We start from the raw sequence: 56218 nt of genomic DNA on the forward strand, positions 1-56218 counted from the left end.
TCTGCCGATACCGCTCCAGCGCGCTCTCGAAACTGTCCACCTTGCCGATCTCCAGGTAGCCGGCAAGACATCGGGCGCATGCATGACCAATGGTGTGCGCATCGCCGAGAACTTCCGCGATCTGCCTGAGTTCCAGCAATACGCTTTCACGCTCCGGAAACCTGTTCGCAGCCAACGGGAGAGCCCCGACATGCATCAGTTCGCACGCCAATGCGTCAAACAGGCTCGGCAGATCGTTCAGGCGTCTGGCAAGATCGACGGCCTCCACGGCAAATTCACTATTCTGTTCGCGTGCACCCGTCATATGAACTGTGCGGAGAAGGCGACTCAACAGTCGGCAACGCTCGACCGACTGCTCGGTACCGATCAGGGTGAGCGCCTCTGCCAGCAACGAAAGCGATTCATCGCCGGAGCCTTCGAGGAACGTCTCTGCGGTGTCAAACTCCAACGCTGCCTGCACGAGATACGACGTGAGCTTCTGTTCGCGGGCAATTCGGGCGGCCTCGCGAAAGGTCGCGATCGCCTCGCGCCGGGCCAGTCGGAGCTCTGCCCTGCCCCTTGTCAGCAGCAGAGTCAGCAGGTGGCTGGCCCGAGTCGGCTCGCTGTGGGAGCATCGATTGACCAGTTCAAGTCCGCGATGCACATGGGCGATAGCCTCGTCGTAGGCGGCGCCCGCGAGTGCCCGCTCCCCGGCACGCTGCAAATAGCCGAGCGCGCGATCCGGCAGATCGGCAGCAGCGAAGTTCTGAGCGATCAATTCGGGTTGCCGCTCGACGATGTCCGGATAATGTTCTTCGAGCGCGGCGGCGATTAGCGCGTGGTAATGGCGGCGGCGCGCCAGCAGCAGGGATTGATATGCAATTTCCTGGATCAATGCATGCCGGAACAAATAGGCGTCGCCTCCAACGGGTTTCCCTGAAGCAGGTGTAATGATTTCGGCCGCGATCAGGCGATCGAGCTTTTGTTGCAGTTCATCCTCTGACCTGGACGCAATCAACCCAAGCAGCTTCCTGTCGAACTCACGTCCCACCGTGGCTGCGATCTGCGCCGTTTCCTTGACGGTTGGCTCCAGCCGGTCGAGCCGCGACAGAAGCGAGCCCTGCAGCGTGTCCGGAATCGCGATCGTCTGCGGCGTGCCTTTCAACTCGTAGCTGACGCCCGCATCCTGCAACAGATCGCCCTGGAGAACGGTCTTGGTCAGTTCCTCGACGAAGAGCGGCACACCGTCCGTCTTCGAGACGATCTGATCGAGTACGAGATCCGGAAGCCGCTTGCCCCCCGTCAGCCGCTCGACCATCGCAACGCAATCGCGGCGCGATAACCGGTCGAGATTGCGTTGTACGAGATGAGGGTAAGTCCATCCGGGTTCAAACTCAGGCCGCGCCGTGACAAGTACCAGCAGCCGGGAGGACACCAGTCGCTCAACCACGAGCCGAACAAACTCGAGAGATGACGGATCGATCCAGTGCGCGTCTTCGACAACGAAGAGTACCGGCTGAACGCGCGTCGACGTTTCGAGTATCGCCACCAGCACGTCCAGCGTCCGGCGCTTGAAGGAAGGCGAAGATGTCTCAACTGTCGGATGACGCGCTCCTGTCGGAATCCAAAGCAAACTTGTAAGAACCAGTAGCGTCTCGTCGGCATCGACTCCGAGTCTCGCGATCCCAGCCTCTAGCCGCTCCATATCCGACGCATCCGAAGCGTCGGGGCCGACGCCGAAAGTGCGCTGTAGCCAGCGTTGTACCGGCCAAAAAGGGCTGTTGCGATAGTACGCGGAACAGTGAAGCGAAACGACCACATGTGAATCGTCACTAATGCCGTCGCAGAGCGCCCGCAGCACGCGAGATTTTCCGATTCCCGGCTCGCCGGTCAACAGCACGCAGCGCATGTCCCCATCGACACTCTGCCTCCAGTGCCGCCGGAGCATCTCGAGTTCTGCAGCCCGGCCGATGAGTGGCGTGATCCCTTGGACCGCCCTGATTTCGAAGCGGTCGATCGTATCCGCTTGCGCCAGCACACGTTGAACCCGGACCGGACCAGTGACCCCTTTCAGTTCGCGCCAGCCAAGGTCTTCAAGCTTGAACGATCCTTGGATCAGGCGTTGCGCGGCCGGTCCCACGACTATCGAGTCGGGAGGAGCGAGCGACTGCAGTCTTGCGGCAATGATTGGTGCCTCTCCGACGATCGCACGATGATCCAGCGAAGATCCAGCGCCAATGGCGCCAGCTACGACAAGTCCCGTTTCGATCCCGATTCGCGCCTGCAGGCGCACGCCGTACTCCGTTTCGATGAGTTCGTTGGCCTCGCGAAGCGCAGCTATGGCGGCAAGGGCGGCGAGTACTGCACGTATGGCATCGTCTTCGTGCGCATTCGGATAGCCGAAATAGACGAGCAGGCCATCGCCGATATAAAGCGCGATATGGCCTTCATGAGCTTCGATCGCGCGTGCACATGCTTGATGGTAGATCCCTAGCAGACGTCGCATGTCCTCTGGATCGAATCGCTCGGCCAGCGCTGTCGAATCGATAAGGTCGACGAACATCACTGTGATTTGGCGTCTCTCGGCCCCGATGGCTCCGGATGCAGGCGGCGAAGACAAGGCCCCGCGTTCCTCCGCCGGCTCCAGCGAATGTGCGTGAGCTTCGGCCAGCGCCGCGAGTCCTTTTGCGAGCCGCTTGCGGTCGCCAAGCGTAAGGCCGAGTTCCTTCAGGTCACCCTCGGAAAGATCGCCGAGCACATCCCAGTCGATCCCTTGCAAGGTGAACTTCGCAGCGTGCGCGCCGAGGCCAATCTGCGCTAACCATGTCGTCAGATCGTCGGTCATCGCTGCATCTCTGGAGTACCCGTCCAACGTTATCATCGGCGACGTGGCGCAACTTGTCCACGCGGCTTCGCGCCTCTTTTCGGCGGGTGGCTGGAGAGCCGCGTACGATCGGACTTGTTAAGTAGTTACGACGAACATTACCCCGCCTGGTCACTGCGTTTTGAGCGCGTTCACCGCCCACTCGATCGCTATGGGAGCGTTCCGGAAAACGATTCCCACCGAAGTCTCGTGGATCGGGCTCGGCGTCTTCCTGTTGCCGACGCTCGTGCTGAGCATGCTCGCTCGCTGGCAGTTGGCCGCATCCATTCGCGAGACCTCCGCGTTGTTGCTCGGCGTCGCCGTGTATTTCGCGTACATGCTGCTGGGCAACTTCCTCAACCTGCGATTCACCTACCCCGAAGTGACGCCGTACCTTGGCTGGGTGAACAGCGCGCTTCTCACAATGACGCTGGGCGCATCCGGTATTGTCCTCGCGGCATGTGCGGCGCGTTGGCTCCGGCCGGCTACCGTCTAAGGTTTCATCCGGCTCGGACGGCACGTCTAGGCGTGCTCGAGGCGGCGGGGGCACCGGATTACGCTGAGGTGGAGCAGATCGTGCCGCCCTCGCCTCTCTGACGGCAGCCAAAGACCGAGTCCAGAATCCGAAGCAATCCCAGGAATCCTGAAAACACTCACCTTTCGCCGGTAGCTATTCGTCGTCTACAAGGGGGGCATCCCCCCACTTTTGGGTCCATCGAGCGGAACTGTGTTGCGGGAAGTTCATTTCAGCGCCTGTTTTAAGGCTTTTTCTCGACACATAGCGCACCGGACGTCATAGAATGCCTGTGCTTACTGCATGAACTGTGGCGAGCACCTCCTAATTCGAAAGTGAGTCATCCACGACTATGGCAAAGACTGCAACGAAGACGGCAACCAAGACCGCAACGAAGGCTGCTCCGAAAGCTGCCAAACCGGCTACCAAGGCTGCACCGGCAAAGGCTGCAAACGGGACGGCGAAAAAGCTGGTCGCCGGCGCACCTGTGAAAGAGACATTCACAAAGGCTTCGCTCGCCAATCACGTTGCACAAGCGGCCAATGTTGAACCGAAGGCTGCGAAAGCGATTCTCGCCGCGCTGGAAGACACCATCCTCGGCTCGGTTCACAAGAAGGGTGCCGGCGAATTCACGCTGTCAGGTCTTCTGAAGATCACGGTTCAGCAAGTGCCCGCGAAGAAGAAGCGCTTCGGCAAGGACCCGTTCACGGGCGAAGAACGGTGGTTCGACGCGAAACCGGCAACGGTTCGCATCAAGGCGCGCGCTTTGAAGAAGCTCAAGGACGCGGCTGCATAAATGCAATGGCTTTAATCTGCTGCCTCACAAGCAGCAACCTGTGCGGGCGCCGATGTCGGCGCCCGTGTTCATTTCAGCCCTCGTATCCGTCGCTATGCACGGTGGCGGCCCTTCACGTTCGCTACGTCTGGCTCCCGAAGCATCTCATCTATCCGTTCCGACGCAACTGACCATCTGCCAACCGGCTGGTGTGACCAGGGCGCTTTCCGTTGGGCATCGCATCCAGAAAAACTGGTTCTGTCAGTTACTTGCTGGCGGACGCTTACCGGGTTCTGCAGAGCGGAGCTCCGCCGTCTCCGTAACAGGCTCGCCACACTGGTTGCAGAAAGGGAAAAAGGCGAAGTTACGGCCGCCGCAGGCGCAGACCTTGAAAAGATTCAGCCCGCAATGGATGCAGTACGAGGCCTGCTCGCCGCCAAGATGCCACGGCTTGTCGCACGACGGGCACAGCTTCTTCTGGAATGTACTGAGCGCCTTTTCGTAGTCGACGCCACGTGCGCGTTCGGTCCGACTCTGTTTCAGATCGGCGCGCTTTCGCTCCACATATTTCTGGAACGCACGGAGCATGTAGATCCCAGCGAACACGACGAGCGCGATACCCACCAGCACGCGTACATATCCCCCGAAACTGGGCAGGTACGGGACAAGCTCGACGAAGAACGCCGTCAGCGCGAAGAGGCCAAAGCCGTACACGAACGGCCAGTATCGGCTTTTGCGAAAGCGGATGAACAGCCATACGGCAACGACGAGAAGCGGGAGCGTCAACGCAAGGCGCCACCCGAACACGATGAGTTCGTAACGACGGCTTGCCGCCTCGTAGCGCTTGTCGGTGGCCCGCCACGCGGTGCGTACATGAGATCGCGGATCACGAGCGAGCCAACATGCTCAGGAAGATCGCGAAGGCGATCGCGATGATCCAGGAAGCGATTTTCAGCAGACGTGCCGGCCTCGAATATGCCTAGCTGTTGCCCATGTTGATCTCTTTTCTCATCAAAGGTGACCCCCTAAGTCTGTTGTGGAACTCCAACTTCGGCCGCACCGACGGCTGGAAGCGCGAGGATGATGTCGTTCTATCGTGGCAGGACCGTCGAACTGCGCTCCCGCGAGAGTTTTCCCGTTCGTGCGGTGTCCCTAGAAAACCTTGCTCGTCTGCAGTGCCGATCTGCGAGAATATTCGGGATTGCCATCCCGAACATTCTCCCCTAACGTGCCAGTGTCGGCGTAAGGCAATGTGCCCGAACAACTGCGCCCGCGATGTCGCGTTTTCATACCACGAGGTTTTTAGGATGCCTCGCTCCAAACACAGTGGACGTTCTGGCAAGCGCCGGGTTATCCCGTCGAAGAATGCCCTCCTCCCGCTTCCACAAGCCAGGATCACCGAAATTTCATTGGGATACCATCTCGCACTTGCGGCGTGTGGCGGGCTCCACGGCAGCTCTCATCTTTTTAACGAGTTGACCCGCGCGATCTACCTGACTTTCTATCTCGGCGAAATGGGCTACATGCGCGTCGCACTTGATCTGTACCGCATGGCTGAGGCGGGTCTCGAAGCTGGGATCCGGCGCGGCAACGAAAATGGCTCGTGGCAACTCGATCCATCGGCGGTGGCGACGCTGGAAGTGGTTCTCCAGGTTCACGACTCGCAGCTTGCGAGCGCGCGTGCTGGTGATCTGATCAAGGCGGAACAGCGGCTGACCCGTTTCATCATGAGCGCCAAGACAGCGTCTCCGTTCGACTAGGCGGGCGACAGGCGGCTCAGGCGGATAGGGCTTGGCCAGCCGTACCTCCAGCCGTACGGTGTCCGCGTCGGCGCGGACCAGCCGGTAACTTTCCTGTCCGAAGGCGGTGACACGGTGCGCCGCGCCCAGCTCGACTTTGGCGATTGTGGCGAGAGAGTACCCGACTGGTTTCACGTCGCCATGCGGATACAGAATCTCGAACAGATGATCAAGGGGTTACCGGACCGCGGCGAACGACCATGTGTCGACACGCCGATCGATGGGCTGCGCAGTGCGAAGTGGCACCGCTGGCACGGCTGCCCCTATCCGGCACTGCAGCGGCTTGAAAGCCTGGGTTGGGAACTCGCCAAGGATGGCAGACCCGAGGAGACCAGGCTGCTGGCCAAACTGGAGGAGTTCATCGGTTACCTCGAGAACAACGAGAGCTTTATCGTGAACTACGGAGACCGCCACTGTCATGGCGAGCCAATCACCTCGAGCTTCGTGGAGTCGGCTGTCAACCAGGTGGTCAGCAAGCGTTTTGTGAAGCGGCAGCAGATGGCATGGCGACCGGCTCATGCGCAAGGCCTGCTCCAGGTGAGGACGGCCGTCCTGAATGAGCAGTTGCGATCATGCTTCGGGCGATGGTATCCGACGCTCGCGAGCAACGAGCACGCTCACGATATCGCGGCATAGCCCTCGCTTTGGCGCGGTCTCCGATTCGGAGATCACCCTCGTCCGTTTCGATGACGAATGGTTCGGCTTCGTCAGCTGGACCGGAAGCCTCGTAGTGAACGCCTCGACGTTGTACGATTTCGCGACCCTATCCTCACGCAGGCAAACATGTAGCTCCTGCAAGTCATGGCCCAGTCGCTGGGACTCGTCGCGCTGTGTGGCGCTCACCGCCCGGTCAGCATCCGGAGGATTTTCTGTACGATGCGCTCATGCTGCTCCAGCGCTTCATCGAGGGTACGTGCTCCGTAGCTCTCGTTGTCCCGCGCTTGCATGCCGGCAATGCGCGTCACGAAAAGCAGGACCTCCCCCGTACTGGTTCCGGACACACCGCGGAAGCGGGTCGTGACTGTCACACCGGATTCTTCCAGCAACGTGCGGCGAAAGATCTGTTCGTTCCCAGACATCCAGCGCGACCATTCGCTGCGGTCGAATACCTCGACAGGCGTGTTCTTCTCGTCAAGGACATAGAAGTGTTCGTGATTGCGCGTGGCGGTGCGGGATTTCATATCTCAATGGTATGGCGTAAGCAGGAAGCCGATCGCCTCCCGCCATCAGGTCTCATCGACGTGCCCAACCCAGTCGTTATGTTCTGTCGCCTTCACGACCTCCAGTTGCCCAGGACCAGCCAGCGCGTTGTCAAGCGCCCCGCCGAAACGCGCCGGAACATGTAAGACGCCGTCAACCGTTCAACGAGAGGATTCGCAACGTTTTCTGGATGGATCATGGGCGTTCGGAATTCGGAAACTCGACCATGTTGGCAAGACGCCTCGCTTCGGCAAAACGCTGTTCCGTCAAACATGTGCGCGTGACCGCCTCCCATGCGAGATATGCACCGAAGGCGTAGTCGCGATACGTGCCGCGCGTTACCACGGACAACGCTGAATCAGCTTTCCTGAGTTGGAGCTTGATCTCTTCTTCGACGGCGGCGGTCACTTCTTCATACGTCCACAGGCTCTTGCTCATTCCACGTCCTCGTCATTGAACTGGTCATAGTCCCGCCTCTCGCCGCGTCGATCGATTCAAGTTCCGCGGCGATGTTCAGGCGGTCGATTCCTATGCCCTGCCGGGGCGCAGTAATGCCACCAGTTCAGTGGCGCAGCCGGGGAAGTCCCGATCCCCGGGTGTTCTGGTTGCGCTCGCCTGCCCTGGTCCGGCCAGAACATCGAATCGAGGCGCTGCTCCATCGCCCACGGGCAGCGCTCAGGAAAGAACGCAAAGCCGATACTCGTTTCCCTGCTCGCTTGCTGGCGAGCGTCGGCCCACACATCCTTGATCCACTCGTCATCGGCGAGGCTCGGATGCAGGCTGGGTGTGCCCCTCAGCTGCGCCTTCAGCCGCTCGCGCTGCACGCGGATCATCGAATGCAGGCTCGGCGAGCGCAGGTCCGGCTGGTACTGCCACCTGAGAAGCCACACGGTAAGGCTCGCCATGCGGTGCGTCATGTCGCGCACTTCACCTCTGGCCACGTCCTCAATTTCGTCGGCGATGTGCTCGACGTCGATTTCCTCAAACCGCCCGGCGCGCAGCAGCGCTGCCTGTTCTCGGGCCCACGCGATAACGTCCTGATCGGGGCTTGTCATGATCGTGATCCTCCGAAGTCTGAAGGTCAGTGGATCCTGGAGATGTACGACGTGAGCGTTGCCACGCCGGTGGCGCGTACGACGATGCGCCGGACGACGAGAACCCGGTGAAACGTCCACCTGCGCGCGAGCCGGAAGCGTTCGTGATACCGTCGCTGCGCATTCTCTTCTACAGTTAATGTAGCACCCGGTGATCATCAAGGTCGGGACGCGGCGCAGAGCTTCAATGGGCCGGAGTGTTACCATTCTTTTTGGGTGTGAACGCTCGATGAGTACACCTTGAATCACCGGTTGTTTGTTCCCTGACCGCCATTTCGACCGCGAAGTCGTCGCTGGCGTATTGTTGTCCTCGGCAGGTTTGTGCCATGAACCACGCTTCGTTTATCCATGCTCATGCTGCTGACGCCGATTGGCGGGTGGCGCTCGCCGGGTGTCAACGGCAACTTGACACCCGGATGACGGCGAGTGCGGCAGAGCAACATGTATCTGCGCGGTTCACTCTCGGATGGTGTTACCTGAGCGACTATTACGCATCGGCGTCCGAGGCGATCCTCGATGAGCTGCATCGCGCTTATCCCGGCGTCGCCTGGGTCGGTACGATCGGCGTTGGCGTGGCCGCCAGCGGCGTCGAATACATCGACGAACCGGCCCTCGCGCTGATGGTCGCGCCGCTGCCGCGGGAGTCGTTCCGGCTCTTCTCCGGGCAACAGCCTCTGCCTGCGGGGTCCTCCGGGTTCGTCGCCCATACGGCGCTGGTCCATGCCGAAAGCACCACACCGGACCTGCAGGAATTGTTGCAAGAACTGAGTGCCCGCACCACCACAGGCTATCTTTTCGGCGGTCTGTCCTCGGCGCGAAACCGGCCGCTACACTTCGCCGACGGTGTGTTCAGCGGTGGGTTGTCCGGTGTGCTGTTCGGCCCCGAGGTCGGCCTGATCTCTCGCGTGACTCAGGGCTGCCAGCCTGTCGGGCCGGTGCGTACCATCACCCGGGCCGAACACAATCTGGTGCTCACGCTGGACGGCAAGCCCGCTCTCGATTGCGTGTTGCAGGATCTTGGCCTCGACGGGGATCTGTCAGCCGATGAGTTGTCTCAGGCCCTGTCGACTACGCTAGTGGGTTTGAGCACGGGTGCCGAGGATGTGCCGACGTGGCCCGGAAAGTTCGGAGCGGATACGTTCGTGCGGCACCTGATCGGTGTCGATCCCCGGCACCGGATATTGGCGATTGCGGACCTGGTCGAGCCAGGCATGCATCTGGCGTTTTGCACGCGCAATGCCGAGGCCGCCAGGCGAGATCTGGTGCGCATTGCGACGGAGATCCGGGCGGAACTGGAAAGCAGCACGACAACCCACCTGTCGGGTGCCCTGTATGTCAGTTGCTCGGGACGCGGCGGGCCGCATTTTGGAGCGCGGCATGCGGAACTGCAGACGGTGCGGAATGCCCTGGGCGAGGTGCCGCTGGTGGGCTTCTTCGCCGGCGGCGAGATCGCAAGGAGTCACCTTTACGGCTACACGGGGGTGCTGACCGTCTTCACGAGCCCAGGATTGAGCTGAGCGACAAAAGCGGATCTGGCGGCACTACAGGAGCTCAACGCTGACCGTGAGACACCGATCAGGATTCGCCAGAAAAAATTCCTGAACAACGTCGTCGAGCAGGACCACCGTGCCATCAAGCGTCGCAGCACCCGGTCGATGCCCGGCTTCAAGAATTTTCGTTGCGCACGCCTAATTCTGGGTGGCATCGAGATCATGCATATGATCGTCAAGGGCCAGATGAAAAAAGAGGCATCGAGCAAACTCCCGCCCAGCAGTTCTACTCGTTGACTGAATAAGTAGCAATCCTGATCATATCGACGTTCGTTTCACCCGTCTTCCTTATCGCGACAAATCCTTCACGGGTAGCCCCTACATTCAGATTGCTTCGGTTCGGTGATAGTTAGCTACGTTGATTAGCTCGCTTCTGCCTCCTGTCCGGCTCGAATGCGGCCGCGCCTACGATCTCTGCGGCGGCAGTCGCTTCGGAAGTGTCGAAGTGCATCGACGGACTATAAACACTCCCTTCGGCCATATTCGCAGGCCCGGATTCAGCCCCCGCCTTGGCGCGCTCCTACCTGGCAATTGCTTGCGCCGGAAGGGGTAAGCGTATGTGAAAGGTCGTCGCGCCCGGCTGCGAACTGACGAGAATCGTTCCACCATGCCGATTGACGACTATACGGTAGGCAATATCGAGGCCCAGGCCCGTCCCCTGGCCGACCGGCTTGGTGGTGAAGAACGGTTCAAACAGCCGCGAGTGAATCTCCGGCGGGATACCAGGACCGCTGTCAGTGAACTCGACCACCGCGTAGTCGCCCTCACGGCGCGTGGAAATGACAAGGTCGCCACGGCCCTCCATGGCGTCGACCGCATTGTCGACAATATTGGTCCATACCTGATTGAGTTCGCTTCCGTACGCCTGAAGACGGGGCAGGCTTCGGTCGTATTCGCGTCTTACTGCGACCGACTGGATGAGCCGGTGGCGCATAATGGCGAGCGTATCCTCGATGCCATCGTGGATGTCTACCTCCTGTTGTGGCGCCTGGTCCATATAGGCGTACGCCTTGAGCGCCTTGACCATGTCGGAAATGTGCGTTGCGCTCCCGGTGGCATCCTTTAGCAGCGCGCGCAGTTCAATCGTCGCACCGAGCCACCGGATGCTGACGTTAAACTGGTGCGGTGCCAGACTTTCGCCGAGCGCAGCGATGTCATCACGCACGATACCGCCTGCGATCAAGCCGGGGGCCACCAGCCATGGCTTTTCGACCCCATGGGCAGCCAGCCAATCGCCCAGCCTGCTTTCCGCAGCTGCTCTCGCCAGGTCGTCCCCAGGCGCCTGTCTCGCCTTGGCGCACGCGCGCGCGCTCAACGCATGAATGAGTTCGATTGCCTCATGCGGAATCGAGCTGAGGCTGAGGGCGTGGAGCGATTCATCCAGAGCTTCGCGAACCTCGTTTGCACGGTCTGTCGTGCGCGCCAACGCTGCGGCAGGATTGTTCAACTCGTGTGCAAGTCCAGCCGCCAGCTTCCCTAATGCGGCCATCTTCTCTCGCGTTCGCAACAATGCCTCAAGGTTAGTGAGACGCTCGGCCGTCGCGCGGAAGATGATTTTGCTGAAGGAGTCACTGCACGCGAGCAACTCGCGCAACACTGGCTCGGAAAGCCTGACCAGGTGGCTGTCGGACTCGGCCTTGAGCGTCGTCAGTGATGGCGTCCCCGCGAGCAATGGCACCGCGCCACAGAAACCTGGCGCAACATATCGACGAACCGGCATCTGCTGTCCGTCGATCAGTCTGCTCGCCACAATTTCACCGTCCAGGATGACAAAAAAGCCCCGGAACGTCTCGCCTTCGTTGCGAAGCACTGCACCTGCCTCGACGCGCATGTCCTCGAGGTTCGCCTGCAGCCACTGCAGGCGTAGTTCGGATAAGTCCGCAAAGAGCGGGACCTCGCGCAAATCCTGAAGTGCAACCATAGGCCCACCAATGTCAGTGACCAAGGACTTTCCGCGCGGCGATGCTGACTTCAGTCAGCTTGTCGCATAGCTACCGTAATAGCGCTTCTGACAGATCCGCGAAAAGCGCATGCTCGCGAAGTTCATCAAGCTGGGGCATCGCGCTGACCTACGGGTTGATGAACAGAACGAACCCTGAGGAAGCGGACGCTCGCGACGTGTCGTGGCTCTGCGCGGCGAGCTTCAGAAAGAATTGTAGTGCCGGCGTCCTCAAGCCATTGCGCGTGATTCTGGTGCAATATAAGAGTGTGGTAACTGCCGACGAAGACGGAGGCAGCGTGGAAAACTTCAAGAGGCTCGGGCTGTTTTGTCGGCTATTCCTTGGTCTGTTTGTGGGCTTCTTTTGCGTAACGGCCGCCCTTTTCGTACGTTACATGTCGGTGGAACAGCTGCCGCAGGTAACCGTCTTGCAGTCGAAAAATGCATCACAAGCCTTGTCGGGAAGCGCCCCGGCAGTCTCATTCACGTCCGCCTTCCCACTTCAACCAACAACGCCGTCGCTTCATACCGAGGAAAAGACACTCATTGCGTCGTCGGCTTCCACTTTCGTCGCGTTCATTGCGGCCGCGGTAACTAACTTTCTGAGCTGGCGGAAAGACAGGGCGAACGCGGTCAAGGAAAAGCGGGGCCCGTCCCGTTAGCCCCGAACCAGGAAGTTGCGCCTCGACCCGCGCACCGTCAGCTGTGCGACCTGGTACGCATGCCGCCCACACCGACCTTGCCACGCCCGGCACGACCGGTTTTGCCATGCGACGAAATGCCCGGGCGCGGCTTCTTCCTGGAGACAGCCGTGAACGTCGGCTGATCTGCGGGGTAGTGAGTCACCCTGTTCACCGCTGCGTGACAGGTCCGATGGTCAGGGTTGAGGGCGAGCTTGACGGCTTGCACGCCATAGGATTTCCCACCGCTTTTGATCACGTCGCGCAACCGAACCGACAACGATTTGCCGCGCGGCGCCGGGGCATTCCCGGATCCGATCTGCTCGAACCAGGCGTCGGCGCGCGCGATCGCATGCTTCACACCGTTGACGGTGACGTATGTCACCGTCTTGCCGAGCTCGTAGTTGGAAGCCTTAACGTCGATTGCCATGATGGACACCTCTCCGAACGATACCGAGTGCGCGGCGCATTTCGCGTGGCGCCGATCATTGGCGTGAGCATCGCGTGCGGTATCGGCATCGTCGGGGCGCTCGGCGTGTTGCTGTGCGGCCGATCCCGCATGCCGGGCGATCATCGGCCGGCATGTCAGCAGTCGTCCACGATAAAGCGGCGCAATTGACGCACGAACTCCGCGCGGGCGGCGGCAGGCAGTTGCCGTCCGACGGGAATACGCTGCCAGCCGTCGCAAAGGTAGACGGCGCCATCGCTGTCGCCGAGAGACACGGACAAGCGGGCCGCATTCATCCGATGCATCGTGCGGCATCCGCGCTCGTGTATTTCGACGATCACGAACGGGGGCGCGAACGTCAGCACCTCGCCGTCCGTCGCATGCCTGGCATAGGCGATAAAGGCGATGCCGACGGCCACGGTGCAAAGCATCGAGAAGGGCAACGCGAGCCACACGCCGGATGCGAATGCCGCTGCCACGCCGATCGCGAGGACGAGCGCCATGAGGAACACGGTCGCGGCGAGCGACTGCCGCGGCGTGAGGGAGCAGTTGCGCTTGAGGCGCCACTCGCGGGTCGGCACACCTCCCTCGCCGTCAAAAGGGCCAGGCCCGTACGACCGCCTGAAGTATGCATACATGATCGAAAGTCCCGCATCGCGGAGCCATTCGTGCCGCGCTGCCGCTCTGCCTTCGCAACCATCACACGTTCGAGACGCCGCCCCTCGTCGGATGACGGGACGTATCGGCATTCCCAGCTTGTCAGCGCGCGATGACCGACGCGGCGATCCGGTCGGCCAGCGCCCCGAGAATGCGGCTCCGCGCAGCGGCTTGTGCCGCCGCGCCGCGGTTCTCCAGCGCCGCCTTGAGCGTTGCCTGTTGCATCGAGGGAGCGCGGACGGGCTGCCCCGATTGCAGCGTCCTGTTCATGTTGTTGCGCAGCGAGCCCTTTTTGCTCTGGAGACCGGTCGATCAGCACGGCACCGGACTACGACGGGCCGCCCGCGTCCGCCTTGACCCTGCGGGACGTGTTGCGCTCCAGTCTCATGTACAGGTTCGCCGTCACGATACCGAAGACGATGTGAACGAACAGGCTGGCCCAGTTGCGCGCTTCTGCGAACCACGGAAAAAACTGTGTCATGCCGTAGAAATTAATCAGGTAAACGGCTGCAGCAAAAGCGCCACCCGTCAGTGAAGCCATCCCCATGCTTGAGTCAAGGTTGAATGACGTCATGATCAGACCGAGGATAAGCGCCAATACGATGGCAAGGCCAAAATGCACCACAAAGGCCGCGAACACGATGCCAATTGAGAATGCTTGCGGCGATTGCAATGCGCCTCGTCCCAGCATGATCGCGGCGACCATGCGTGGGGGCTCCAGCAGACTTCCGCCCGTCATCAGTGCCATCAGGATGACCCCTAACGCCAGGAACACAGCGCCCGCGATTGCGCCTGCCAGCACGGCTGCCCGCCAGTCGGGCTGGCCGTGCGTGAAATGATGGGAATCCATGTGAAGTTCCACAATTTCTCTCCCGATTGATTCGGATAATTCATTCTAGTCCTCCAGCTCGCGAGACTGATAGCGCCGCATGGCTATCGCCACCCCGACGGATGATCCACGTTCTGGCGACAACGTGGCGTGATGAACTGTGCGTGCAAGAGACCCTTGAGGCGCATCAGTTGTTGGCCGCGGCAGACCTGTCAGCGGATCGATAATTAATCTTTTAGCTCGCAGTGGAGGATCAAATGCCTGCGAAACCACGGATCGAGCGCAACGCCGCGATGGACACGGTCCAACGCAGGGTGTTTCGGGACCGGCTGGGGCTTCCGTCCGGCGACGCTTTGACGAACAGTACAAGCCGCCTCGTTAGAACGCGACTGCTCGATCGAGCTCGAAGTCGACGACATGCTTCTGGAAGTACAGGACACTGGAAGCTCGTTCCCCTGAGGCAATGCTCAGGGGTAAAAGTACGCATCTTGCGCCCACGGCAGCGCGGTCAGGCGTCTCACCATAGCCGCAAGCGTACCGGTGACACGGCCGCGAACGTAATGGTTACTTCTTCGTAGCAGTACGGCGATCCACACGGATTCCAACTTGGTTTGCCCGGCTAGCCTCGAAACCGAGAACCTGCCAGGCAGCAACGACCCCCAACTTCCCTGCCTTTGCGCGCACGGTGAGCCGGTAACGATTGCACTGGTCCGGTGTGCTGTCCCGAGCTGGCGTGACCTGCGTGGTGGGATCGTCCGGTGACACTTCGATTTGCGCGTCGGTCGACCGACGCGAACCTTCTGCGCACCATGCTAGCGACGATTTCTCTACTGACTCTCTTCCGCGTCTACGTGTTGCATCTCCGCTGGGGCCCGTCTTTGCTGCTCGCGGCGATCCTCCCCCACCGATCCTCCCCCACCGATCCGGTGCTGGCCCACGGCGTCCACATGCACAATCACCGAAATCGCGCTGCCGGTGTCGCTGTTTGCGATCGGCCTGCGCTCGCGGCTGGGCGTGCTCGAGAAACTCTGGACCGTACCGCTGCGACTCGGCAAGTGGGTGTCGGGGCAGATCCACACATCTTTGTACGCCGGTGGAATTGCCAATGCATCGTCACTTTCCCGACGACCAGCCGGTCTTCGACGGCGCGAGTCTGACAGTGCGCTTTACGGCGCGCGTCGACGGCGGGCCGGTTGAATGCGGCAATTGCCGCCGAGGCGCTGCAAGATCATTTCGGCGCCAATTCCGCGCTGGAATCCGCCCTGATGGCTGCTTTCGATAACGGCCGCAATCGTATCTGTTCGGTTTGCGCGGAAGTGATCGACCAGAACAGCAGCAAAGGAGTAGTGTTACATAGCGGACTGTTCAGAGTGGACAGCATGGAACCCGATCGCGGCACCACGGCATAGTCCCGGCGCGTGCCACCGCATGCACCTCTACCTCGGCGCGGGTGAGGTGGGGCGGCATAGTCTGCAACCGCTAGTCAACGATGGAAGGGAGGCCACATGTCACTCATCGTCGCAGCACGCTTTACGACATTCCCCGCCGCTGAACACGCGGCGCAACGGCTCTTCAATGCCGGTTTCGTCGAGGAGGACGTCACACTGTTTTTCGTCAATCCGCCCGGCCAGCACGGAGTCGATACCGGCACCGACGCAAACGCGAGGGGGGCGCCAAAGGGCGCCGAGATAGGCGTCACGATTGGCGCAGTGGTTGGCGCCATGGTCGGCGTCGGGATCTTCGCAGCGTTTTCGGCGCCGCTTATCGTGTCGCTGATCGCGGCCGGGGTGAGTGCGTATGTCGGTTCATTGGCCGGCGCGATGGTGAGCACGCGTGAAGTCAGCATCGAAGATACCCGTGATTCCGGCGTGCTGGTGGCCGTACACGTGTCGCCGGACAGCCAGTCGAACGCCGCACGGGTGCTGCGCGATGCGGGAGGCGCGGCGATCGAACGCGCGACCGGCCGCTGGCAACAAGGGCGGTGGGCCGACTTCGATCCGCTCAAGCAGCCTGTGCCGCTCGACGAATTCAGTGAGAAGCACGCCTGATTTGAAGGTGTTTTTCGCCGAGATTTTCAGCGAGACAGGAAATAAAAACGGCCCGGCATTTGCTGGGTCGTTTTGTATTCAGAGCGGTGCGTTCCAGGCAGGCCCGTGCCGCCGCTCGTCTTGCAGAACGACTTCAGGCCGAGCTCTTCGAGGAGCGAGGGACGCAACGGTCGTCACCTGAGGAGCGGTCGGCGAAGGGGTCAATGGAAGAAGAGTTCCCGCATGCCGAAGGTGTGATGCGCTTCGGCAGCCATCAGCACCAGCAGCACCAGCAGGCACAGGGGCGGTATCAGGATGGCGTACACCAGCGCCAGCCGCTCCCACATCATGTGCATGAAAATCGACACGATCAGCCCGGCCTTGGCGATCATGAGTACGACGATCAGCGCCCAGCGCAGCAGGCCCTGCACGTGGAAGTAATCCACCATGTACGACATCGTGCTCAGTACGAACAGCAGGCCCCAGATTTTCAGGTAGATGCCAATCGGATGCTGCTGGCCGTGCACGGCGTCGGGTAGATGGGTGGGATCGGTGTGGTCCATGGTCTGCCTCACCACAAATAGAACAGCGCAAAGATGAACACCCACACCAGGTCGACGAAGTGCCAGTACAAGCCGGCAATCTCCACGATCTGGAAGTTGCCATACTCGGTGAACCCCGGCCGCAGGATCTTGCGTGCTATCAGCAGCAGGTAGATCACACCGCAGCTCACGTGAAAGCCGTGGAAGCCGGTGATCATGAAGAAGCACGCGCCAAACTGCGCCGCGCCCATCGGGTTGCCCCAGGGGCGGATACCTTCATGGACGATCAGCTTGGTCCATTCGAAGGCCTGCATCGACACGAAGGTCACGCCCAGCAGCGCGGTCGCCAGCAACAGTGCGGCGGCGCGTTTTGCGTTGCGCCGGTAGCCAAAGTTGACAGCCATCGCCATGGTGCCGCTGCTGGTGATCAGGGTAAACGTCATGATGGCGATCAGCAGCAAGGGCACATCCACGCCGCCCACAGTGAGCCCGAACACCTTCGAAGGGTCAGGCCACGGCACCGTGGTCGACATGCGCACCGTCATGTAGCCTATCAGGAAGCTGCTGAAGATGAAGGTGTCCGACAGCAGGAAGATCCACATCATCGCCTTGCCCCACGGCACCTTGAAGGCTTCGCGGTCGGCCGACCAGTCCGTGACGATGCCGTGCCAGCCGTCAGGCCCGGCGTCGGCGGGCGTGGTGACAGCGGATTCGGTCGGGAGCGTGGGCGTGGTCATGGCGCGGCTCCATACAGCGGCCCGCAGATGGCGGCGACGAACCCAGGGGTGATCCACCACATCGCCGCCAGCAGCACGAGCCAGACAGCCAGCAGGAAATGCCAGTAGATGGCGCACAGCGCAATGGCGCGCTGTGCTCGGAAGGGGTCCCCGCGCCGGAGACGCGCGATCGTCACCGCCCAGGCCACCAGCCCGCCCAGCACATGCAACCCGTGCAGGCCGGTGAGCAGGTAGAGGAAGCTATTGGAAGGATTGACGGTGACGGTCTGCCCGGCCGCCGACAGCATGCGCCAGGCGGTCAGTTGCCCGATCACGAACACGGCCGCCAGCACACCGCTGGACACCAGCCACGCCGCGCGGTGTAAGGTCAGCTGCCGGGCACGCTGCATGGCAATACTTGCCAGCACCAGCGCGCCGGTGTTCCACCACAGCAGCGCCGGATGCGGGATCGGCTGCCAGTCGGGCTCGCGCATACGCATTGCATAGGCGAACAGCAGCAGTGAAAACAATGTCGTTGCCACCGCCATGAAGACGATCAGGCCGATGCGGCCCGCATTCGGCAAGACAGGTGGCGCGTCAGGAACGAAGGAGCGGCGCAGCGTGGTCATTCGCGTGCCTCGCCGGGTTCAAGCGTCGGGTGGGCCGGTTCAGGCGCCGTCGCAGGCGGCTGGTTTTGCGGGACGAAGTCTTCCTCGTGCCCCGGCGGGCTGTATTCGTACGCCCAGCGGTAGACGACGGGCAGTGCGGCGCCCCAGTTGCCGTGCACTGGCGGCGTTTGCGGTGTCTGCCATTCCAGCGTGGTGGCCCGCCAGGGGTTGCTGTCGGCACGCTTGCCGCGCACGAGGCTCCACGCCAGGTTGTACAGGAACAGCAACTGCGCCGTCGCAACGAACAGCGCAACGACGGTGATGAACGTGTTGAGCGTCTGCGCCGAAGATGGAATGAAGCTGTAGCCCTCATACGCGTAATACCGCCGCGGCATGCCCAGGATGCCGAGATAATGCATCGGGAAGTAGATCGCATAGGTGCCGAGGAAGGTAACCCAGAAGTGCACGCGCCCGAGCGTGTCGTTGAGCATGCGGCCCGTCACCTTCGGATACCAGTGATACATGCCGCCAAACACCACCAGGATCGGCGACACGGCCATCACCATATGGAAGTGCGCCACCACGAAGTACGTGTTCGACAGCGGAATGTCCACGCTCACGTTGCCGAGGTAGAGCCCGGTCAGCCCACCCAGGACGAAGGTGCTGATGAAGCCGATGGCAAACAGCATCGGCACGGTCAGGTGGATATCGCCGCGCCACAGCGTCAGAACCCAGTTGTAGACCTTGAGGGCGGTCGGGATGGCGATGATGAGCGTGGTGGTGGCAAAGAAGAAGCCGAAGTACGGATTCATGCCGGCGATGAACATGTGGTGCGCCCAGACCACGAAGCTCAGCGCACCGATGATGATGATGGCCCACACCATCATCTTGTGGCCGAAGAGGCTCTTGCGCGCGTGCGTGCTGATGAGGTCCGACACGATGCCAAAGGCCGGCAGCGCGACGATGTAGACCTCCGGATGCCCGAAGAACCAGAACAGGTGCTGGAACAGCAGCGGGCTGCCGCCGGCATGCTTGAGCGTCTGCCCCATCGACACCACGGCCGGTATGAAGAAGCTGGTGCCGAGTGTCTTGTCGAGCAGCATCATCACCGCCGACACGAACAGCGCCGGAAACGCCAGCAGTGCCAGGATGGTCGCCACGAAGATGCCCCACACCGTGAGCGGCATGCGCATGAGCGTCATGCCGCGCGTGCGCGCCTGCAGCGTGGTGGTGACGTAATTCAAGCCGCCCATCGTTGTCGCGACGATGAAGATCGCCAGCGACACCAGCATCAACACGATGCCCCATTCCACGCCCGGCGTGCCCGGCAGGATGGCCTGGGGTGGATACAGCGTCCAGCCCGCGCCGGTCGGCCCGCCTGGCACGAAGAAGCTCGCCATCAGCACCAGCACGGCCAGCAGGTAGACCCAGTAGCTCAGCATGTTGAGAAACGGGAACACCATGTCGCGGGCGCCCAGCATCAGCGGGATCAGGTAGTTGCCGAAGCCGCCCAGAAACAGCGCCGTCAGCAGGTAGATCACCATGATCATCCCGTGCATGGTGACGAACTGGTAGTAGTGGTTGGCGTCGATGAAACTGAACTTGCCCGGAAAGCCGAGCTGCAGCCGCATCAGGTCAGACAACACCAGGCCGACCAGGCCGATGGCGATGGCCGTCAGCGAATACTGCACGGCGATGACCTTATGGTCCTGGCTCCAGACATAGCGGGTCCAGAAGCTTTGCGGGAGGTGGTCGGTGTGCGCGTAGGACATTGCGTCTGCTCCGCTAGGGTTGGGCTGCGCTGCTGGCGGCCGGGCCGCCTTGCGATTTGATGTAGGTCACCAGCGCGGTCAGCTCCTGCTCGCTCAGGTCGAAGTTCGGCATGATGGGTGAGAAGCCCTTCACGACGCGGGCCTTCGGGTCGCGGATGAAGGCGCGCAGATAGGCTTCGTCCACCTTCGCGGTGCTGCCGTCGGCCATCGTTTCGGTCTTGCCGTACAGGCCCTTCCAGGTGGGGCCCACGCGCGGACTGCCGTCCACGGTATGGCAGGCGATGCAGCCCTTGGCCTCTGCGAGCGCCTTGCCCTGGTCAGCGAGCGCCTGGGCGCTGCCGCCTGCAGCGGCGGGTGCGGCCTGCACCTTGGCTTGCTGCCGCTGCGCGAACGTGCTCTGCTGCGCCAGCCAGTGCGAGAACGATGCTTCGTCTTCCACCACCACCACGCCGCGCATGTTGGAGTGCCCGATACCGCAAAGCTGCGCGCACAGGATGTCGTAACGCCCTGCCTTGGTCGGAGTGAACCAGAAGGTGGTCACCATGCCGGGCACTATGTTCATGCGCGCACGGAACGGCGGTACGTAGAAGTCGTGCAGCACGTCGCGCGACCGTGTCAGGACCTGGATCGGCCGGTTGATCGGCAGGTGCACCTCGGGCGTCTCGATCAGGTAGTTGTCACGGCCGTTGGGGTCGCCGGGGTTCAGGCCGAAGGGGTTGTCGTTGCTGATGTAGCGCACGTCCGTCGTGCCCAGCTTGCCACCGGGGCCGGCAAAGCGGAAGCGCCATTGCCATTGCTGGGCGAGCACTTCCATCTGCAGCACATTGGACGGCGGCCGTACGTAGTCCGCGTAGACGAAGAGCCCCGGCGCCAGCAACGCTGCCACGCCGACAGAGGTCAGGCCGATCAACCACCATTCCAGCCGCTTGTTGTGCGGCTCGTAAGCAGCGCGATGACCCTTGCGGTGGCGGTAGCGCACCAGTGCGATCACGATGAACAGGTTGATCGCGATGAAGAGCGTGCCGGTAATGACGATCGTGATCGTCAGCATGTCGTCCATGCGCACCCAGTTCGAGGCGATCGGTGTGATCCACCAGGGACTGGCAAAGTGAAACCCTACCGCCAATACGATGATCAGGCTCAGGGCAATCGCAAGCGCCATACGCCACCTCGCTGCGCGTCACTCGCTGGAGCCGCTAACTAAAAAGGCTCCTGGCGTCGTTGTGCCGCCTTGCCGTACTTCGTACTGCCTGCGCCGGCACTTCTGCCAGGACCGCTTCGCTGAGCGTTACAAGCGGCTCTAAATCAAAGGTAGTCCTCTCCTCTGCAACGTGCAAGGCAGCGCAAGGGGGAAGCGCGCCACATATACGGATCGCGCGAATGGAGGATTCACTTGCTGCGATGCAATGCAAACGGCCGCCCCTAGCATTGGTTGCCCAGGCGGCCGTCTCCCGAAGGCGCCGGGTGTTTAGAGTCTGTTCACATGTGCGACACGCGTACGTCGCACATGTGAACAGACTCTATCGGCACGCCGGGAAAAAACGGCACGTCAGTGCATCGCGTCCCGCGTGCGCCGTTTCAGCATGCCGTAGACGATTGCGGTGACCGCACCGAACAGCAGGTTTGCCAACAAGGGTCCGGATCCCCGCTCCGAGACGGACCATGGGAACACGGCCGTCATGACATGTTCCACACATACGCGATGATCCCGAAGGCCACCCCGATGACACCCTCCATGCTCACACTCGAATCGAAGTGAAAATGCGCAATAATCGCTCCGAGAATCATCCCCATGGCCATGATGGCGCCGAGCACGTAGTGCAGTACGAGCACCGTCGTCACGATGCCAAAGCTGAAGAGCGACATCTGTTCGAGCGCACTCGGGCCCATTACCATCACGCGAGCACAGGCGCGTCCCGCTCAGCAAGCTTCGAACCGTAATGCAACGCTGACCGGGCGACCGATATCAGCGCGCACGCGCACGTCGCTCCGACAGTCCCCACGCTTTCGCGTAGGCAACCTGCTGGCGTCTGGAGGGCGCGCTCACCACTTTTAGCGTTGATCTCTTTCATCACGTCCAGCTCGAGATCCCGCTCCGCCAGCATCTTCTTCAGCCGCGCATTCTCCTGCTCGAGCTGTTTGAGCCGCTTCACATCGGCAGCTTCCAGACCGCCGAAATGCTGCCGCCAGTTGTAGATCGTCTGCTCGCTGATCCCCTGCTTCTATGCGACCTCGGTGACTGGCGCCTTGTCTGCCTCACGCAGGATCGTGACCATCTGCTCGTCGGTAAACCGCGACATGAGACGTCTTTATTTCCTCGTACCTGACACGACGACGGCGAAGGCGATCGTAGACGACTTGCTGCGGGCGGGGATCACATGGCGACATATCCATGTTCTCGCGAATCACAGTGTCGCGCTCGAACAGTCACCCGAGGCATCCTTGCTGCAAAGCAGCGACGTCGTGCGCTCGCTCGAACGCGGCGTGGCGCTCGGCGGTGCGACCGGCGCGCTTCTCGGCCTCGTGGCACTGGTGTTTCCTCCCGCGGAGCTCGCATTTGCGGGCGGAGCCGTCGTCGCATTGACGTTGGCAGGTGCCGGCTTCGGGGCCTGGACGGCCACGATGATCGGCGTCGACGAACCGAATGCACGACTCGAACGCTTTCGTGGCGCCATACGTGATGCCCAGCTCTTGATCATGGCCGACGTGCCTGGATCGCGCGAACATGAGATCGAGCAGATGGCTTCCGCGATCCACAACTGGCCAAGGCTAGTTCCACCTCCGCGCCTTTGACCGCACAACGCGTGCAGGATACAAGTGCCGGCATCCGACCTATAGTGACAAGTGAGTATCCCATACAGCGCATCAGGCGCAGGATGATGGCAATCTCCACTTCCACTCCGGACATCATCCGTCTCTTTCCGACTTTCGTGTGGCAGCGCCGCCTCGAGCCAGCGTGTTACGAACCCCTGGATCGGGATCTGATGGCGTACATCGACGCCCTGATCCGGAGCGGCAATGGCACCGATAGCGGCACCACATGGCAATCCAGCCACCAGCAACATGAAAAGCCCGAGCTCGCTGCGCTGATCGCGCTTATCGACCAGGCCGCGCGCGACGTTCTCACATTTCTCAAAGTGGACAACGCCCCATTTCACCTCACCGGATGCTGGATCAATGTGTTGACGCCAGACGGGACACACGCGATGCACACTCATCCAAACAACTTCCTGAGCGGCGTGTACTACCTGCGCTCGCAAACTGGCGCGGACACGATCAACTTCCATGATCCGCGCCCGCAGACGGCCATCATCCGTCCACCCGTCACCGAGTTAACGGCGTACAACACAGATCAGGTGGTCGTTCCGGTCAGCGAAGGCACGTTGCTAATATTCCCGGCCTGGTTACCCCATTCGGTGTCGGCAAATACGAGCGCGCGGGCACGCGTGAGCATCAGCTTTAACATCATGTTTGCCGACTATGACGAGGTCATGAGCCCGCCGCTCTGGGGGCCGCCGTGACGTGCGCCGCGCGCAAGCCCAACTGGCCATTTCCCCTCACGTCTGAGTCCTGATGCCAGGCCGCCTGTTGACAGTAAGAATCCAATCTTCCCGTCATGGAAAGCTTCGAAGGCCAACGCCCCGTCGCGTATTGCTCGATGGCACTCGTTCACGGCGGCCCGCGACCTCAGGTCCGAAGGACAGCGACCTTACTATAATCAAGATGAACAGGAATGCACCGCCTGACCGGTGGCCGTCCGCATTGAAGTGGCTACCGTGCCCGAGCGTGGAGCAATTTTCCACGGAGGTATTACATGACTACCTACGTCATCCTCAGCCGCCTCGCTCCTGACGCGTTCAAGGACCCCAAGGAACTCAAACAGATCGCCACCACCGTGGCGGAGAAGATCAAAGATGAATGCCCTGCCGTCACCTGGAAAGCGAGCTATCTGACACTCGGGCGATTCGACGTCGTGGACATTGTCGAGTCGAACGATCTGAAACAGCTTGAGCTTGCGGCGCTGATCATCCGAGGTTATGGGCATGCCGCCACCGAGACGATGCAAGCGACTGTGTGGAGCGATTTCATCGGGGCGCTGTAGCCGTGATGCATGTTCCCCTGCGAAGGCGTATCGGACTAACACGCTCACCCGGCTTTCCGTGGCAAGGCGGCCTGGCGACCTGCGGTGTACCGGTCGAACTGGCTCGCCTGTGAAACGCTGCACGCAATGCGCCCCCTAGCACGTGACATGCAGAATCGCGTTGGTTCCTTCCGTCTTCACCTTGAGTCTGGCGATGGCCTCCTCCGTCGGCACGATAACGAGTTCGACTTTCCGGCGCTCGGCCTCCTGCCTTACCTCGTCCATCACCGGCAGTGCCCCGGTGCCGGTGCCGATCACAAGGCACTGGCAATTCCAGGGAATAGCCTCAGCCGTCGATACCGGTGTATGCCCGAACAATTCGCGGAACGCCTTGGATGGCTTTTTCTTGCGCTTGTGAACCTGCCCGCGGTCGATCACCACGTCATGCTCGAAAGTCACGCCATCTATGCGGATGGAACCGAAGGAAAACGCATCGAAGTGCATACCCGCCTCCACTCATCCTGCAAGAATCACGGCTCATGGTATCAGGGGTAACAGGCGTCCGACGAACGATGCCGTTCGAGGTACACATTCGATGTAGCCGCACTAGAACAGCGCGGCGTTCGTCGCGAAAGTCCACATACAGACCTGGGTGCCGAACACGTCGTTGACAAGCCGGGGTTCAAAAAGAGCGTGCATGGATCGGTCCGGCACCGTCACACCCTACCGGACAAGCAATATTCAAGGAGCGCGTTGCCTTCGGTCATGGGTGCAGCGCACGTGCGATTCCGGCACACATATGCCGCGGCCCGGCCGTCGACCGGGTGACACTCCCGGCCGATCGGCACGTGTTCTGCAAAAGCCAGCACGCGTGCGGGGAGGTAGGCGCGGTGAACGCCAGTTGCCAGCACTGCGGCTGAATATTTCTCGCCGGCAAAGACGATCTCGAGCGGGCCGCGCTGCACGAAGTCCCTCGCGGCTATGAGGTGCGCGAAGGCGGATGGTACGCTGCCTGCTGCCGTCTCGTATCTCCGGAATTCGTGCTCGGCGCGGTCAAGGTAGAGATCGCGCCCGGTGAGTGCATGCAGACGCACGAAGGCAAATGCGCTCGATGAGATGCCAGATGGCGAGGCGCTGTCGTATGGGGCACGGGGCCTGTGCACCAAGGGCTCGCCATCGCACGGTGTGAAATACAGCCCGTCCTCCCAGAACTTGTCAAGGATGAGGGTCGCGAGTTCGATCGCACGATCGAGGTAGCGCCTGTCGAAGCATGATTCGTAGAGGTCGAGCAGTGCATTACAGAGAAAGGCGTAGTCCTCGAGGAACCCCGGCACCTTGGCTACGCCGTCCTTCCAGACCCGGAATACGCCGCCATCGGCAAGTGTCAGCTCGTTCCCGATAAAATTGGCGGCACGCTTTGCCGCGCTGAGATACTCGGGGACACCCGTCGCCTGGAAGGCGGCACAGAGCCCCGCGATCATCAGACCATTCCAACCGGTGAGAATGTTGTCGTCCCGGGCCGGGCGCACACGTCGGGCGCGCGCCGCCAGCAGCCGCTCGCGCCAGCCTGCGAGCTGCGTTTCTTCCAGCGCGTCCAACTCGACCGCACGGTGGAGTACCGTGGCGCCGTGCTCGAAATTGCCGCGTTCTGTCACACCGTAGGCCCTGCAGGCCAGTGCGCCTTCGGACTCGCCAAGGACTGCTTTGATCTCGGCGGGCATCCAGCAATAGAATTTGCCTTCCTGGCCTTCGCTGTCGGCATCCTCGCTGGCGTAGAAGCCGCCTTCGGGGTGCGTCATGTCGCGCAGAATATAGGCGAGGGTCTCCTCGAAGATGCAGCGCCATGTTCGCTTGCCAGTCAGGCGATAGGCATCCGCGTACAGCTTTACAAGCTGGCCATTGTCATACAGCATTTTCTCGAAGTGCGGCACGCCCCAATGCGCGTCGACGCTATAGCGGGCGAACCCGCCGCCGACCTGGTCATAGATGCCGCCCGCCGCCATGTGGTCGAGTGTGCGTTTCAATGCGTCAAACAGCGTGGGTTCGCGGCTTCGTTCATAGACGCGTAGCATGAGGTCGTAACAGCTCGGATTGGGGAACTTGGGCGCGCCGCCGAGCCCCCCATGAGCCGGGTCAGTGTCCCGTGTCAAGGCGCGTGCTGTCTGTGCAGGCAGATCTTCGACAGCGGCGGTTGGCCCGCCCTGCTGTGCCTGATCGAGCTGCCGGAAGCCCTGCTGAATCTGCACAATGGTGTTCCGCAGTTCATCATGCCGATGCCGCCAGGCTTCACTCAGGGCTATCAACACGCGCGCGAACGCGGGGCGGCCATAGCGATCGTCCGGCGGGAAATAGGTGCCGCCGAAGAACGGCTCTCCCTGCGGCGTGAGAAACACGGTAAGCGGCCAGCCGCCTCCCTGTCCCATCATCTGGCTGACCTGCTGGTAGATTTCATCGATGTCGGGACGCTCCTGCCGATCGACCTTGATGCTGACATAGCGCTCATTCATCAGGCTGGCAATGCGCGGATTCTCGAAGGACTCGTGCGCCATGACGTGGCACCAGTGGCACGCGGCGTAGCCCACCGAGAGAAGGATCGGCCTGTTTTCCTCGCGCGCGCGGCGAAACGCCTCGTCGCTCCACGGATACCAGTCCACCGGGTTGTCCGCATGCTGGCGGAGATAAGGCGAGGATTCTGTAGCAAGCCGGTTTGTCATGCTGGTCTCCATACGGGCGCACCCACCAGCGCTCATGATCAATTCGGGCAGGGTCGCGTGCCCTGCAAGGGCGCGGCCAACTGTGCGACGCGCTCATCGACCCGTCCGTCGGCCGTAGCCGCCACCAGAAAACCAGACAATCGGAATTGCTCTTCGAAAGCTCTAGCCTCGCGTCGGCATCCCGGATGTGCCGATGGCCGTGACGTCGATGTCGCTAATCCGTCGCACCGCGGCGCGAATGGCGGCGGCGTCGAGTTCGTCCAGTGGCACCTCGACGAGCGCCTCGACCCTGCATCGAATCTGCTGGAAAACCTGTTTGAATGCAGCACGTTTGCTTTCATCCGGCCCCTCCACGGCGGCGGGGTCGGAGAAGCTCCAGTGTGCCGATGCGGGATGGCCGGGCCACAATGGACATACCTCGCCCGCGGCCTGATCGCACACGGTAATAACGAAGTCCATATGGGGTGCGCTCGGTTCGGAGATGGCGAACTCGTCCCAGGATTTGCTGCGCAGATTCGCCAGGTCATACCCCGTCTTGCGCACCTGTTCGATGGCGAAACGATTGATCTTTCCGATTGGATTGCTTCCTGCGCTGTAGGTGCGAAACTGACCTTTCCCCAGCGTGGCAAGTAGCGCCTCTGCCATCACGCTGCGCGCCGAGTTGCCGGTGCAAAGAAAGAGCACGTTATACGTCCGGTCATTCATGAACGGCTCCCGGAAGGAACGGTCGCGAACGTCGCATCAGAAAGGTGCGGTCCGCGTATCAACCTCTTAAGTCTAGTCCCGTCACGTGCGGTACGGAGAATGCCGTGCTCAGCGACCGGATCCATAGGGCTGTCTTGCAATGCCAATGCTCAATTAACGCGTGCCCGTTGACCCTGATCTGCCGTAAATCGCGGCGACGCAGCGCTTGCCGCGCCTGTTCGGAATCAGTGACGGCGCACGCACGATGCAGTCGAATCCCTTCTGCACGAGCTGACCGTAAAGTCCATAGCCGCGCGTGCCCGCTTCGTGACGATGCGGATGCTTCGCGCCTCCGGTGTCAACCTGGAATACAACGGGACCGTGCTGCGCGCTCGAGTACATGTGAATACTTGTCGAAACAGAAAAACCGGCTCACGCTAATGCCGTACCGCGCACACTGACCCGTGCCGATGAGCGAAGCTGACGAAGGGACAGAGGCATGAGTCCGGTCGATTATCAACTAATGGAAGTGGCAAGCGGCAAGGCCGTGAAGATGTGGGCACAGGGCGTGGCTATTGAGGAGGCGTGTCGCCGGCAGTTGAGAAACATGGCCCGCATGCCGTTCGTATTCAGGCACGTTGCCGTCATGCCGGACGCGCACGTGGGCAAAGGCTCGACGATCGGCAGCGTGATTCCGACACTGGGCGCAATCATCCCGGCGGCCGTGGGCGTCGATATCGGCTGCGGGATGATGGCGGTTCGTACAACGTTGACGGCCGCGGACCTGCCCGCTTCGCTTTCCCGCGTGCGCAGCGCGATCGAACGCGCCGTGCCGCACGGCGGTGCGGTGGGGCGACGCGATCCGGGTGCATGGTCGCGTCCCCCGCCAGTCGTCGACGACGCCTGGAAGCTGCTGGCGCCCAGTTTTCAGCGCATCGTCGACAAGTATCCTTCCCTCGCGCGCACGAACAACCACGCGCACGTAGGCACGCTCGGCAGCGGCAATCACTTCATCGAGGTATGTCTCGATGGCGATGACAGCGTCTGGTTCATGCTGCACAGCGGATCACGCGGCGTGGGCAACGCGATTGGCAGCCTCTTCATTACGCTGGCCCAGGCCGACATGCGTCAACACCTTGCGAATCTTCCGGACAAGGATCTTGCGTACTTCAGGGAAGGCAGCCGGCACTTCGATGACTACGTGGAAGCAGTCGGCTGGGCACAGCAGTACGCGTGCTGCAACCGTGAGGTCATGATGAATGCCGTGATCGACGCGGTGCGCGCAACGATCGGCAAACCCTTCACCATCGACGAGCACGTGGTGAACTGCCACCACAACTACGTACAGAAAGAGCGGCACTTTGGCGTCGACATATTTGTAACGCGTAAAGGAGCGTTGTCGGCGCGGGCGGGCGAGTTCGGCATCGTACCCGGTTCGATGGGCGCGAAGAGCTTTATCGTTCGCGGCCTCGGCAACGAAGAGAGCTTCTGCTCATGCAGTCACGGCGCCGGGCGCGCAATGAGCCGTAAAGAGGCCAAACGGCGCTTCACGGTCCAGGATCAGATCAGCGCGACGGAGCATGTCGAATGCCGAAAGGATGCAGGGGTTATCGACGAAATTCCGATGGCCTATAAGGACATCGACGCGGTGATGACCGCGCAGCGGAATCTGGTCGAGGTGGTGCATACGCTGCGACAGGTGGTTTGTGTGAAAGGTTAGGACCTGACGTTTTTTTCGACCACCACGCAGGCACCGAACCCGGATGTCGGTCGTGTATCAGCTCTGGCCTTGTCATCTGTTGGCTGCCTGCCATTCGCGGAACGGCAGTTTGAGCGTCTGCGGGCGCAAGCGGCGATGGCAGGAAATGGCCAAACCGCCGATCGCCGCGCTCGATCGCCATGTTCGTTGCCACCGACGTCAGCGCGCGTCTCCATAGCCGGCGGTCGAGTCGTCAGACGTTCAACGGCAGGTATCAGAGTCAAACAGCCGCTTGGCATGGCCACTGCCGGACAAGTCATCGGCCATAGGTGACGTTCTCCTATCGACGCGGCAAAGGCCGCTCAACGACTCAGACCGGCCATTCGTTGCGTGTCAACTTCGAACGGCATCTCCATGCATCAATCAACGGGTGAATTCGACCCGTTGCGACCAGTCGCCATCGGCCTCCCGACTGACCGATCTTTGGGGTGATGGGGACGTTTGCGTATTCCGGGCAAAGGCCGATCGAAATCGGGCCGCAGATGCCGGACGGATGGACGCCGCCGGCGATCGCTGCATACAAGGGGCCGCATGGGATGGTGCCGCATCAACCGCAATGGAAATGTAGTTGCTGACGGTGTCCGGGTCGCGACGGCGCGTCGCGTCATCGGGCGTCGTGCCATCGACCAGGCGGTAGCTGAGCAGTTCAATCAGCGTCAAGCAGCCACGCCCAGCGCAAAGGAAGGTAACAGTTGGGTACGCTTACCGCCGGGGCCGAGGTACCGCGTATAGTCGATATGAAAGCTGCCGACCGGGTCATGACAGATCCCCTTGTTCTTCTCTAGGTATCGAAGTACAGGTAAAACTCCCACGGATGCGGACGCAGTTTGATTGTGTCGATCTCTCGTTTTCGCTTGTATTCGATCCAGGTCTGGATCACGTCGTCGGTGAACACATCGCCTTTACGCAGAAACGCGTGGTCGGCTTCGAGCGCGGTCAGCGCCGCTTCGAGCGAACCCGGCACCTGCCGTATGGTGCTGGCCTCTTCGGGCGGCAGGTCGTATATGTTCCGGTCAAGCGGATCGCCCGGGTCCGTCCTGTTTTCAATGCCGTCGAGGCCCGCCATCATCATCGCCGCGAACGCCAGGTACGCATTCGCCGACGGGTCCGGACAGCGAAACTCGACGCGCCGCGCGTTCGGCGAATCCGAATACATCGGGATGCGCGCCGCAGCCGAACGATTGCGCTGGGACATCGCCAGATTGACGGGCGCCTCATACCCCGGCACCAAACGCTTGTAGGAATTCGTCGTCGGCGCGCAGAAGGCCATGAGCGCGGGCGCATGCTGAAGCAGTCCGCCGATGTACCAGCGGCACATATCGGAAGTCAGCGCCCAGCCGTCCGCGTCGTAAAAGAGATTCAGTTCGTCTTTCCACAGGCTCTGGTGACAATGCATGCCGCTCGCGTTGTCGGCAAACAGTGGTTTCGGCATGAAGGTGGCCACCTTGCCGTGCCGACGCGCAACGTTCTTGCAGATGTACTTGTAGATCATCACGTTGTCGGCCATGCGGGTGAGCGTCGCAAAGCGCATGTCGATCTCGTTCTGTCCGGCGGTCGCGACTTCGTGGTGATGCACTTCGATCTGTACGCCCGCCTGCTGAAGCGTCAGCGCGATCTCCGAGCGGATCTCCTGCAGCGTGTCATGGGGCGGTACCGGGAAGTAGCCCTCCTTGTAGCGTTGCTTGTAGCCGAGGTTGCCACCGCCGTATGCGCCTTCGTCCCGACCGGTGGTCCAGTCGCCTTCGGCCGATTCGACATAGTAGTAGCCGCTGTGCTGGTCCTGTCCAAAGCGGATCGAGTCGAAGATGAAGAATTCCAGCTCCGGCCCGAAATAGCATGTGGTCGCGATGCCCGTCTGGCGCAGATAGTTCTCCGCCTTTTTTGCAACGTAGCGCGGATCGCGCGAATACGGTTGCTGCAGCACCGGGTCGACTACGTCGCAAATGATCGACAGGGTCGCCGTGCCGCTAACCGGGTCGACGAAAGCGGTTGCCGGGTCCGGCCTGAGCAGCATGTCGGACTCGTGGATCTCCTGAAAGCCGCGGATCGACGAACCGTCGAAACCGATTCCGGCACTGAACAGGTCGTCGTGAACTTCGGGGAGCGTAATCGAGAAGTGCTGCCAGAGTCCAGGCAAATCGGTGAACTTCAGATCGACGATCTGGATACTGTGTTTTTGCAGCATGTCGATCACATCGCTTGCGTTTTGTGGACGCATGACGCGATAGCTGCCCGCTTCGACGGACACTGCAAACGGCGAGCCGGTGGTTCCTTGCGTACTGGCCATGGACTTTCTCCTCTTCCGGTCCGTGCGAGTGAAACAGCTGACGCGCAGCGGCTACGACCGGCACTCCATTGTCGAGAAGCAAATGGATCGAACCCTAAGACACTTACCGGCATTCTCCTGTGGGGCACGCCGCGTCGGTTCGGGGCGACCGATTGCGATCCGCGTCGGCCTCATAGTCGGCACCACTGAATTTTCTTCGTCATCAAACTCGATTCATGAAACGACGTCATCGCTCATCGCTTCTGATAGGTCCCAATGAGTTCGGCGTGGGTTAGTACGTGCCCCTGCATGGCCTTTTCAAGCGCCGCTTTGCTGGGGTTTTTCAAATCAGGCAGTACGGTGTCGAGCGCATACAGTTTGTGGAAATAGCGGTGGCGTCCCACGGGCGGACACGGGCCGTCGTAAGCAGCACGCTTGAAGTCATTGATACCTTCGAGCGTACCGCCCGGCAGAGCCTGCGCAGTAGCGCCATCGGGCAGCCCGGTTGCCGTCGGCGGGATGTTGTAGAGCACCCAATGTACCCAGGTCGTTTTCGGCGCGGCCGGGTCCGGCGCGTCAGGGTCGTCGACAATCAGCGCCAGGCTTTTTGCGTTCACGGGCACGCCGGACCAGGTGAGTGGCGGGGATACATCGGCGCCCTCGCAGGTATGCTGCACGGGAATCTCGCCGTTCTGTCGGAAGGCTTGCGACGTTAGCGCGAGGGTCATGGTGCGCTCCTCGGCGTCGCAACCGTTTGATACGGGCTATTCAATGTGCGATGCGGCATCAATGTTTGTGCCGGTGCAGCCAACCCATATGGTGCGAATCAAGCCACTGGGCCATCCCCTCTTCTGGGTGATCGCGCCTGTACCGTTGCGCCACCATGAACCCTGCGATCAACAAGACCGCCAGGCCGACAACGAAGTAGATCATGGACTGTGTCATCGCAGCCTCCTTATTGGGTCGCGACCATGCTTATATTCTAGGTCAGCGCTTACCAAAGTGGAGTGCGACGAGCGCACGCATCCGCGGATTGAACGACAGCTTGCCGGGGGCGGAAGCGACGTTCGAATGACCGCGTGATCGCGTCGGCGACTGGCCGAAACTGGCCGATGCCGGTCGATGAGGTAGTTCGCTGTATTCCCACCGCCAGTTCGGCAGAAATGGGACCCACAGCAGTCACCCAAGTTTCCTCAATGCTGTCCGTCGAAAGCGTCTGTTATGAAGCGAGCGGTGGTCTTGACACGTACCGCAGAGCCGCGAAGCAGCAAGAGAAAACATCTAAACGGCCGAGGTAACCACGAAAGCGGCACCCAATGCTCACACATGCTGAGGTCTTTGACTCGCATATCAAGCGCCCAACGGAGTGCTGACTCCTAGCCAACGGTGCACAGCCGGCACGCAGAGTATGCTCGTTCCCAGGGATGCATCCCTAGCCGATCGTTACAGGTCGGAGGTGACAGACGCCTCATCGCAAAGCAACGCGCAGTGGCAGTTACCTGGGGGTAACATCATCCCGGGAGGCAACACGAGAAACCATGAGTGGATCACCATGCGAAAACCCACCCCCGCCGGCCAGCAATTGATCGAAGAAGTAGCCCAGCGACATGGGTTCAGCACGGATGCGGTGATGAGCATGCTGGAGTCTGTAATTCGCGGTAACGGCAGCATGGCCCAGTTCGATCACCCCGAATTTGGTGGATCCGGCCAGTGGATGCAGGGGGGAATGACCATGGTCTCCGACATGTTCAACCACTACCTGAAGGGCCGGGTCGACGGGCTCTGTTCTGAGCTTTCCCGCCTGGTGGCAAACCAGCCCGACCTGATTCGCAGCGACAGCTTCCAGTCGCAGTACCAGGGTACCCAGCAGCAGGGCAACCACGGCGGCGGCCAGCAACAACAGCAGAGCGCTGGTTACGGTGGCAGGAAGCAGCAGCAGACTGCAGCCGGACCAGTCGAACCGGTGAGTCTGTTCGTTCCGCCCGCGCCCGGCACCTCTGGCGACTGGTGGCCCGCCGATCTGGGGCGGCCCAACACAACTGGTGCCCAGAACGACGTCCGCTATGCCTACTTCGCACCGCCCCGGCGCCTGGCGATCGAAGTGAACGGCAAGGTGACGGTCTACGATACGCTCGATCACCAGATCAGCGGCTTCTCGCAGCAGCAGTCCCGCGGCGCGTCCCTCACATTCGCGAGCCAGCACGGCCTGGTTGCTGTCGCCAGCCTGCCGGTTGTCTCGTTCGGTGGGGTTCCGCAGCCGGCGGCGTCGCCGGTGCAGGAGGAGCCCGTCAGCACTCAGTCGGTCGCCCGCGAGGCAGACGTGTTCGCCACCATTGAGAAGCTCGCCGCATTGCACGCGAAGGGGATTCTCAGCGATGAGGAGTTCGCCGCCAAGAAAGCGGAGCTGCTGAGCCGTTTGTGAGCGTCCCGTCATTGCGCAGCGCAATTGCGGCCATGTCATCGCTGCGCTGAGTTACGCAGCGACTACGCTCCGCTGGCAGACGCGGCTGGTGGAGGCGGCTGCCGATGATGAACTGGCCGACTTGCTAGGATCGCACCGCAGCGCAGATTTCGTGGACGCCGAAGCCGAGGCGCCGGATGTGTTGCTCTGGATTGGCAATCCTGAATGGCGGCCTGATCTTGAGCGCATGCGGACCGCTTTGGACAAGGCGCAGTGGTCCGGACGCGCGAATCAGCTGAGCTCGGGACACGTGAAGTGGCCGGATATCGATTCGATCCATCGCGCCACGCACAAGGCCCGGACTCCCGAACCGACTTCGCCGAATCCAGAACTGCGCCCGCCCCCTGCGCAGCCCGCCCTTGATCTCCGCTTTGCCCAGATCGCCCGGCAGCGTCGCAGCGCGGTGAATTTCGATGGTACGACGCGCATCGCCAAAGCGGCCTTTTTCAGCATGCTGGCGTGCCTGTTGCCACGTCGCGACACGCCGCCGTGAAATGCCCTGATATCTCCTGCGGCAGTGCGCTTAGCTTTACGGCACCGACACTAGCGACTACGCTGCTATGAGAGTGGCGCTGGTCGGCCCTGAACTCATTCGCGGACCTTGGAGGAGAGCACGGCGGACGCCGAACAACTCGATTCAAATCTGGAGCCTCGTCGATGAACCCCGAAATCTATCAGCCGTCTATTGAAGCCTGCGATGCTTGTGCCGCTGCCTGCGATCGCTGCGCATCCGCCTGCCTCGATGAACCGGGCCGGGTGAACATGGCCAAATGTATTCGCCTCAACGCCGATTGCGCTTCGCTATGCCGCCTCACATCTGCGGCGTTGGCTCGACAAAGCCATTTCGCACCCGAGTTTTGCGAACTTTGCGCACGGATCTGTGACGAGTGCGCCGATGAATGTGCGCGGCACGCACCCGAGCACTGCGGCACATGCAGCGATGCGTGCCGGAGGTGCGCGGAAGTCTGCCGGGCAATCTAATGTCTTGCTCAGCATCAGCGCGCCCGCGAGAATGACGGCGCACGCGTCGCGTATTGGGTCGGAAAAATGTCGTACCCGGCTTGAGGATGTCATGGACCCTCGGCTCCAGATGCAGGAAGTCACCATTCCGGTGGAAGACGCCTCCCTGATGCGCACGCTTGCGCTGCCACAGGACGCTCAATCACTGGTTCTACTCGCGCACGGCAGCGGCAGTTCACGGTTCAGCCCTCGTAACCAGTACGTGGCCACCGAACTCAACCGGGCCAGCATCGGAACCCTGCTGATGGACTTGCTCTCGAGCAGGAAGACACCGGTCCCGCCGCCCGCTTCGACATCGAACTGCTGTCGGTGCGTCTCGCAAGCAACGGCCTGGATCGCGGCGAAGCGGACGACACGCCTCTCGTATGGCTACTTCGGCGCGAGTGCGAGCACGGGCGCGGCTGCGGCGATCCGTGCAGCGCACGTGCCGTCGGTCCCGATTGAGGCGATCGTTCCGCGAGGCGACAGGCCCGACCTCGCCGGACGCGACGCCCTCGCCGCGGCGCAGACGCCGACGTTGCTCGGGGTAAGCGGGCTCGACGCCAATGTCATCGAAGTCGACCGGGAGGCTTTCGCTCTTCTCGAACGCACGAAGGATCTTGTGATCGTCCCCGGCGCGACCCACCTGTTCGAAGTGCCCGGCACACTGGAAGCCGTTGCGCGGTACGCGTTGCAATGGTTCGAGCGTTATCTCGGCGCCTAATCGCCCCCACGCAGCACGAGCGTGTCGTTAACGCGGCGCTCCACAGTGGCGCCCAACGGCTGACTCTCCCGATTCAGCGTTTCGTGTAACCATCGAATGCCTTCTTCAGGTGCCCGATTGATCTGGAAGTGGCGCGTCTGCGTCGGTGTCATCGACAGTTCGGCCAGCGTGCCCGTTTCAAGGTCGAGCGTGGGGAAATACATCAGCGCAAGGCCGCTGCGAAACGCTTCCTGACCGCCGATACCTTCATAGTCGTTGATGAAGTCCCCGGCACCGTACAGGGCGAGTTTGCCTCGATACAGCTCGCTGCCCTTCACCTTGTGCGACGAATGGCCGTGTACGAGATCCACGCCCACGTGCACGATGTATGTCACGCCCATGCGAAAAACATCGGGTCCGGCTCCAGGGTCACACGAAACAGGGATGACGCACGCGGGCCGTCTAGCCCTCGAAATTCAACTTTCCCGAGGGGGCCGACGATGATGACTTCCTGTGCACCACTGTTGAGGTAGGCGTCGGCCTTGCGCTCAACCTGGTCCGCGTCATTGTCGTCCGCGAGCACCTCGATACACAGGTCGGGAACGGAAGGTAACGGGGCGTTCGAATCGATTTCGGGCCACTTTTCCTCGGGCATCCAGACGACGTCAGCAATGCGGATGCCGAACGATCGGGTTGTTACCGGCTGACGCATTGCCACGCGAGGCCCCAGTTGCGACGCAAGCTGGCAGAACATGTCGGTGACCAGGAGTTGATGCCATGGACACACCCGTCAATGGGCGGCGACTCGTCCCAACGGGTCGATTTCGTATCCGCCCCGTCCGTCGCTGGCCGCGTTACCTGTCACTTTTTGCCATACTGTCAACAGCCTGTCTGGGCCCGGGAGATTTTGCGTTTTCATGGCGCTCTCCGCTGAAGAGTCAATTCCAGTGTATACCCTCGCGGAAGCATCTGGTCCAGGTCGGCCGCCTCGACGTTGCGGATACCTTGGTGATCAGGAGTGCACGGCCCACGGCAACGGCCAATGGACGCCGGTCCCATCAAGGCTGGGAGCAGCAGGTCGCCGAGTCGACTCACTCCCCGTCAAAGCTCTCATCAGGATGACGGTAGTTCTTTCGCGCTATCTACCTTGAAGGTGAGCTATTGGTTTAGACGCGTCGCCTGTTCGACCATTGCCGCTGCGAAATCGACGACAACGGCATCGGTACCTCCCGCAGCTGCTGCCACAGCGACATAACCCGGGCCCGTTGTAACATCGGGAAAGCGGGTGCCGCGCTAGACTTCGAGTGTGTCAAGCAGTGCGCCACTCGACTGAGTCGTCAAGTCGGCGTAACAGGGATGAGACTCCTCACGGCGTCGCGGGATTCACGTTCCACGTGTGCGCTTTGATGCGCAACGCGGAGCCTTCCCTCTGTGCAATGAGTAGGAAGTTTCCGCCAATGTCAATGGTCCGTTCGTCAGCTATGCTGATATTCCCAGACCAGGTTCCGGATTCCCAGGCCACATTTTCATCAAATGTGAAGAACCCTTGCTGGATTTCGAGATGGTTCCAGACTTTCGTCGCCACGTCGGCCCATTCTTCGATTCCCTTTCGGCCGGACACAGCTTCCTGGCCCGCCGGGATGAGAATGGCGTCTTTAGCTCATCTAGCCCCCGGGTGGCTTCCGGCACATGTTCCCGGCCCCAACCCGTTTCCCGGTTTCGGCCGATTAGGAACGCTCATCGAAAGTCGATGTGTTAGCCAATATTTAGGATGTTTGAATGAAATGCCACGCGCTCGGTTGTGAGCAGACGAATCTGGTCGGATGCCGTGTGAAGACACAATGTTATCTCGTTGGTTACACCACTGAGCCTGTGCCTTTTCGCTCGCACTGCGTTTCCTCGGATTGGTGCTATTAGATGTGCGATTGCCCAGGGTCGGGAGTGTGAGTTCGCTGATGCAGGAAGCTGCCGTCCCGCCGCTCAATGCTGTCACCGTCAGCAATTCGACACGTTGCTGACGTAGAGCCCAGTCCACTCCAATGTCGGCATTGGCCGATGAACAAACCTCAAGATACTTGGACCTTAGGGAAAACAAGGCGTCTTGGCCTTGGCCCGAGAGCAGGAACAGCAAAAGCGACCCTATCGTCTAGACCGACTACCCTGTCACCTTCTTGTTTACCAAGCGCGCTCTCATTCCAACCGAACACTTGTCCCACCCGCCCGCGGCGCAACCATCGAAAATGACATACAATTTTCTATTTACATTCAGTTATTTAGGAAAGCCTGAAAAATTTATCAGCTGTTGGTTTATTTTTGCAAATTGTGACCAGCTTCCAATTGAAAGTCTGGCCAAGAACGTCTCAACAACTTCCGATCCGATTGATCATATTCCGGCTTAGTTTCCCCCACGTTTTGCTTTAGTTACCAGGGTTGGTAAGTCTGATGCCAATCGTAAGGTGAAACGCACAATTCGGCCCTAATGCGCGCAACACCTACACTAGACAAGGCAAGTGCCGTTCTATTTTTTGAGCCCGCAACGGGAAACAGATTCCGGCGATGACGATGGATATCGAACTGTGGCTGGGCGGACTTGGGCTCGAGCAATACACACAGGCCTTTGCCGACAACGACATCGACGCGGCGATGCTGTCCGGGCTCACTGACGCGGATCTGAAGGAACTCGGCGTTCGCTCGCTCGGGCATCGCAAGCGGCTGCTGGCGGCGATTGCGCAGATGCCGGCTTCGGGAGCCGATGCGCCGCCCGTGGCCCAGCCTGCCCTCGATAGACCTGTCGCGCCCGCTGTCAGCACGCCAGTGGAAGAGCGCAGACAGGTCACCGTGCTCTTCGCCGACCTGTGCGGCTTCACCGCGCTCTCGCAAACACTCGATCCCGAAGAACTGCGTGAACTGATCGGTCGCTTCACCGGGCTGGTCGACGGCATCGTGCTCGCGTACGGCGGCACCATCGACAAGCACATCGGTGACGCCGTGATGGCGCTCTTCGGCGCGCCGCGAGCGCACGAAACCGATCCGCTGCGCGCGGCCCGCGCCGCGCTCGATATTCACGACGCGCTCGACCAGCTGAACGCGACAGGCGCGCGGAGCTTACAGGCGCATATCGGCATTGCAAGCGGCGAGGTGGTTGCGGGCGCAGTCAGCCGTGCCGATGCGCAGGACTACACGGTGCATGGCGATGCGGTGAATCTTGCAGCGCGGCTGGTCTCGGCGGCGGGCGCGCGACAGACGTTGTTGTCCGACGGTGTGCGGCGCGCGCTCGGCGACAGCGCGGTCTGCGAGCAGATGGGCGAGATGCACTTCAAGGGCATCGACGTGCCCGCGCGCGCGTGGCGCCTCTCCTGCGTGGTGCGCGAACCCGCGCGTGCGAGCCGCAGCCGGTTCGTCGGGCGCAAGGCGGAATTGGAGCAGTTTCGTGGCATCGTGCGCGCGTGCGTCGAACAGCGAGCCGGACACGTCGTCTATGTACGCGGCGATGCGGGCATCGGCAAGACGCGGCTCGTCGATGAGATGCGCGTGTTTGCTCACACGCATTGCTTCGCAGTGCATCGGGGCCTCGTGCTCGACTTCGGCGTCGGCAAGGGGCAGGCCCCGGTGCGCGCGATCATAGACAGCCTGCTCGGGCTGTCGCCCGCGGCGGATACCGAAGAGCGAAAGGCCGTGGCCGCGCGCCTTGTCGGCAATGGCGTCATCCAGCCCGAGCAGTGCGTCTTTCTCGACGATCTACTCGATCTGCCGCAATCGGGCGAATGGCGCACGCTCTACGATGCAATGGATCACGGCGCGCGCAAGCGCGGCAAGCAGGCAGTCGTCGCGGCGTTGACGGCTGACGCATGCCGGCGCGGCGCGAGCATGATTGTCGTCGAAGACCTGCATTGGGCCGATGCCGAGGTGTTGGGCTATCTGTCTGCGTTCGCGTCTGGTATTGGAGGCGGCACGGGACTGCTGGTGATGACCTCGCGCATCGATGGCGACCCGCTCGATGCCGCGTGGCGCGCCCGGATGCGCGACACGCCGCTCGCGACGATCGACCTCGGTCCGCTGCGCCGCGACGAAGCACTGACGCTCGCGGGCAATTTCATCGACGCGACGCAGCGCGTGGCGCTTGCCTGCATCGAACGCGCGGACGGCAATCCGCTATTCCTCGAACAGCTTCTGCACAACGCCGAAGAAGGCAGCGGCGATGCGGTGCCGGCGTCGATCCAGAGTCTCGTGCTCGCGCGCATGGACCGGCTCGAAGCGCGCGACCGCATTGCGTTCCAGGCGGCATCGGTGATCGGGCAGCGCTTCGGGCTCGCGCTGCTCAGACGGCTGATCGACGAGCCGGACTACGACTGCGACACGCTGGTCGCCAATGCACTCGTGCTGCCTGAAGGCGATGACTTTCTATTTGCGCACGCGCTGATTCAGGAGAGCGCGTACTCGACGCTGCTGCGGGCGCGGCGGCGCGAGTTGCATCGTCGCGCCGCCGACTGGTTCGCAGACAGCGACGCCGTGCTGCGCGCACAGCACCTGGACCGCGCCGAAGACGAGCGCGCGCCGCAGGCTTGCCTCGATGCGGCGCACGCGCAGCGGACCGCGCATTTCACGGAATCCGCGCTGCTTCTGATCGAGCGAGGGCTTCGGATCGCGCAGTCGCCGCACGACACGCATGCGCTGACGTGCTTCAAGGGCGAGTTGCAGTGTGATCTGGGCGACATTCCTGCGTCGATGGCCACGTATCGCTCGGCTGTCGATGCAGCGCCCGATGATGCTAGCCGTTGTGTCGCGCAACTTGGACTCGCGGAAGGCTTGCGGGTCAGCGAGGGCTTGAGCGAAGCGCTCGCGTTGCTCGACGCCGCGCAGCAGATAGCGGAACGCGAAGACAGCGTGAGCGAACTTGCGCGCCTGCATCATCTGCGCGGCAATATCCTGTTCCCGCTCGGACGGATTGACGACTGCCGGATCGAACACGAACGCGGGCTCGCTTACGCGCAGCGGCTCGGATTGCCCGAAGCGGAGGCGCGCGCGCTGGGAGGTCTCGCCGATGCCGCCTATGCGCAAGGGCGGATGCGTACGGCATTCGAACACTTCAACCGTTGCGTCGCGCTGAGCCGCGAACATGGTTTCGGTCGCATCGAAGTGGCCAACCGGTCGATGCAAGGCTTTAGCCGCATCTATCTGAACGAGGCGCGCGAGGCCTGTGTCGATGCCATCGCTGCGTCGCGCGAGGCGGCGCTTGTTGGGCAGCCACGCGCGCAGTTGCTATGCGAAACGCTGGGCGTGTTCGCGTGCTACGAAACAGGCGACATGCGCGCGGCGCAGGTTCATCTCGAACAGGAAATGCGGTTGATCCGGCAACTCGGCGCGCGCCGCTTCGAAGCGCAGAACCTCGAGATGCAAGCGCGTGTGTTGCTAGAAAGCGGTAAGCGCGAGGAGGCGGCGCGCGTTTTGAGAGAGTCGTTGGCGCTGTGCCGTGAAGTTGGCATGCAGTTCAGCGCGCCGAAGGCATTGAGTGCGCTGAGCTGCGCTGTCGACGACGACGCCGAGCGGGCGCGCATGCTTGCCGAGGGGGCCGATCTACTGCGGCGCGGTGCGGTTGGTCACAATCATTTGTGGTTCTACCGCGATGCGATCGACGCGATGCTGTCGGTGCGTGATCCGGCAGGCGCGCTTCGGTATATCGAGGCGCTGGAACAGTACACGCGTGCTGAGCCATTGCCGTGGGCGCAACTGTTCGCGGCCCGCGGGCGAGTGCTCGCTGCCGCGCTTGATGATTCCGTCGATGAAGGCTTTTTGCCAGAACTTCAGGGTGTGCGCGCGGGGCTGGTGGCGGCGGGGTTCGATGGGGCGCGGCGTGCGGTGGATGCGGCGCTGGCAGTGATTCAGACTTCGCGAAAGGGTGATCGGTGACGAGCTATAACGGTCGCGCACTCGGAAGGATTTTGATTGCGTGTGCTCGGTATGGTCGCGATCACCTACGTTATCGCGGCAAACGTCTCTGGACGGGGATTTTGAGTGAAGGAGGATGTTCGGGGAGGCTGGTTGGCCTTAGCGGTCATTAAGCTGGTCGCCGGCGAAGGGCAGTTGTTGGTCGCTCTGCGGTCGTTGACCCGTCTGTTGCGTCAAACGACAGCTGTCCTCCTGTCGGAGGACAGCACCCGACCCACTGCCGCCGTTCGACCCGACGTCGCTCCACAGTCGGCTTTCGAGCTACAACCGCCATTCGCGCTGGCGTCGCGGCCCTTGGTTGTCGGCCTTTGCGGACATTGAAGTGGGCCGGGTACTACGTCAGCAATATGGCGGGTTGCTGACGCTACCTGAATCAGCATCTGGGGCGTGACCTGCCCGCTGCTGAATCTCTTAAAGTCCGGCAAGGACGGCCGATGAGGCAGCCTATTTACCAACTCGAAATAGTCATTTCCTGCATTGCTGCGTCGTGAACTGCGGGACATGCGTCGAGTCATATGGCTGGAAATTCCCTCGCCTTATATCAATTACATCGACTCCATATTGATTATTTACAAATACGTAATTCTGATCGTCACTAAAAGCGACATCGTATACGCCGCCGCCATATGACACCCTGTGGATGAGGCTTACGGTCGGCTTCACCGAGTAAATTGACACTCGCGTTATCTTTGGCGAACGAGCGTCAATTTCGGTCGGCGAGCCAAATGCGATCAAAATCGAGTCATCGGGACTAAATAAACCACCGTCCACAGCATGATCGGTTTTTACCACCCCCAGATATCGTCCCGCTTGCTGGATCACCAACCCGCCGCCCGCACCAATGCGTGCTGAATAGACTCCGTCGCATGAGCTAACGACATGCGCTTCAACATTAACGGAAATAAGTATCGAAAAAATGAAAAGAGTGCTTTTTCTCACGATCGATCTCCAGATTCCTGATACGAGTCTTGCGCTTCAAGCCTATGCAACGGGATCTATTCACGTCGTATGAGTCGACGTTTTGGTTGCTGCCCCGGGTCTCCGGGCATGGTGCAACCCGGGCAGGGGTTGACGACGCGCCACTGGCCCGGCGTGCTGGTGGTGTTTCCCGTCATGTCGAGGCCAAACTCACGAACGTTGCCATGTTGATCATCGGGCTCTGCACGCATGGGAATATCAGCATTTAGTAGGAGCAGCCACCAATTGCCACTCAGAACGGCGACTGCTTTTGCACTGTAGTCCATAAGGGGCGATATCCAGCCAAGGTCTTGCTCACCGTGAGCTTGGCTGTAGTGCCCAGGCCCAACCTCGAGATTGTGCGAGTCTTCTTGGGCAGCGCGGCCCGGACCATCAGGGGTCCGTTATCTTGGCCCACGCCACATGGCAATCGAACGACAACACATCTACACGGGTCGCATCGGTAAACCAACTGATTACTGGAACCTCGAACTAGAAGCGAAGCGGAGGCCATCCGAAGCCCGAGGTGAAGGAGTCGCGACGGTAGCAACGCATGTCCCCGGGACAGCAAAATGGGAGAACGCAGCGGCATGCTTGAGCAGGCCACGCTGCGCCTCTGGCGTGCTTTCCTTACGACGACGCAGCCCATCGCTGCACTCGCGTATCTCTGGCTGCAGGCGGCGGTGATGAGCGGTTCGGCGCTCCCCGCCGCCGGTGCAGCAGTGGGTGCCGTGCTGACAGAGTCTCACTTCGGCCTCGCATGGTCAGTCGGATTCCTCGGCGCACTGGTCGCGGCATCGAGTTGTTATTTCGGGCGGCGCGGCTTCCCGCTGTTCGTCGTGGGCCTTCTCGCCTATGCGGCGGGCAAGGCTGCGTCCAGCCATGCGGCGGACTCGGGCGATTTCTCGCTGAGAGAGACCATCCACGTCGTGCACCTGGTCGACTGGCCTCTGGGCGGGTGGTGGCGTGATCGTCGCGGCGATCCCTGCTGTACCGGCTCTCACGCGTGGAGGGCAGTTCGCCCGGCCAAAAGGCTGCCTTATGCTCCGCGTTGTCTCAACTAGCGACGGTCGCACTTGCGGTTGTCCTCGTCACCGGTTTCTATAATGCAATGCAGGACACCGCACACGCGAGAGCGCCACTCTTTGGAACGGCCTGGGGCCGGTTGCTCGCCACGAAGCTTGCATGCGTAGCCCTTGCGACCTCATTGGGTGGCTGGAACCGGCTGGTGGTTCTGCCCGATCTGCACGCTCGTGCTGAACGACTCGACCCGGCTTATCCTGCTGTGCAGCGCCGCTTCGACAGTCTTCTTTTGACTGAAGCGCTTGCCATGCTAGCTATCCTCGCGCTGGCTCCAGTGTTGGGCCATATGTCGCCGACGGGTGGCTAGCATGTGGAAAATTCTGGCTCGCGATATTGATGCGGCGAATGATAGTCACGCCTGACACGGTCACATACTTCCCGCCATCGAATTTTTTGTCAATGCAGAGTTGGAGATCATGTCATGCGCCGTACCTTCCACCACGTCGCCATCGCGCTGCCGCTGGCCGCAGTCTCGCTTACCGCTTGCCACCCGCATCTTGCTGCCGCGGCCAATGAGGCATCGGCAGCTCTGTGCCCGGCGACGCTTACTTCATCGTTGGTGGCGAGATTCTGGGGGCCGCTGCTTGCGCGCTGATCAGTCATCCGAATGTTCGCGCGAATGCGCGGACCAACCGTGGCAAATGGCCGGGCTCTGCCTCATGCAAGCGGATATACGCGGACTGAATCTCGCAAAGCCACAACCGGGCAGCACGCGCCAAGTTGCCGCCCTTCCACTGGACACGCGTCAACCTCCGAATGCCACCCCGGAGCGATCGGTCGGCGGCGTGCCGGCGCCATTAGCGTACGGTGCCGCTGGACGAAATGCCGGAGAAGGGACCTTCGACGAAAGTGCGATGCATGGATTCGGCGCTGACAGTCGTCTAAGGCTTGACTGAACCAGGGAGCGTTCGAGCAACCTCAGACGACCTGAGCGCGGCCTCGTGGCGCCCCATGCCAAACATGCTGAGTGCGGCGACGAAGGTGGGTATCGCAACCAGCACGAACATGATGGGCAGGCCCAGATGCATGGCTAGCAGCACTCCGCCAACCATTGAGCCCACGATCGAACCCACCCTGCCAATGCCGAGCGCCCAACTCACGCCGGAGACGCGGCTGGAGGTTGGATAGTAGGCCGCCGCCAGCGCATTGGCGCCGGTCTGCGAGCCTCCGGTTCCAAGACCAGCCCCAAAGACTGCGAACACCAGCATCGGCAACGACGAAGCGACGCCGATGAGCAGGATAAACACTGCGGCAACAAGGTAGAAGCTTGTGAGTATCAGACAGGGATTGTGCCTGTCCATCAGGCGGCCGATCAGCACGGCGTCGACCGTGCTGCCCAAGGGCAGCGCTGCGGCGATCAGCGCAGTCATATCCAGAGGGACGCCTGTGTTGTTAATGACCGTGGGCAGCCAGCTAGTGAGCAGGTAATACACCAGCAGACTCATGAAGAAGGTGAGCCAGAGGCAGACGGTGCCGACCATCACGCCGCTGCCGAAAAGGTTGCGGACGGGAGAACCCGTGACCTTGTTCTCGGGGACTGTGAACACCGTATGTTCGAGCACTTCCTGTGGCGCTATGCGCCGGAGCGTGCGGGCCACTTGCTCCTGTTTCCGGCCGGACAACGCCAGGTACCGGACAGACTCAGGCAGAAGCCATAACAGGACCGGCACCAGTACCAATGGCATGGCCCCGCCGAATAACAGCACGCCCTGCCAGCCATGCAGGGGAATGATCTGCGAGGCGACCACGCCACCCAATGACCCGCCTAACGTGAAGCCGCAGAACATACTCGTCACCAATAGCGAGCGCTGTTTCTCGGGACCGAATTCGGATGTCATCGTAATGGCCGTAGGCATGGCTCCGCCAAGACCCAAGCCGGTCAGGAATCGCAATAGTATGAGTTCGCGCAGAGAAGTCGCGTAGGCGGACCACAGGCACATGACACCGAAAAACGCCACTGAAAAGCAGAGTATGGGCTTGCGCCCAAACCTGTCGGCAAGTGGTCCGAACAGGAGCGCGCCTACCATCAGGCCAAACAGGCCGCCGCCGAACACAGGCGCCAACTGAAGCGCGTTCAATGCCCATTGCTTCCTGATGGCAGGTGCAATGAATCCGGCGCTTGCCGTATCGAAACCATCGAACGCGACCGTCAGGAAACACAGCGCGACGATCAGCAACTGATAGGGCGACAGCTTGTGCGAGTTGATGAACTCCTGAACATCGACCGTTCTGATCGTTTCCATGGCGTTCTCCCTGTAGCCGCTAAATCCAGGCCGTTTCTTTGACAAGGGTGCTGGCAGGAAGCTTGTCCCCGCGTGTTCTCCTGGCTCCGCCTCCGGTAGCCTTGAAGGTTACTCTCGCGCGATCAGCGATGGACCTGATCGCGCGTCAGGATTGAAACTCTGGAATATCGGGTTTGGCGCCCCACATGCAAAAGCCGGTGGAATCGAACGGGAACCGGCGGGGACAGTAACTCGCTTCCTCGTCCGGACTGATCAGACGAACGCCTGTCGAGTATTCGTAAGTCATTCCGTCAGGCCCCTCGAAGTAGAGAAAGATGGCGCCCGACGTCGGATGCCGCCCTGGTCCGAACCGAATGGGTATGCCCTGTTCACGCAGGGTGTACCAGGCGCGCATGAGATCGTCGATGCTTGCAACCTGGTGATTGATATGTTGGATGCCGGCGAACGGGGACGGAAAGAGGGCGATCCGGTGATGTACCTCGTCGATTCTCAGCAGCGGTGCAGGTCCGATCCAGTCGCTCACGCGCGCATTGCACAGTTTCGTCCAGAAGATCTCGTCACGTCCGGGATCGCTGGTGCGCAGGCCGACGTGGCTGAAGCCAGTGATTCCGGCGTCGCGTGACGGAAAATAGCGACGGCCGCTATGCAAGGCGCCGGACACCAATTCAATCTGGTTGCCCGATGGATCCTTGAAACTGATGAAGGCGCGTACGCGACGTTGATCGCACTCGTTGCGACTGCCTGCGTGTACGCGGAAGCTGTTCTGCTCTAACACCGCGCCCGCTTGTTCGAGCGCCTCGTTCGTGACGACATCGAATGCAATCGTCTGGTCATTCGGATCCCCCTCGAAGTAGACCAGCGTGTGATCGCGCTCATCCGAGCGCAGGTAGGCCCACCCACCCTCGCGGCGCACCAGCTGTAATCCAAGGATATCGGCGGCATACTTCGCCGCTGCGCCGATGTCACGTGTACCGAGCCGAACATACCGGAGTTCGTGCAAATTGATCATGAACGGGACCCTGCGGTTTGCCTATCTCCAAGGATAGGCGGCATCCCCCCTTGTGCGTGCCCAATTTTCGTGGCTGCTCGCCTTGGGCCTGCTTCAGGCTGGAGATTGAAAGAGCGCTGGCCGGGGTTTCATGCCGCCCCCTCCCGGAGGATATGCGGAAGCTCGCACTATCGTCTCGGGTCTACGTAGCGCTTATCGAAGGATTTTGGGTCGAAACAAATGCGAGCGGAACCGCCTTTCATCCGCGAATGTCCGCCGCCTAAGGCGGATGAGACGTTCGAGCGTCCGCCCCGGTACACCGGCCAATGCCTCAAGTTGGCCGCAAGCATCAGTTCGACAACCGCTCTCTAGAGCCGACGTTGGAGTCATCAACGGCAGCTTCCTGGCAGGTCGGGTGAATGCGTATTGCCGGCCATGAAGCGTCGTTCCCTCACACCGTCGCTCAGACGTTCAGGCGTCTGCCCCGCTCAGGAGCCGGTCATTCAATTCGCCGCCGCCATGGGATCGTTCCCGTGACTACCAGAATCAGATAGCCGCACCGCGCACCGCCGCCGCCACCGCGAACGAGACGTGGCGGCGGATCCGGTTACGGCGACTGCACCTGTACGGGAGCCCCAGGCTTGCCCGACCCTTGCGGGGCGACCACGAGGTAGCGGCGCTTATCAGCGGCATAGCCCATTCCTGGTGTGATCAGTTGGCGAATCTGCCCGAGAGCATTGACGATCGCCGAGCCGGCCGGATTGGACATGAAATTCGCGAGCACTTGCAGGTCACCCGTGCCATCGGGGTTATCGGCAAGACCTAGAACGTAGGGCTGCTTCGGTTGCAGACCAGTGACAGCGGCCTGGAGAACCTGCACGAGGCCCTGATCGAACAACGCGACAGTCGTAGGTGCACTGGCGGCATCCGCCGTCTTGCCCGCCCCCACCGGCACCAGTGCAAGATGGACGCTCTGACCAGCCAGGCCCAGCGTTTGCAGGTTCTGCGTAGCATCACCTTCCGACACCGCATTCGGCACATAGGTGACAGCCTGCGGCGCCTGGCCAATGGGCACAGTCGCGATGACCGTGTTGCTCAATGTGTCGATCGCAGTCATCGCATCGGCGTTCTCCAGCCCGACATAGATGCGGCTGCCGTCACCCGACGGCCAGAGCCCATGCGGCAAGTTGCCGACAGGTATCGTCGCGACCTGCGAAAAGTTGTCAGTTCGAAACACCTTGATCACATTCAGGCCCCCAACGGAGACGTACGCGAACGTGCCCTTGTCGTTATGCACGATGTTCACGTGATTCGTGATTGGGCCTGTGTCGAGTGTCCTGATCAGCGCGAATGGCGGCCTTGCATCGAACACCTGGACCTTGCCGGTGTCCTTGAGCGTGAACCAGACCTGCTTGCCGTCGGGCGTCGCCGCCAGGTCGGGACAAAAGGGGCTGGCCTGCTGGACCATGCCGACGATCTTGTGGTCGGCCACGGACACCACCTCAATCTCCGGGTTGAAGGACGAACAGACATAACCATATTTCCCGTCCGGTGAGAATATCTGCATACCGGGGCCAGCCGGGACAGTAATGCGTGTTTTCTCCTCGTACGTTTTTCCGTCGAGTACCGCGACGTAGTTTTCACCACGCACCGTCACCCAGACCTCCTTTCCATCGGGCGTGAAGAAAGCCTCGTGAGGCGAGCGGCCGACGTAGGTGACATGCTTGACGGCGTTAGTCTGCGTGTCGATGAATGAAACCGCGTTCGATCCGATCGAGACAACCGCAATTGTGTGATGGTCCGGCGAGAAACCCATGCCGTGCACAAGTAACTGACCTTTGTACAGCGGACTGAAATTGCCCGGCGAGGGATCGCCGAGGCGAATCAGGCCGAGCAGTTTGTTGTCGGCCGGGTCGATCACCGAGACCGTGTTCGAAAACTGCTCGGCGGCGTAAACGCGATCGTGGTGGCTTACGGGAATGTCAGGATCGGACTGCGATCCAGGGGCCTGCCCAGCCCATGCGAACTGCGCTGCCGCCAGCATGGCTGCAGACAACGCGATGGTGATTCTCGATGGGCGTTTCATTGCCGCTCCTTCTGCATAGGCTTTGACATGTTCATTTGCATGCCGTGGTCGGACGTCCGGTGAACAGGGGCGGCAGGCATAGAAGCTGGCTTTTGCTGGTCCGGAGCGGGGGCAGGCGGTGGCAATGGTTGTCCGAGTGCGACGCGCATGGCGACGATTTCCTGTTGTTGCTCGACGACGATCTCTTGCGCGATGCGGCGCAACTGTTCGTTGTGACCGTAACGCAGTTCGGCCTGCGCCATGTCGATGGCACCTTGATGGTGAGGCACCATCATTGCGACAAAATCGCGATCGACGTCGCCTGTCGGTCTCGTCGACATGCCGTCCATCATTCTTGTCATGGCGGTATTGTTCTCCGCCAGGAAGGGGGCTTCGTTAGACGTACCTTCGGTCTGTAAGCCGGCAGCGAAGGCAGGTGAGTCGCAAAGCGCCGAGTTCGCCAGGACGATGACGGCGCTCAGGATCGTCCGCACGGTACGGGGACTTGGGGTACGCACGATGGATCTCCCGTTGTGATGAACAGGTGTCTCATTGGAGTGAACCTGTCAGATGCGAAGGTATTCCGTATCTCACACAGATTTCGCGCAGATGAGGGTTCGCAGCCCGACTAGGCGCCGCGGCATCGCCTGTCGAGTGCCGTCAAACGTTTCCAGTGAACTATCGCGCCAAGGTCATCGGATCGTGAAGGAATGGTAGTGCGCGAGGAGGAGGATCGGAAGATGACATCGCGTGGCCCGCTCTGGTTGTGAACCGGAGCGAAGCAAGGTTCGAAGATCTTCAGAAGCGGCCCTTGGTTCCGCAACGGTCCCAACGTCCGATACGGGTCAAATTCACCCATTGATCGATGCATGGAGTTGCCATTCGAAATTGACACGCAATGAATGGCCGGCCTGAGTCGTTGAGCGGCCTTCGCCGCGCCGATAGACGAACGTCAGCTAAGGCCGAATCGTGCGCATAGCTATTCCGGCAGGCTCCGGAGTCTTCCCGCCGATGCCGATGCAGTGGCAAGAGCAAGCCATGCGCACACGCTCCGGAAAACCGCTCTAAAGAATTCTATCCAACGCCTTGGCGAGCCTGGCGACCGCGCCTTCAACATCATGCAGCTTATCCAGGCCAAACAATCCCACGCGGAAGGTCTTGAAATCTTCACCCTCATCGCATTGAAGAGGAACGCCAGGCGCGATCTGCAAGCCCGCATCGGCGAATTTCTTCCCCGATCGTATGCCGTCATCATCCGTGTAGCTGACCACAACACCCGGAGCCTGAAAACCTTCGGCCGCCACGCTTTTGAAACCTGCGCCAGTCAAGAGTGAGCGAACACGCTTACCGAGTTCAAGCTGCTCCGCTCTCACTTTGTCGAAGCCGTATGCCTCAGTTTCCTTCATGACGTCACGCAGTATCGCGAGACTGTCCGTGGGCATCGTGGCGTGGTACGCGAACCCACCGTTCTCGTAGGCCTCCATGATCTGCAGCCATTTGCGAAGATCGCAAGCGAAACTGGTGCTAGTCGTTGAGTCGATTCTTTCGCGAGCGAGTGCGCTGAGCATGACCAATCCGCAGCAAGGTGACGCGCTCCATCCCTTTTGCGGTGCGCTGATCAGGACATCGACGCCACTGGCCTGCATGTCCACCCAGACCGTACCGGAGGCGATGCAATCCAGTACGAACATGCCGCCGACGGCATGAACGGCGTCAGCCACCGCGCGCAAATAGGCATCAGGCAGCATCATCCCGGATGCGGTTTCGACATGCGGCGCAAAGACCAGATCCGGCTTGTTTTCCTTGATCGCAGCGACCACTTCTTCGATCGGAGCCGGCGCATATGCGGCCTGCCTTCCTTGTTCGACCGGACGCGCCTTCAACACCATCGATTCAGACGGAATGCTGCCCATGTCGAAAATCTGCGACCAGCGGAAACTGAACCAGCCATTGCGGATAACCAGACACTTCTTGTTTGTCGCGAACTGCCGGGCAACGGCTTCCATGCCGAAAGTCCCGCTGCCCGGGACGACAACAGCCGACTTCGCGTTGTAGACTTTTTTCAGTGCGTCGGAAATATCGCGCATGACTCCTTGAAAGAGCTGCGACATATGATTGATTGATCGGTCGGTGTACACGACCGAATATTCGAGGAGCCCCTCGCGGTCGACATCGGGAAGTAGACCTGGCACATTCGCCTCCGGTAATAATCGAATAAACGAATAAACGAATCGAAAACAGATTCTAACGAAAGCCACCTGCAACGCCATCGGCCGAGACGCCCCCGTTACCCTTCCAGCAGGTGTTGGCAGGGACCAGCCGCCGAGTCACGCCGGTTGGAAATGCTGCGTGGCAACAACCGGCACGATTGTTTACCTTCGCCCGAGCGTGGTTTCAAAATGAAACTCTCCTCTTGCTTGTGGGAGTGTGCCATGAAGACCGAACAATCCAGTGAGGCGTGGAACACTTTAGTCGGTTCGAGTAAGGCGGCTGTGCCGTCCGCAACTTTTCGACGCAACCTGTCCGTCAGCATGCGGCCCGCGCGTCATTGTGATGGCGGCCCGATGAAATCACCCGCCTCAACCTCATGACGGAGGCTCATATGCAATACCTGTTGATGATCTATTCAGAAGAAGGCCGCTGGAACCAGATGACGGACAGCGAGCGGCAGCAAGGCGTCGCCGCGTATCAGGCGTACACCGAATCGTTGAAAAAAGCGGAGGTGCTGGCGGGCGCAAACCGGCTACAGCACACGAACGCGGCCACCACGGTGCGACTCGTCGACGGCAAGCCGCAGGTTCTTGACGGACCCTTTTCCGATTCGAAAGAGCAGCTCGGCGGCTACTACCTGATCGACGTGCCGAACCTGGACGCGGCGATCGCGTGGGCGTCACGTTGTCCCGGCGCGGGGTACGGCACCATGGAAGTACGCCCGGTCTGGACGGCCCCCTACGATGCGCCGTCCGCTGCATGAGTCCCTCCGGCGGCGACCGTGACGCTGACGGCGCCGCGCGTTCGATTGCCGAGGCGGTCGCCCGCCGCGGTTACGGCAAGCTCGTCGCGCTGCTGGCGATGCGCACGCGCGACGTCGCCGCAGCCGAGGACGCGCTGGCCGACGCGTTCGCGGCCGCCCTCGCCGATTGGCCGGAGCGCGGCTGCCCCGCGAATCCCGAAGCTTGGCTGATGACGGTCGCGCGCCGCCGTGCGATCGACGGCGCGCGCCATCGCCGCGTCGGCGACGAAGTGGTGAACCAGCTCGCGATCCTCGCCGACGAGATCGACGAGCGTGAAGCAGGCGCGTTGCCCGACCGGCGGCTTGCGCTGCTGTTCGCGTGCACGCACCCTGCGCTCGAGGCTGCGATCCGCACGCCGCTGATGCTGCAGGTGGTGCTCGGGCTCGAAGCGAAGACGATTGCGTCCGCGTTCCTGATGTCACCCGCGGCGATGAGCAAGCGCCTTGTGCGGGCAAAGAACAAGATCCGTGAAGCGGGCATTCCGTTCAGCGTGCCCGAGCGCGAGGAGTTGCCCAGCCGGCTCGATGCGGTGCTGGAAGCGGTCTATGCGGTGTATGCGGAAGGGTGGACCGACCCGGTTGGCGGCGATACCGAGAGGCGCGATCTCACCGGTGAGGCGCTGTTTCTTGCGCAACTGCTTGTCGAACTGCTGCCCGAGGAGCCAGAGACACTGGGGCTGCTCGCGCTGATGCTGTATGCACAAGCGCGTTGCGACGCGCGACGCGATGCGGCCGGAGATTACGTCCCGCTGTCGGCTCAGGATCCGGCGACATGGAACGCGCCGATGATCGACGCAGCCGACGCACTGCTGCGTCGCGCGAACGCGTTCAACGCGATTGGACGTTTTCAGCTCGAGGCCGCGCTGCAGTCGGCACACGTGCACCGCTGCCGCACGCACTGCTCGAACTGGGACGAGATCGTACAACTTTATGATGCGCTGCTCACAATTGCAGCATCGCCGGTGGTCGCGGTGAACCGCGCGCTCGCGCTGGCGGAACGGGACGGTCCACGGGCGGCGCTCGACGCGCTCGAGCCGTATGCCGACGATCCGCGGCTGGCCGACTACCAGCCGTACTGGGCCGCGCGCGCCGATCTGCTCGCGCGTGCCGGCGCAACGGCCGAATCGCTCTGCGCGTACGACCTCGCGATCGGCCTTGCGCGTGATCCGGCCGTGCGCCGGTTCCTGCAGCGCAAGCGTTTCGATCTGTCATCGGCGAGCAGTTAGCCTGGCCTTGCGTCTGCCTTGCGAGGTCATATACTGGCTGAGTCTGCCTGCTGTCCGTGGACCGAGCTTCACCTCATCTGCTCTGTTTGGACGAAGCCATGCTCACCATCGATGACATCCGGGCGATTCCACTCTTCTCGACACTCTCCGACAACGAGCTGGAACATCTCGCGCACACGTCCGCAGACCTGCATCTGTGCGCGGGTGAATTCGCGGTCCATGAAGGTGGAGAGCGAGCGCTGTACGCCGTCCTGGCCGGCAAGATGGAAGTCATCAAGACGTTCGACGGCATCGAGCGCACACTGGGCTGGCGACTGCCCGGAACCATCTTTGGCGAAGTGCCGCTCGCGCTGAGTTCCCCGTTTCCAGGCGCCTATCGGGCCTCGGAGCCCTCGCGCGTCATGCGCGTTGACGCTCAGCGCTACTACACACTCGCTGCTGCGTCGCCGGAAGTTGCGTTGAAGATGGGCGCCCTCGCCCGCGAGCGCATCGGCGGACTGCAGGGCCTCTCCGCCGAACCGCCCAAGCCTCGCGTGACGCTTGTCGGCAATCGCTGGGACACTGCTTGTACCGCGTTGCGCCAGTTCCTGGCCCGCAACCAGATCAGCTGCGACTGGATGACGCCCGATGCGCCTGAACTGCCAGCGCGCTGGCCTGGCACTCGCCCGCCAGAGGAGGATTGCCCGGCGTTGCGGCTGGTCGACGGGACGGTGCTTTGCCGGCCGGCGACACGCCAGCTCGCCGGGTTACTGGGTCTGCAGACTCAGCCCCACCTTGCCGGATACGACACGTTGATCATCGGTGGTGGCCCGGCAGGTCTTGCTGCGGCAGTCTATGGTGCGTCGGAAGGCTTACGCACTGTGGTGGTGGAGCGCGAAGCGCCAGGCGGGCAAGCCGGGACTTCCTCGCGCATCGAGAATTACCTCGGCTTTCCAAACGGCGTGTCAGGCGACGAACTCGCGAGCCGTGCCTTGCAGCAGGCAAGGCGGCTGGGTGCCGAGATTCTGGTGACGCGATCTGTCGATCGAATCGATGTCGACGGGCGTAACGTTCACCTGGACGGAGGCGACGTCATCCATGCGCGAACGATCATTCTCGCGACTGGCGTCACGTGGCGCCGCCTCGCGATCGATGGCTTCGACCGGTTTATCGGTAAAGGAATTTACTACGGCGCGTCGCGCAGCGAAGCGAACGCGACTCATGGACTCGACGTCTATCTGATCGGCGGTGGAAACTCGGCCGGCCAGGCCGCGTTGTACTTTGCCAATCATGCACGCATGGTGACGCTCATCTTGCGAGGCGATTCACTTGAGAAGAGCATGTCTCGCTATCTGATCGAGCAACTTCGCAGCAAGTCAAACGTGGCGGTGCAACAGCGTTCGGAAGTTGTCGGCGCATACGGCGATACCCATCTGACATCGATCGACATACGCGAAGGGCCGAGCGCCGAGGTAAGCCGGCACGACTGCGGTGGATTGTTCGTGTTCATTGGCGCCGATGCAGAAACCGGGTGGTTGCCGACGGAGATCGCTCGTGACGCACGCGGATATGTTCTCACCGGGGACGACGTCGTTAAGGCGGGACACTGGTCTTGTAGCCGTGATCCCTACCTGCTCGAATCGAGTGTTCCTGGCGTGTTTGCCTGTGGGGATGTGAGGTTGAGCCCTGTCAAGCGTGTCGCTTCAGCCGTCGGCGAGGGCAGCATGGCAATCGCGTTCGCTCACAAATATCTGCAGCACGACGCTAGCTAGCAGGCGTATGTGTGCCTGGCACAGTGGGTTTCGATTGATTCTGAACGTCCGCTTCGATGCGTCGGATAGATGGTTTTGGGCCTGTTGCCGCTGACAGCGCTCATGTGGCCAAGCGCCGTCCACCACACGTAAAGGTCGACAACCTCGTCGCCGATATCCTCGACTCTGACTGGGACAGCGACGTCACAGTAGTCATCGACAATGTCAAAACGAAGGGCGCACTACTGATAGCGAGTAACGACCCATGTCCATTCCGGTTATCTGGTGCGGCAGCGTCGCACTCTGTTTTGCATAACTGATTGAAGCCTGCTTCCGATCGCTGGAATCCGAATATTGGTACGTCGTCTTTTCTTGAGCTAGTTGTGCCCTGACGTCGTCATTCATCGCCGGCGGCGTCGACTGAGCGAACGAAGATACAGCCGGGACCAAAATAGATGCAGCGACGATGAGCTGAACGAGTTTCATAATTTTTCTCCAGGGAGTGTTTCGCGCGCAGCCTTTTGCGGGCTCGGAGAAAGCAGTGTAGATCGGCGACCGCTTAGATGTGAGCACAAACAGGGCAATTCATTGTTGTCGGTTTATGTCCGATCATGGCTTTGTGGCGAAAGCGCGCCGAGGCAAGTCCCAATGTGCTCCCGGCTGAGGACGCGGCACCGCTTAGCGCAACCCACAGCGGAAAAGAATCGAAGCACAAGGCGATATAGATCACCTCGGCGTGTTCTGCGGGTCGATCGCTTCGGGGTGCTCTTTTGGTCACGGCGGTGTCGGGCGCGGCGCGCGATGCACGCCTCAGTCAGCGTGTCGCCACGCGTATCAGCCCTGCCGCCGGACCCGGCTTCGCCCGCGCATCTGCCTGGTCAACGGCGACGCGCCACTTCGGAAACGTCGCGGAACCGTCGACTTTCCACGACTCGCCCATCTCGTCGACATACATCGCGTTCGCGCTTCGCCCGGCCGCCGACGCACGCCGCAGCGCGCCCGGCGCGGCGCGTTCGAACGACCGGCTGCCCTGTTCGTTGAACACTGTCGCAAGCGGCCGCCGCGCCTGGCCCGATCGGCTGAGCGGCGCGGTTAGCGGTCCTGCGGGCGCGCGCAACACCGCGCCGGCGGGCTCGCGGCCGGCGAGGATCGCGCCGAGCAGCGCGGACGGACCGCTCGAAGCTGATGCTTCGTTGGCCGTCTCGCTGGCGCGCTTCGCGTTCGGCGCGCTCGGTGAATCGAGTGCGAGCGGTTCGCTCGCGCCGTCGATCTGCACGACGAGGATGACGTGCCAGTCGTCCGGCGTGT

53 protein-coding genes and 6 pseudogenes (2 of these 59 only partly in view) are annotated in these 56218 nt (G+C 61.3%); 23 read left to right on the forward strand and 36 right to left on the reverse strand.

The annotated features are described in order from the left end of the window. Window positions 1-2824 carry the 5' portion of an AAA family ATPase gene (locus tag SB822_RS20555; RefSeq protein WP_410855482.1) on the reverse strand. Its footprint begins 800 nt before the window's first position, so only the first 2824 of its 3624 coding nucleotides appear in the window; the start codon lies at window positions 2822-2824; the stop codon falls past the left edge of the window. Between the two features lie 190 nt (window positions 2825-3014). Between SB822_RS20555 and SB822_RS20560 the strand changes: the two genes are divergently transcribed. Next, window positions 3015-3338, forward strand: a complete 324-nt coding sequence (locus SB822_RS20560; RefSeq protein ID WP_410855483.1) for a hypothetical protein — start codon at window positions 3015-3017, stop codon at window positions 3336-3338. A 370-nt stretch (window positions 3339-3708) separates the two neighbouring features. Then, window positions 3709-4152, forward strand: a complete 444-nt coding sequence (locus tag SB822_RS20565; RefSeq protein ID WP_091783648.1) for an HU family DNA-binding protein — start codon at window positions 3709-3711, stop codon at window positions 4150-4152. A gap of 240 nt (window positions 4153-4392) precedes the next feature. On the opposite strand, the pseudogene SB822_RS20570 reads toward SB822_RS20565, so the two are convergent. Next, window positions 4393-5084: pseudogene (locus SB822_RS20570) on the reverse strand (hypothetical protein); the annotation flags it as partial. Window positions 5085-5438: 354 nt separating this feature from the next. Here SB822_RS20570 and SB822_RS20575 point away from each other — a divergent pair. Together SB822_RS20575 and SB822_RS20580 are read left to right on the forward strand one after the other, a co-directional pair. Next, window positions 5439-5891, forward strand: a complete 453-nt coding sequence (locus SB822_RS20575; protein ID WP_410855484.1) for a hypothetical protein — start codon at window positions 5439-5441, stop codon at window positions 5889-5891. A 66-nt stretch (window positions 5892-5957) separates the two neighbouring features. Then, window positions 5958-6566: pseudogene (locus SB822_RS20580) on the forward strand (ISKra4 family transposase); the annotation flags it as partial. Window positions 6567-6769: 203 nt separating this feature from the next. Here the strand turns inward: SB822_RS20580 and SB822_RS20585 are convergent. The 3 genes from SB822_RS20585 to SB822_RS20595 form a co-directional block, all read right to left on the reverse strand. After that, window positions 6770-7111: a hypothetical protein gene (locus tag SB822_RS20585; protein WP_410855485.1), complete on the reverse strand. Its 342-nt coding sequence runs from the start codon at window positions 7109-7111 to the stop codon at window positions 6770-6772. A 214-nt stretch (window positions 7112-7325) separates the two neighbouring features. After that, window positions 7326-7568, reverse strand: coding sequence for a hypothetical protein (locus SB822_RS20590; RefSeq protein ID WP_410855486.1), 243 nt, complete (start codon window positions 7566-7568; stop codon window positions 7326-7328). 56 nt (window positions 7569-7624) lie between these two features. Then, on the reverse strand, window positions 7625-8185 hold the full coding sequence (locus SB822_RS20595) for a DUF29 domain-containing protein (RefSeq protein WP_318224827.1): 561 nt from the start codon (window positions 8183-8185) through the stop codon (window positions 7625-7627). A gap of 365 nt (window positions 8186-8550) precedes the next feature. Between SB822_RS20595 and SB822_RS20600 the strand changes: the two genes are divergently transcribed. Beyond that, on the forward strand, window positions 8551-9741 hold the full coding sequence (locus tag SB822_RS20600; RefSeq protein WP_318224826.1) for an FIST N-terminal domain-containing protein: 1191 nt from the start codon (window positions 8551-8553) through the stop codon (window positions 9739-9741). 57 nt (window positions 9742-9798) lie between these two features. Next, a pseudogene (locus SB822_RS20605) lies at window positions 9799-10019 on the forward strand (DDE-type integrase/transposase/recombinase); the annotation flags it as partial. 275 nt (window positions 10020-10294) lie between these two features. On the opposite strand, the gene SB822_RS20610 reads toward SB822_RS20605, so the two are convergent. Beyond that, on the reverse strand, window positions 10295-11695 hold the full coding sequence (locus SB822_RS20610; RefSeq protein ID WP_410855487.1) for a sensor histidine kinase: 1401 nt from the start codon (window positions 11693-11695) through the stop codon (window positions 10295-10297). Between the two features lie 41 nt (window positions 11696-11736). Between SB822_RS20610 and SB822_RS20615 the strand changes: the two genes are divergently transcribed. Further along, entirely contained in the window at window positions 11737-12375 is a 639-nt protein-coding gene (locus tag SB822_RS20615; RefSeq protein WP_410855488.1) for a hypothetical protein, read from the forward strand. Between the two features lie 37 nt (window positions 12376-12412). On the opposite strand, the gene SB822_RS20620 is transcribed toward SB822_RS20615, so the two are convergent. The 4 genes from SB822_RS20620 to SB822_RS20635 all read right to left on the reverse strand — a co-directional run bounded on the left by SB822_RS20620 (window position 12413) and on the right by SB822_RS20635 (window position 14348). Beyond that, complete coding sequence (locus SB822_RS20620) at window positions 12413-12967, reverse strand: hypothetical protein (protein ID WP_410855489.1); 555 nt, start codon at window positions 12965-12967, stop codon at window positions 12413-12415. 11 nt (window positions 12968-12978) lie between these two features. Continuing rightward, window positions 12979-13422, reverse strand: a complete 444-nt coding sequence (locus SB822_RS20625) for a DUF2244 domain-containing protein (RefSeq protein ID WP_410855490.1) — start codon at window positions 13420-13422, stop codon at window positions 12979-12981. A 178-nt stretch (window positions 13423-13600) separates the two neighbouring features. Beyond that, a complete protein-coding gene (locus SB822_RS20630) occupies window positions 13601-13768 on the reverse strand; it encodes a hypothetical protein (protein ID WP_158660673.1) in 168 nt (55 codons plus the stop codon). Between the two features lie 58 nt (window positions 13769-13826). Continuing rightward, window positions 13827-14348, reverse strand: a complete 522-nt coding sequence (locus SB822_RS20635; RefSeq protein WP_007741193.1) for a hypothetical protein — start codon at window positions 14346-14348, stop codon at window positions 13827-13829. 1084 nt (window positions 14349-15432) lie between these two features. Between SB822_RS20635 and SB822_RS20640 the strand changes: the two are divergent. Together SB822_RS20640 and SB822_RS20645 are read left to right on the forward strand one after the other, a co-directional pair. After that, a pseudogene (locus tag SB822_RS20640) lies at window positions 15433-15736 on the forward strand (DUF1488 domain-containing protein). Window positions 15737-15832: 96 nt separating this feature from the next. Next, window positions 15833-16375, forward strand: coding sequence for a hypothetical protein (locus tag SB822_RS20645; RefSeq protein ID WP_007741195.1), 543 nt, complete (start codon window positions 15833-15835; stop codon window positions 16373-16375). A 200-nt stretch (window positions 16376-16575) separates the two neighbouring features. Here the strand turns inward: SB822_RS20645 and SB822_RS20650 are convergent, their stop codons facing one another. From SB822_RS20650 to SB822_RS20680, 7 genes and pseudogenes are all read right to left on the reverse strand, one after another. Next, window positions 16576-16917: a cytochrome C oxidase subunit IV family protein gene (locus SB822_RS20650; RefSeq protein WP_131243926.1), complete on the reverse strand. Its 342-nt coding sequence runs from the start codon at window positions 16915-16917 to the stop codon at window positions 16576-16578. Window positions 16918-16925: 8 nt separating this feature from the next. Next, window positions 16926-17633, reverse strand: a complete 708-nt coding sequence (locus SB822_RS20655) for a heme-copper oxidase subunit III family protein (protein ID WP_410855491.1) — start codon at window positions 17631-17633, stop codon at window positions 16926-16928. Next, entirely contained in the window at window positions 17630-18241 is a 612-nt protein-coding gene (locus SB822_RS20660) for a cytochrome c oxidase subunit 3 (protein ID WP_410855492.1), read from the reverse strand. Before SB822_RS20660 ends, SB822_RS20655 begins: the two co-directional genes overlap by 4 nt. Then, window positions 18238-19992, reverse strand: coding sequence for a cytochrome c oxidase subunit I (gene ctaD, locus SB822_RS20665; protein WP_410855493.1), 1755 nt, complete (start codon window positions 19990-19992; stop codon window positions 18238-18240). The genes SB822_RS20660 and ctaD overlap by 4 nt, the downstream gene beginning before the upstream one ends. Window positions 19993-20005: 13 nt before the next feature. Next, window positions 20006-21154: a c-type cytochrome gene (locus SB822_RS20670; protein ID WP_410855494.1), complete on the reverse strand. Its 1149-nt coding sequence runs from the start codon at window positions 21152-21154 to the stop codon at window positions 20006-20008. A 387-nt stretch (window positions 21155-21541) separates the two neighbouring features. Then, window positions 21542-21888 (reverse strand): annotated as a pseudogene (locus SB822_RS20675) (hypothetical protein); the annotation flags it as partial. Window positions 21889-21890: 2 nt separating this feature from the next. Continuing rightward, window positions 21891-22292: pseudogene (locus SB822_RS20680) on the reverse strand (transposase); the annotation flags it as partial. Here SB822_RS20680 and SB822_RS20685 point away from each other — a divergent pair. The 3 genes from SB822_RS20685 (at window position 22291) to SB822_RS20695 (ending at window position 24094) form a co-directional block, all read left to right on the forward strand. After that, complete coding sequence (locus SB822_RS20685; protein ID WP_410855495.1) at window positions 22291-22785, forward strand: DUF1269 domain-containing protein; 495 nt, start codon at window positions 22291-22293, stop codon at window positions 22783-22785. The pseudogene SB822_RS20680 and the gene SB822_RS20685 sit on opposite strands and share 2 nt — an antisense overlap. A gap of 83 nt (window positions 22786-22868) precedes the next feature. Next, window positions 22869-23513, forward strand: a complete 645-nt coding sequence (locus tag SB822_RS20690; RefSeq protein WP_410855496.1) for a TIGR02466 family protein — start codon at window positions 22869-22871, stop codon at window positions 23511-23513. Window positions 23514-23806: 293 nt separating this feature from the next. Next, window positions 23807-24094 carry a GYD domain-containing protein gene (locus SB822_RS20695; RefSeq protein WP_007741217.1) on the forward strand — a complete coding sequence of 96 codons (288 nt, stop codon included), beginning with the start codon at window positions 23807-23809 and terminating at the stop codon, window positions 24092-24094. Between the two features lie 135 nt (window positions 24095-24229). On the opposite strand, the gene SB822_RS20700 is transcribed toward SB822_RS20695, so the two are convergent. The 4 genes from SB822_RS20700 to SB822_RS20715 form a co-directional block, all read right to left on the reverse strand. Then, a complete protein-coding gene (locus SB822_RS20700; RefSeq protein WP_090837773.1) occupies window positions 24230-24577 on the reverse strand; it encodes an MTH938/NDUFAF3 family protein in 348 nt (115 codons plus the stop codon). 212 nt (window positions 24578-24789) lie between these two features. Beyond that, window positions 24790-26787 carry a thioredoxin domain-containing protein gene (locus tag SB822_RS20705; protein WP_410855497.1) on the reverse strand — a complete coding sequence of 666 codons (1998 nt, stop codon included), beginning with the start codon at window positions 26785-26787 and terminating at the stop codon, window positions 24790-24792. A 162-nt stretch (window positions 26788-26949) separates the two neighbouring features. Then, window positions 26950-27492 (reverse strand): arsenate reductase ArsC, encoded by a 543-nt coding sequence (locus SB822_RS20710; protein ID WP_410855498.1) that lies wholly within the window; start codon window positions 27490-27492, stop codon window positions 26950-26952. Between the two features lie 153 nt (window positions 27493-27645). Next, on the reverse strand, window positions 27646-27873 hold the full coding sequence (locus tag SB822_RS20715; RefSeq protein WP_410855499.1) for a hypothetical protein: 228 nt from the start codon (window positions 27871-27873) through the stop codon (window positions 27646-27648). A 97-nt stretch (window positions 27874-27970) separates the two neighbouring features. On the opposite strand from SB822_RS20715, the gene SB822_RS20720 reads away from it, so the two are divergent. Beyond that, window positions 27971-29191: an RtcB family protein gene (locus SB822_RS20720; protein ID WP_410855500.1), complete on the forward strand. Its 1221-nt coding sequence runs from the start codon at window positions 27971-27973 to the stop codon at window positions 29189-29191. Between the two features lie 402 nt (window positions 29192-29593). Here the strand turns inward: SB822_RS20720 and SB822_RS20725 are convergent, their stop codons facing one another. The 4 genes from SB822_RS20725 to SB822_RS20740 all read right to left on the reverse strand — a co-directional run bounded on the left by SB822_RS20725 (window position 29594) and on the right by SB822_RS20740 (window position 32441). Further along, complete coding sequence (locus SB822_RS20725; protein ID WP_410855501.1) at window positions 29594-29890, reverse strand: hypothetical protein; 297 nt, start codon at window positions 29888-29890, stop codon at window positions 29594-29596. 121 nt (window positions 29891-30011) lie between these two features. Further along, entirely contained in the window at window positions 30012-31517 is a 1506-nt protein-coding gene (gene glnA, locus SB822_RS20730) for a type I glutamate--ammonia ligase (RefSeq protein ID WP_410855502.1), read from the reverse strand. A gap of 233 nt (window positions 31518-31750) precedes the next feature. Beyond that, window positions 31751-32224: a YbhB/YbcL family Raf kinase inhibitor-like protein gene (locus tag SB822_RS20735; protein ID WP_079495277.1), complete on the reverse strand. Its 474-nt coding sequence runs from the start codon at window positions 32222-32224 to the stop codon at window positions 31751-31753. Window positions 32225-32282: 58 nt separating this feature from the next. Then, complete coding sequence (locus SB822_RS20740) at window positions 32283-32441, reverse strand: hypothetical protein (protein WP_410855503.1); 159 nt, start codon at window positions 32439-32441, stop codon at window positions 32283-32285. A 607-nt stretch (window positions 32442-33048) separates the two neighbouring features. On the opposite strand from SB822_RS20740, the gene SB822_RS20745 reads away from it, so the two are divergent. From SB822_RS20745 to SB822_RS20760, 4 genes are all read left to right on the forward strand, one after another. Beyond that, window positions 33049-33918, forward strand: a complete 870-nt coding sequence (locus tag SB822_RS20745; protein WP_410855504.1) for an SHOCT domain-containing protein — start codon at window positions 33049-33051, stop codon at window positions 33916-33918. An 88-nt stretch (window positions 33919-34006) separates the two neighbouring features. Then, complete coding sequence (locus SB822_RS20750; RefSeq protein ID WP_410855505.1) at window positions 34007-34450, forward strand: hypothetical protein; 444 nt, start codon at window positions 34007-34009, stop codon at window positions 34448-34450. A 269-nt stretch (window positions 34451-34719) separates the two neighbouring features. Then, window positions 34720-34938, forward strand: coding sequence for a four-helix bundle copper-binding protein (locus SB822_RS20755; RefSeq protein ID WP_410855554.1), 219 nt, complete (start codon window positions 34720-34722; stop codon window positions 34936-34938). 109 nt (window positions 34939-35047) lie between these two features. Next, window positions 35048-35680 (forward strand): alpha/beta hydrolase, encoded by a 633-nt coding sequence (locus SB822_RS20760; protein WP_410855506.1) that lies wholly within the window; start codon window positions 35048-35050, stop codon window positions 35678-35680. On the opposite strand, the gene SB822_RS20765 is transcribed toward SB822_RS20760, so the two are convergent. The 3 genes from SB822_RS20765 to SB822_RS20775 all read right to left on the reverse strand — a co-directional run bounded on the left by SB822_RS20765 (window position 35677) and on the right by SB822_RS20775 (window position 37244). After that, on the reverse strand, window positions 35677-36060 hold the full coding sequence (locus tag SB822_RS20765) for a CapA family protein (protein ID WP_410855507.1): 384 nt from the start codon (window positions 36058-36060) through the stop codon (window positions 35677-35679). The two genes, SB822_RS20760 and SB822_RS20765, sit on opposite strands and share 4 nt — an antisense overlap. Continuing rightward, window positions 36051-36446: a Uma2 family endonuclease gene (locus SB822_RS20770; RefSeq protein ID WP_410855508.1), complete on the reverse strand. Its 396-nt coding sequence runs from the start codon at window positions 36444-36446 to the stop codon at window positions 36051-36053. Before SB822_RS20770 ends, SB822_RS20765 begins: the two co-directional genes overlap by 10 nt. Window positions 36447-37025: 579 nt before the next feature. Then, entirely contained in the window at window positions 37026-37244 is a 219-nt protein-coding gene (locus SB822_RS20775) for a hypothetical protein (protein WP_410855509.1), read from the reverse strand. A gap of 971 nt (window positions 37245-38215) precedes the next feature. On the opposite strand from SB822_RS20775, the gene SB822_RS20780 reads away from it, so the two are divergent. Then, complete coding sequence (locus SB822_RS20780) at window positions 38216-41566, forward strand: adenylate/guanylate cyclase domain-containing protein (protein ID WP_410855510.1); 3351 nt, start codon at window positions 38216-38218, stop codon at window positions 41564-41566. A 504-nt stretch (window positions 41567-42070) separates the two neighbouring features. On the opposite strand, the gene SB822_RS20785 is transcribed toward SB822_RS20780, so the two are convergent. Continuing rightward, window positions 42071-42544 carry a hypothetical protein gene (locus SB822_RS20785; protein WP_410855511.1) on the reverse strand — a complete coding sequence of 158 codons (474 nt, stop codon included), beginning with the start codon at window positions 42542-42544 and terminating at the stop codon, window positions 42071-42073. A gap of 590 nt (window positions 42545-43134) precedes the next feature. Here SB822_RS20785 and SB822_RS20790 point away from each other — a divergent pair. Together SB822_RS20790 and SB822_RS20795 are read left to right on the forward strand one after the other, a co-directional pair. Further along, complete coding sequence (locus tag SB822_RS20790) at window positions 43135-43626, forward strand: copper resistance protein CopD (RefSeq protein ID WP_410855512.1); 492 nt, start codon at window positions 43135-43137, stop codon at window positions 43624-43626. Then, window positions 43569-43952: a CopD family protein gene (locus tag SB822_RS20795; RefSeq protein WP_410855513.1), complete on the forward strand. Its 384-nt coding sequence runs from the start codon at window positions 43569-43571 to the stop codon at window positions 43950-43952. The genes SB822_RS20790 and SB822_RS20795 overlap by 58 nt, the downstream gene beginning before the upstream one ends. A gap of 574 nt (window positions 43953-44526) precedes the next feature. Here the strand turns inward: SB822_RS20795 and SB822_RS20800 are convergent. The 5 genes from SB822_RS20800 to SB822_RS20820 all read right to left on the reverse strand — a co-directional run bounded on the left by SB822_RS20800 (window position 44527) and on the right by SB822_RS20820 (window position 51133). Continuing rightward, window positions 44527-45888, reverse strand: coding sequence for an MFS transporter (locus SB822_RS20800; RefSeq protein ID WP_410855514.1), 1362 nt, complete (start codon window positions 45886-45888; stop codon window positions 44527-44529). Between the two features lie 145 nt (window positions 45889-46033). Beyond that, a complete protein-coding gene (locus tag SB822_RS20805; RefSeq protein ID WP_410855515.1) occupies window positions 46034-46897 on the reverse strand; it encodes a VOC family protein in 864 nt (287 codons plus the stop codon). Between the two features lie 586 nt (window positions 46898-47483). After that, window positions 47484-48962: a YncE family protein gene (locus SB822_RS20810; RefSeq protein ID WP_410855516.1), complete on the reverse strand. Its 1479-nt coding sequence runs from the start codon at window positions 48960-48962 to the stop codon at window positions 47484-47486. Continuing rightward, complete coding sequence (locus SB822_RS20815; protein WP_410855517.1) at window positions 48959-49459, reverse strand: DUF305 domain-containing protein; 501 nt, start codon at window positions 49457-49459, stop codon at window positions 48959-48961. Before SB822_RS20815 ends, SB822_RS20810 begins: the two co-directional genes overlap by 4 nt. A gap of 546 nt (window positions 49460-50005) precedes the next feature. Then, on the reverse strand, window positions 50006-51133 hold the full coding sequence (locus SB822_RS20820; protein ID WP_410855555.1) for an aminotransferase class V-fold PLP-dependent enzyme: 1128 nt from the start codon (window positions 51131-51133) through the stop codon (window positions 50006-50008). A gap of 410 nt (window positions 51134-51543) precedes the next feature. On the opposite strand from SB822_RS20820, the gene SB822_RS20825 reads away from it, so the two are divergent. The 3 genes from SB822_RS20825 to SB822_RS20835 all read left to right on the forward strand — a co-directional run bounded on the left by SB822_RS20825 (window position 51544) and on the right by SB822_RS20835 (window position 54931). Beyond that, a complete protein-coding gene (locus tag SB822_RS20825) occupies window positions 51544-51915 on the forward strand; it encodes a YciI family protein (RefSeq protein WP_007740648.1) in 372 nt (123 codons plus the stop codon). Then, window positions 51912-53180: an RNA polymerase sigma factor gene (locus SB822_RS20830; RefSeq protein ID WP_410855518.1), complete on the forward strand. Its 1269-nt coding sequence runs from the start codon at window positions 51912-51914 to the stop codon at window positions 53178-53180. The genes SB822_RS20825 and SB822_RS20830 overlap by 4 nt, the downstream gene beginning before the upstream one ends. Window positions 53181-53278: 98 nt before the next feature. Beyond that, complete coding sequence (locus SB822_RS20835; RefSeq protein WP_410855519.1) at window positions 53279-54931, forward strand: FAD-dependent oxidoreductase; 1653 nt, start codon at window positions 53279-53281, stop codon at window positions 54929-54931. Window positions 54932-55135: 204 nt separating this feature from the next. Here the strand turns inward: SB822_RS20835 and SB822_RS20840 are convergent, their stop codons facing one another. Continuing rightward, window positions 55136-55396, reverse strand: a complete 261-nt coding sequence (locus SB822_RS20840) for a hypothetical protein (protein ID WP_410855520.1) — start codon at window positions 55394-55396, stop codon at window positions 55136-55138. 328 nt (window positions 55397-55724) lie between these two features. Then, a protein-coding gene (locus tag SB822_RS20845; protein ID WP_410855521.1) for a transglutaminase domain-containing protein crosses the window boundary here: on the reverse strand, window positions 55725-56218 show its end. The gene runs 622 nt beyond the window's last position; 494 of the gene's 1116 nt are visible here — the last part of the coding sequence; the start codon falls outside the window, past its right edge — the gene reads right to left on this strand; the stop codon is at window positions 55725-55727.

Source organism: Paraburkholderia sp. SIMBA_054, from assembly GCF_046534875.1.
Lineage (GTDB): Bacteria > Pseudomonadota > Gammaproteobacteria > Burkholderiales > Burkholderiaceae > Paraburkholderia > Paraburkholderia hospita.

Excerpts from the sequence above, each read along its gene's own strand:
- SB822_RS20590 (WP_410855486.1), bottom strand. The coding sequence starts at position 7,568 with ATGAGCAAGAGCCTGTGGACGTATGAAGAAGTGACCGCCGCCGTCGAA.
- SB822_RS20760 (WP_410855506.1), top strand. The coding sequence starts at position 35,048 with ATGCAGGAAGTCACCATTCCGGTGGAAGACGCCTCCCTGATGCGCACG.
- SB822_RS20630 (WP_158660673.1), bottom strand. The coding sequence starts at position 13,768 with ATGAACAGGACGCTGCAATCGGGGCAGCCCGTCCGCGCTCCCTCGATG.
- SB822_RS20825 (WP_007740648.1), top strand. The coding sequence starts at position 51,544 with ATGCAATACCTGTTGATGATCTATTCAGAAGAAGGCCGCTGGAACCAG.
- SB822_RS20745 (WP_410855504.1), top strand. The coding sequence starts at position 33,049 with ATGCGAAAACCCACCCCCGCCGGCCAGCAATTGATCGAAGAAGTAGCC.
- SB822_RS20645 (WP_007741195.1), top strand. The coding sequence starts at position 15,833 with ATGTCACTCATCGTCGCAGCACGCTTTACGACATTCCCCGCCGCTGAA.
- SB822_RS20800 (WP_410855514.1), bottom strand. The coding sequence starts at position 45,888 with ATGGAAACGATCAGAACGGTCGATGTTCAGGAGTTCATCAACTCGCAC.
- SB822_RS20780 (WP_410855510.1), top strand. The coding sequence starts at position 38,216 with ATGACGATGGATATCGAACTGTGGCTGGGCGGACTTGGGCTCGAGCAA.
- SB822_RS20620 (WP_410855489.1), bottom strand. The coding sequence starts at position 12,967 with ATGATCGCCCGGCATGCGGGATCGGCCGCACAGCAACACGCCGAGCGC.
- SB822_RS20690 (WP_410855496.1), top strand. The coding sequence starts at position 22,869 with ATGATGGCAATCTCCACTTCCACTCCGGACATCATCCGTCTCTTTCCG.
- SB822_RS20600 (WP_318224826.1), top strand. The coding sequence starts at position 8,551 with ATGAACCACGCTTCGTTTATCCATGCTCATGCTGCTGACGCCGATTGG.
- SB822_RS20810 (WP_410855516.1), bottom strand. The coding sequence starts at position 48,962 with ATGAAACGCCCATCGAGAATCACCATCGCGTTGTCTGCAGCCATGCTG.
- SB822_RS20610 (WP_410855487.1), bottom strand. The coding sequence starts at position 11,695 with ATGGTTGCACTTCAGGATTTGCGCGAGGTCCCGCTCTTTGCGGACTTA.
- ctaD (WP_410855493.1), bottom strand. The coding sequence starts at position 19,992 with ATGTCCTACGCGCACACCGACCACCTCCCGCAAAGCTTCTGGACCCGC.
- SB822_RS20755 (WP_410855554.1), top strand. The coding sequence starts at position 34,720 with ATGGCCAAATGTATTCGCCTCAACGCCGATTGCGCTTCGCTATGCCGC.
- glnA (WP_410855502.1), bottom strand. The coding sequence starts at position 31,517 with ATGGCCAGTACGCAAGGAACCACCGGCTCGCCGTTTGCAGTGTCCGTC.
- SB822_RS20560 (WP_410855483.1), top strand. The coding sequence starts at position 3,015 with ATGGGAGCGTTCCGGAAAACGATTCCCACCGAAGTCTCGTGGATCGGG.
- SB822_RS20585 (WP_410855485.1), bottom strand. The coding sequence starts at position 7,111 with ATGAAATCCCGCACCGCCACGCGCAATCACGAACACTTCTATGTCCTT.
- SB822_RS20835 (WP_410855519.1), top strand. The coding sequence starts at position 53,279 with ATGCTCACCATCGATGACATCCGGGCGATTCCACTCTTCTCGACACTC.
- SB822_RS20695 (WP_007741217.1), top strand. The coding sequence starts at position 23,807 with ATGACTACCTACGTCATCCTCAGCCGCCTCGCTCCTGACGCGTTCAAG.
- SB822_RS20635 (WP_007741193.1), bottom strand. The coding sequence starts at position 14,348 with ATGGATTCCCATCATTTCACGCACGGCCAGCCCGACTGGCGGGCAGCC.
- SB822_RS20575 (WP_410855484.1), top strand. The coding sequence starts at position 5,439 with ATGCCTCGCTCCAAACACAGTGGACGTTCTGGCAAGCGCCGGGTTATC.
- SB822_RS20655 (WP_410855491.1), bottom strand. The coding sequence starts at position 17,633 with ATGACCACGCCCACGCTCCCGACCGAATCCGCTGTCACCACGCCCGCC.
- SB822_RS20565 (WP_091783648.1), top strand. The coding sequence starts at position 3,709 with ATGGCAAAGACTGCAACGAAGACGGCAACCAAGACCGCAACGAAGGCT.
- SB822_RS20735 (WP_079495277.1), bottom strand. The coding sequence starts at position 32,224 with ATGACCCTCGCGCTAACGTCGCAAGCCTTCCGACAGAACGGCGAGATT.
- SB822_RS20765 (WP_410855507.1), bottom strand. The coding sequence starts at position 36,060 with ATGGGCGTGACATACATCGTGCACGTGGGCGTGGATCTCGTACACGGC.
- SB822_RS20720 (WP_410855500.1), top strand. The coding sequence starts at position 27,971 with ATGAGTCCGGTCGATTATCAACTAATGGAAGTGGCAAGCGGCAAGGCC.
- SB822_RS20830 (WP_410855518.1), top strand. The coding sequence starts at position 51,912 with ATGAGTCCCTCCGGCGGCGACCGTGACGCTGACGGCGCCGCGCGTTCG.
- SB822_RS20660 (WP_410855492.1), bottom strand. The coding sequence starts at position 18,241 with ATGACCACGCTGCGCCGCTCCTTCGTTCCTGACGCGCCACCTGTCTTG.
- SB822_RS20705 (WP_410855497.1), bottom strand. The coding sequence starts at position 26,787 with ATGACAAACCGGCTTGCTACAGAATCCTCGCCTTATCTCCGCCAGCAT.
- SB822_RS20700 (WP_090837773.1), bottom strand. The coding sequence starts at position 24,577 with ATGCACTTCGATGCGTTTTCCTTCGGTTCCATCCGCATAGATGGCGTG.
- SB822_RS20670 (WP_410855494.1), bottom strand. The coding sequence starts at position 21,154 with ATGGCGCTTGCGATTGCCCTGAGCCTGATCATCGTATTGGCGGTAGGG.
- SB822_RS20685 (WP_410855495.1), top strand. The coding sequence starts at position 22,291 with ATGAGACGTCTTTATTTCCTCGTACCTGACACGACGACGGCGAAGGCG.
- SB822_RS20710 (WP_410855498.1), bottom strand. The coding sequence starts at position 27,492 with ATGAATGACCGGACGTATAACGTGCTCTTTCTTTGCACCGGCAACTCG.
- SB822_RS20805 (WP_410855515.1), bottom strand. The coding sequence starts at position 46,897 with ATGATCAATTTGCACGAACTCCGGTATGTTCGGCTCGGTACACGTGAC.
- SB822_RS20740 (WP_410855503.1), bottom strand. The coding sequence starts at position 32,441 with ATGACACAGTCCATGATCTACTTCGTTGTCGGCCTGGCGGTCTTGTTG.
- SB822_RS20790 (WP_410855512.1), top strand. The coding sequence starts at position 43,135 with ATGGGAGAACGCAGCGGCATGCTTGAGCAGGCCACGCTGCGCCTCTGG.
- SB822_RS20840 (WP_410855520.1), bottom strand. The coding sequence starts at position 55,396 with ATGAAACTCGTTCAGCTCATCGTCGCTGCATCTATTTTGGTCCCGGCT.
- SB822_RS20650 (WP_131243926.1), bottom strand. The coding sequence starts at position 16,917 with ATGGACCACACCGATCCCACCCATCTACCCGACGCCGTGCACGGCCAG.
- SB822_RS20595 (WP_318224827.1), bottom strand. The coding sequence starts at position 8,185 with ATGACAAGCCCCGATCAGGACGTTATCGCGTGGGCCCGAGAACAGGCA.
- SB822_RS20715 (WP_410855499.1), bottom strand. The coding sequence starts at position 27,873 with ATGTACTCGAGCGCGCAGCACGGTCCCGTTGTATTCCAGGTTGACACC.
- SB822_RS20615 (WP_410855488.1), top strand. The coding sequence starts at position 11,737 with ATGCTGACTTCAGTCAGCTTGTCGCATAGCTACCGTAATAGCGCTTCT.